The sequence below is a fragment of the Paracidovorax wautersii genome (genome assembly GCF_900113035.1).
Taxonomy (GTDB): domain Bacteria; phylum Pseudomonadota; class Gammaproteobacteria; order Burkholderiales; family Burkholderiaceae_C; genus Paracidovorax; species Paracidovorax wautersii.
On sequence record NZ_FONX01000007.1, the window covers coordinates 1 to 56883 of the forward strand.

General features: G+C 70.0%; 47 protein-coding genes. 16 read left to right on the top strand and 31 right to left on the bottom strand.

The annotated features are described in order from the left end of the window. Window positions 1–453: 453 nt before the first annotated feature. Both urtE and BM070_RS12010 read left to right on the top strand, forming a co-directional pair. Window positions 454–1158, top strand: a complete 705-nt coding sequence (urtE, locus tag BM070_RS12005; protein ID WP_092939652.1) for an urea ABC transporter ATP-binding subunit UrtE — start codon at window positions 454–456, stop codon at window positions 1156–1158. A gap of 137 nt (window positions 1159–1295) precedes the next feature. Continuing rightward, a complete protein-coding gene (locus BM070_RS12010) occupies window positions 1296–1952 on the top strand; it encodes a LuxR C-terminal-related transcriptional regulator (protein ID WP_092939653.1) in 657 nt (218 codons plus the stop codon). A gap of 77 nt (window positions 1953–2029) precedes the next feature. On the opposite strand, the gene BM070_RS12015 is transcribed toward BM070_RS12010, so the two are convergent. Further along, window positions 2030–4696: a PAS-domain containing protein gene (locus BM070_RS12015; protein ID WP_092939816.1), complete on the bottom strand. Its 2667-nt coding sequence runs from the start codon at window positions 4694–4696 to the stop codon at window positions 2030–2032. Between the two features lie 289 nt (window positions 4697–4985). Here BM070_RS12015 and BM070_RS12020 point away from each other — a divergent pair, with 289 nt between their 5' ends. Beyond that, a complete protein-coding gene (locus BM070_RS12020; protein WP_092939654.1) occupies window positions 4986–6329 on the top strand; it encodes a dicarboxylate/amino acid:cation symporter in 1344 nt (447 codons plus the stop codon). 170 nt (window positions 6330–6499) lie between these two features. Continuing rightward, on the top strand, window positions 6500–7726 hold the full coding sequence (locus BM070_RS12025) for an MFS transporter (RefSeq protein ID WP_092939655.1): 1227 nt from the start codon (window positions 6500–6502) through the stop codon (window positions 7724–7726). A gap of 7 nt (window positions 7727–7733) precedes the next feature. Here the strand turns inward: BM070_RS12025 and BM070_RS12030 are convergent, their stop codons facing one another. Next, window positions 7734–8564, bottom strand: coding sequence for a phosphatase PAP2 family protein (locus BM070_RS12030; protein ID WP_092939656.1), 831 nt, complete (start codon window positions 8562–8564; stop codon window positions 7734–7736). Window positions 8565–8809: 245 nt separating this feature from the next. Between BM070_RS12030 and BM070_RS12035 the strand changes: the two genes are divergently transcribed. After that, window positions 8810–9895, top strand: a complete 1086-nt coding sequence (locus BM070_RS12035) for a diacylglycerol/lipid kinase family protein (RefSeq protein WP_245785197.1) — start codon at window positions 8810–8812, stop codon at window positions 9893–9895. A 10-nt stretch (window positions 9896–9905) separates the two neighbouring features. Further along, window positions 9906–10718 carry a metallophosphoesterase family protein gene (locus tag BM070_RS12040; RefSeq protein ID WP_092939657.1) on the top strand — a complete coding sequence of 271 codons (813 nt, stop codon included), beginning with the start codon at window positions 9906–9908 and terminating at the stop codon, window positions 10716–10718. A 15-nt stretch (window positions 10719–10733) separates the two neighbouring features. Here BM070_RS12040 and BM070_RS12045 read toward each other — a convergent pair whose 3' ends face one another. The 3 genes from BM070_RS12045 to BM070_RS12055 form a co-directional block, all read right to left on the bottom strand. Next, a complete protein-coding gene (locus BM070_RS12045; protein WP_092939658.1) occupies window positions 10734–11564 on the bottom strand; it encodes an urease accessory protein UreD in 831 nt (276 codons plus the stop codon). An 84-nt stretch (window positions 11565–11648) separates the two neighbouring features. Continuing rightward, a complete protein-coding gene (locus BM070_RS12050) occupies window positions 11649–12173 on the bottom strand; it encodes a nucleoside deaminase (protein ID WP_092939659.1) in 525 nt (174 codons plus the stop codon). Further along, entirely contained in the window at window positions 12170–13216 is a 1047-nt protein-coding gene (locus BM070_RS12055; protein WP_092939660.1) for an ABC transporter substrate-binding protein, read from the bottom strand. The genes BM070_RS12050 and BM070_RS12055 overlap by 4 nt, the downstream gene beginning before the upstream one ends. A 605-nt stretch (window positions 13217–13821) precedes the next feature. Here BM070_RS12055 and BM070_RS12060 point away from each other — a divergent pair. Beyond that, entirely contained in the window at window positions 13822–14763 is a 942-nt protein-coding gene (locus BM070_RS12060) for an isopenicillin N synthase family dioxygenase (RefSeq protein ID WP_245785205.1), read from the top strand. A gap of 82 nt (window positions 14764–14845) precedes the next feature. Here the strand turns inward: BM070_RS12060 and otnI are convergent, their stop codons facing one another. The 9 genes from otnI to BM070_RS12105 form a co-directional block, all read right to left on the bottom strand. Next, the gene (gene otnI / locus BM070_RS12065) at window positions 14846–15652 is read right to left on the bottom strand and encodes a 2-oxo-tetronate isomerase (protein ID WP_092939662.1); all 807 of its coding nucleotides are present in this window, start codon (window positions 15650–15652) and stop codon (window positions 14846–14848) included. Window positions 15653–15677: 25 nt separating this feature from the next. Further along, entirely contained in the window at window positions 15678–16691 is a 1014-nt protein-coding gene (locus tag BM070_RS12070) for an alpha/beta fold hydrolase (RefSeq protein ID WP_092939663.1), read from the bottom strand. A gap of 22 nt (window positions 16692–16713) precedes the next feature. Then, a complete protein-coding gene (locus tag BM070_RS12075; RefSeq protein ID WP_245785198.1) occupies window positions 16714–17424 on the bottom strand; it encodes a class II aldolase/adducin family protein in 711 nt (236 codons plus the stop codon). Beyond that, the gene (gene otnK, locus BM070_RS12080; protein ID WP_092939664.1) at window positions 17421–18692 is read right to left on the bottom strand and encodes a 3-oxo-tetronate kinase; all 1272 of its coding nucleotides are present in this window, start codon (window positions 18690–18692) and stop codon (window positions 17421–17423) included. Before otnK ends, BM070_RS12075 begins: the two co-directional genes overlap by 4 nt. Further along, on the bottom strand, window positions 18689–19594 hold the full coding sequence (ltnD, locus tag BM070_RS12085; protein WP_092939665.1) for an L-threonate dehydrogenase: 906 nt from the start codon (window positions 19592–19594) through the stop codon (window positions 18689–18691). The genes otnK and ltnD overlap by 4 nt, the downstream gene beginning before the upstream one ends. 44 nt (window positions 19595–19638) lie before the next feature. Next, entirely contained in the window at window positions 19639–21015 is a 1377-nt protein-coding gene (locus tag BM070_RS12090) for a GntP family transporter (RefSeq protein WP_092939666.1), read from the bottom strand. A gap of 244 nt (window positions 21016–21259) precedes the next feature. Further along, window positions 21260–22039, bottom strand: a complete 780-nt coding sequence (locus BM070_RS12095) for a FadR/GntR family transcriptional regulator (RefSeq protein WP_092939667.1) — start codon at window positions 22037–22039, stop codon at window positions 21260–21262. A 300-nt stretch (window positions 22040–22339) separates the two neighbouring features. After that, window positions 22340–23332, bottom strand: a complete 993-nt coding sequence (locus tag BM070_RS12100) for a tripartite tricarboxylate transporter substrate binding protein (protein WP_092939668.1) — start codon at window positions 23330–23332, stop codon at window positions 22340–22342. A 430-nt stretch (window positions 23333–23762) separates the two neighbouring features. Continuing rightward, a complete protein-coding gene (locus BM070_RS12105) occupies window positions 23763–24455 on the bottom strand; it encodes a FadR/GntR family transcriptional regulator (RefSeq protein WP_092939669.1) in 693 nt (230 codons plus the stop codon). Window positions 24456–24672: 217 nt separating this feature from the next. Here BM070_RS12105 and BM070_RS12110 point away from each other — a divergent pair, with 217 nt between their 5' ends. The 8 genes from BM070_RS12110 (at window position 24673) to BM070_RS12145 (ending at window position 32419) form a co-directional block, all read left to right on the top strand. Continuing rightward, window positions 24673–25356 carry an amino acid ABC transporter permease gene (locus BM070_RS12110; protein WP_092939670.1) on the top strand — a complete coding sequence of 228 codons (684 nt, stop codon included), beginning with the start codon at window positions 24673–24675 and terminating at the stop codon, window positions 25354–25356. An 18-nt stretch (window positions 25357–25374) separates the two neighbouring features. After that, a complete protein-coding gene (locus BM070_RS12115; RefSeq protein WP_092939671.1) occupies window positions 25375–26025 on the top strand; it encodes an amino acid ABC transporter permease in 651 nt (216 codons plus the stop codon). Further along, on the top strand, window positions 26009–26737 hold the full coding sequence (locus tag BM070_RS12120) for an amino acid ABC transporter ATP-binding protein (protein WP_092939672.1): 729 nt from the start codon (window positions 26009–26011) through the stop codon (window positions 26735–26737). The genes BM070_RS12115 and BM070_RS12120 overlap by 17 nt, the downstream gene beginning before the upstream one ends. A 76-nt stretch (window positions 26738–26813) precedes the next feature. After that, window positions 26814–27584: a transporter substrate-binding domain-containing protein gene (locus tag BM070_RS12125; RefSeq protein ID WP_092939673.1), complete on the top strand. Its 771-nt coding sequence runs from the start codon at window positions 26814–26816 to the stop codon at window positions 27582–27584. An 84-nt stretch (window positions 27585–27668) separates the two neighbouring features. Further along, a complete protein-coding gene (locus BM070_RS12130; protein ID WP_092939674.1) occupies window positions 27669–28679 on the top strand; it encodes a zinc-binding alcohol dehydrogenase family protein in 1011 nt (336 codons plus the stop codon). Between the two features lie 34 nt (window positions 28680–28713). Further along, the gene (locus BM070_RS12135; protein ID WP_092939675.1) at window positions 28714–29868 is read left to right on the top strand and encodes a mannitol dehydrogenase family protein; all 1155 of its coding nucleotides are present in this window, start codon (window positions 28714–28716) and stop codon (window positions 29866–29868) included. Window positions 29869–29900: 32 nt separating this feature from the next. After that, entirely contained in the window at window positions 29901–31439 is a 1539-nt protein-coding gene (locus tag BM070_RS12140; protein WP_092939676.1) for a UxaA family hydrolase, read from the top strand. Beyond that, a complete protein-coding gene (locus BM070_RS12145; protein ID WP_092939677.1) occupies window positions 31439–32419 on the top strand; it encodes a sugar kinase in 981 nt (326 codons plus the stop codon). The genes BM070_RS12140 and BM070_RS12145 overlap by 1 nt, the downstream gene beginning before the upstream one ends. A 45-nt stretch (window positions 32420–32464) precedes the next feature. Here the strand turns inward: BM070_RS12145 and BM070_RS12150 are convergent, their stop codons facing one another. The 17 genes from BM070_RS12150 to cydD form a co-directional block, all read right to left on the bottom strand. Then, complete coding sequence (locus BM070_RS12150; RefSeq protein ID WP_092939819.1) at window positions 32465–33244, bottom strand: ABC transporter permease; 780 nt, start codon at window positions 33242–33244, stop codon at window positions 32465–32467. Window positions 33245–33252: 8 nt separating this feature from the next. Then, on the bottom strand, window positions 33253–34077 hold the full coding sequence (locus BM070_RS12155) for an ABC transporter ATP-binding protein (protein WP_092939678.1): 825 nt from the start codon (window positions 34075–34077) through the stop codon (window positions 33253–33255). A 117-nt stretch (window positions 34078–34194) separates the two neighbouring features. Continuing rightward, on the bottom strand, window positions 34195–35229 hold the full coding sequence (locus BM070_RS12160; RefSeq protein WP_092939820.1) for an ABC transporter substrate-binding protein: 1035 nt from the start codon (window positions 35227–35229) through the stop codon (window positions 34195–34197). Window positions 35230–35439: 210 nt separating this feature from the next. Further along, complete coding sequence (locus tag BM070_RS12165; RefSeq protein WP_092939679.1) at window positions 35440–37734, bottom strand: NADP-dependent malic enzyme; 2295 nt, start codon at window positions 37732–37734, stop codon at window positions 35440–35442. A gap of 180 nt (window positions 37735–37914) precedes the next feature. After that, window positions 37915–39423, bottom strand: coding sequence for a nucleobase:cation symporter-2 family protein (locus BM070_RS12170; protein ID WP_092939680.1), 1509 nt, complete (start codon window positions 39421–39423; stop codon window positions 37915–37917). Window positions 39424–39557: 134 nt separating this feature from the next. After that, window positions 39558–40379, bottom strand: a complete 822-nt coding sequence (locus BM070_RS12175; RefSeq protein ID WP_092939681.1) for a GntR family transcriptional regulator — start codon at window positions 40377–40379, stop codon at window positions 39558–39560. A gap of 38 nt (window positions 40380–40417) precedes the next feature. Continuing rightward, window positions 40418–41164 carry an aspartate/glutamate racemase family protein gene (locus tag BM070_RS12180; RefSeq protein WP_092939682.1) on the bottom strand — a complete coding sequence of 249 codons (747 nt, stop codon included), beginning with the start codon at window positions 41162–41164 and terminating at the stop codon, window positions 40418–40420. Between the two features lie 24 nt (window positions 41165–41188). Continuing rightward, entirely contained in the window at window positions 41189–42691 is a 1503-nt protein-coding gene (locus BM070_RS12185) for an NCS1 family nucleobase:cation symporter-1 (RefSeq protein WP_092939683.1), read from the bottom strand. A gap of 347 nt (window positions 42692–43038) precedes the next feature. After that, entirely contained in the window at window positions 43039–43728 is a 690-nt protein-coding gene (locus tag BM070_RS12190) for a GntR family transcriptional regulator (RefSeq protein WP_092939684.1), read from the bottom strand. A 32-nt stretch (window positions 43729–43760) separates the two neighbouring features. After that, on the bottom strand, window positions 43761–45593 hold the full coding sequence (locus BM070_RS12195; RefSeq protein ID WP_092939685.1) for a methyl-accepting chemotaxis protein: 1833 nt from the start codon (window positions 45591–45593) through the stop codon (window positions 43761–43763). 200 nt (window positions 45594–45793) lie between these two features. Beyond that, complete coding sequence (locus BM070_RS12200; RefSeq protein ID WP_092939686.1) at window positions 45794–47071, bottom strand: C4-dicarboxylate transporter DctA; 1278 nt, start codon at window positions 47069–47071, stop codon at window positions 45794–45796. A 279-nt stretch (window positions 47072–47350) separates the two neighbouring features. Further along, entirely contained in the window at window positions 47351–49204 is a 1854-nt protein-coding gene (ggt, locus tag BM070_RS12205; RefSeq protein ID WP_092939687.1) for a gamma-glutamyltransferase, read from the bottom strand. 152 nt (window positions 49205–49356) lie between these two features. Further along, on the bottom strand, window positions 49357–49479 hold the full coding sequence (gene cydX, locus BM070_RS12210; RefSeq protein WP_092939688.1) for a cytochrome bd-I oxidase subunit CydX: 123 nt from the start codon (window positions 49477–49479) through the stop codon (window positions 49357–49359). 43 nt (window positions 49480–49522) lie between these two features. Further along, a complete protein-coding gene (gene cydB / locus BM070_RS12215) occupies window positions 49523–50677 on the bottom strand; it encodes a cytochrome d ubiquinol oxidase subunit II (protein ID WP_092939689.1) in 1155 nt (384 codons plus the stop codon). Continuing rightward, window positions 50674–52299 (bottom strand): cytochrome ubiquinol oxidase subunit I, encoded by a 1626-nt coding sequence (locus BM070_RS12220; protein ID WP_092939690.1) that lies wholly within the window; start codon window positions 52297–52299, stop codon window positions 50674–50676. The genes cydB and BM070_RS12220 overlap by 4 nt, the downstream gene beginning before the upstream one ends. Window positions 52300–52355: 56 nt before the next feature. Beyond that, complete coding sequence (locus BM070_RS12225) at window positions 52356–54071, bottom strand: amino acid ABC transporter ATP-binding/permease protein (RefSeq protein ID WP_092939691.1); 1716 nt, start codon at window positions 54069–54071, stop codon at window positions 52356–52358. Further along, window positions 54068–55801, bottom strand: coding sequence for a thiol reductant ABC exporter subunit CydD (gene cydD / locus BM070_RS12230; protein WP_092939692.1), 1734 nt, complete (start codon window positions 55799–55801; stop codon window positions 54068–54070). The genes BM070_RS12225 and cydD overlap by 4 nt, the downstream gene beginning before the upstream one ends. A gap of 169 nt (window positions 55802–55970) precedes the next feature. Between cydD and BM070_RS12235 the strand changes: the two genes are divergently transcribed. Beyond that, window positions 55971–56531: a GbsR/MarR family transcriptional regulator gene (locus BM070_RS12235; protein ID WP_092939693.1), complete on the top strand. Its 561-nt coding sequence runs from the start codon at window positions 55971–55973 to the stop codon at window positions 56529–56531. Window positions 56532–56883: the final 352 nt, after the last annotated feature.

The following is a 56883-nucleotide window of genomic DNA, read 5'->3' on the forward strand; positions in this document are numbered from 1 at the left end:
TGGGCTTTCTCCGTGCGAGGGCCGAGCGCAGCGATGGCCCGACTGGTTCCCCACTCCCTTCTGTGCGTGCCGAGAAGCGCAGGGCGGCGGGTGCGTGCGTGTGCCGAAGGACACACGCACTTCGTGCTCTGACTTGCCGCAGCTGTCCGAACGGAGCGCACGCAGTGCGCGCAGTGAGTTCTGCGGCAGCACCCGCCGACCGAGCATCGCAGGTTGCCCGTAGCGCAGCGGAGGGACACGCACAGCAGGGGCGCCTTTCTTTGGGGTACTTTTCTTTGGCGAAGCAAAGAAAAGTACCTCGCCCGCCGGGGCGAGACCCGGCCCCGGAAAGCAATCTCTCAGCCCAAGTCGCCACGACCCCGTAGCGCCCAAAGAGCAAAACAACTCAACTATCAAAAAGATAGCAAAGAGCGCGCAGAGAACAAGCGCTACCAGCCCAAAACACCACAAACCATGCTCACCGTCCAAAACCTCCACCAGTACTACGGCGGCTCCCACATCCTCCGCGACGTGAGCCTCACCGCCGCCCCCGGCAAGGTCACCGTCCTGCTCGGCCGCAACGGCGTCGGCAAGACCACGCTGCTCAAGAGCCTGATGGGCCTGGTGCCCATCAAGAGCGGCACCATCACCTTCGACGGCCAGCCCATCCAGGGCAAGACGCCCTACGAGCGCGCCCGTGCCGGCATCGGCTTCGTGCCGCAGGGCCGCGAGATCTTCGGGCGGCTCACGGTGGAGGAGAACCTGCGCATGGGCCTGGCCTACAAGAGCGCTTCCACGCCCGTGCCGGAGCACCTCTACACGCTGTTTCCCGTGCTCAAGCAGATGCTCGGCCGCCGCGGCGGGGACCTGTCCGGCGGGCAGCAGCAGCAGCTGGCCATCGCCCGGGCGCTGGCGCCCAGCCCGCGCCTGCTGATCCTTGACGAGCCCACCGAAGGCATCCAGCCCAGCATCATCAAGGACATCGGCCGCGTGATCCGCCGCCTGGCCGACGAGGGGCTGGACGGCCACCCCGTCGCGGTGCTGCTGTGCGAGCAGTACTACGACTTCGCCGAAGAGCTGGCCGACGAATACCTGGTGATGGAGCGCGGCGAAGTCATCGCGCGCGGGCCGGGCAGCGAGATGAAGGAAAAAGGCATCCAGCGGCTGGTCGCCATCTGACGGGAAGCGCTCAGCCAAGCCAAGCCCGATCAGGCAGGCAGGCCGGCCGGCCAGCCAAGGCCGCCCTTCAGCGGAAGGAATGGCCGCGCAAGGGGCTCTGCCTGCGCCGGTGCGCCGCCATGGCAGACTCAAGCCCCATGACCGAGCCCACCCCCGCGCCCGCCCTGCTGGTCGCCGACGACCATCCCATGTTCCGTGCCGCCGTGCTGCACGTGCTGCACGAGCGCGTGCCGCAGTACCGCACGCTGGAGGCGGTGAGCGCCGCATCGCTCGGCGCGGTGCTGCAGGAGCACCCGGAAGTGGAGCTGGTGCTGCTCGACCTGAGCATGCCGGGCACGCGGGGCTTCTCTGCGCTGCTGCATGTGCGCGGCGAATATCCGCAGCTGCCGGTGGTGGTGATCTCGTCGAACGACCATCCGCGCGTGATCCGGCGCGCGCAGCAGTTCGGCGCGGCGGGCTTCATCCCCAAGTCGGCGCCGGCCGAAACGCTGGGCGAGGCGGTGACGGCCGTGCTGGACGGCGGCAGCTGGTTTCCGCCGATGGAGGCCGAGCGTTCCGAGGCCGACGCCGAGCTGGCCGGCCGGCTCGCGCAGCTCACGCCGCAGCAGTTCCGCGTGCTGCTCTGCCTGGCCGACGGGCTGCTCAACAAGCAGATCGCGCACGAACTGGGCCTGGCCGAGAACACCGTCAAGGTGCATGTGACGGCCATCCTCAAGAAGCTCGAGTGCTACAGCCGCACCCAGGCGGCGGTGCTGGTCAAGAGCCTGGAGGCCGACGCCGACGCGCCGAATTGAATCGGATCGGAGCGGATCGGATCGATTTGAATTTAGCTTGAAACCGGCCGCAGCCCAGGTGTTTCCTGGGCTGCCTGCTATGGATTTTGATTGTCCGGCGCGGTGGCCGCTTCGCGCGCGCTGTCGCGCAGCCGCAGCAGCGTCTGGCTCATGAGCGCCCGCAGCGCTGGTGCGCGCACCGGCTTGGCGAGAAAGCCCCAGCCGCGCTCGGCCGCCTGGCGGCGCAGCGTGGCGTCGCGCTCGGCCGTCACCAGGATGACGGCGGGCGCCTGGCCCCAGCGCTGGCACAGCTCGGCATACACGTCGGGGCCCTGGGGGCCCGTGCCCAGGTGCACGTCCAGCAGCACCAGCTGCGGCGCCTGTCCGGGGCGGGCCTCTGCCAGGGCCTGCGCCGCGCCGCCGGCCAGAGGCACCTGGCAGCCCCAGCGCTGCAGCAGGGCCTGGGTGGCGGCGCAGGTCTGGCCGTCGTCGTCGATCACCCAGGCGCTGCTGCCGTGCAGGGGTGCGTCGCCTTCCTGCTCGCGCGACGTGGCGGGCGCGCCCTGGCGCTGCATGGCGGCGGCATCGCCCAGCGGCACGCGCACCCAGAACACGCTGCCGCGGCCCAGCTGCGAACGCAGGCCCACCTCGTGCCCCAGCAGCCGGCCCAGCCGTTCGACGATGGCCAGGCCCAGGCCGGCGCCGCGGTCGCGCTCGTCGTTGCCTTCGTCCAGGCGGCGGAATTCCTCGAAGATCTCGCCCTGCAGCGCCTCGGGGATGCCCGGGCCCTGGTCGTGGACCTCGATGCGCACATGGCCGCCGCGCCCGTCCTGGCCCGCCTCGTGGCGGCAGCCGACCACGATGCGCCCGCGCCGGCTGTAGCGGATGGCGTTGGAGACGAAGTTCTGCACGATGCGGCGCAGCAGGTTCTCGTCGGTGCGCACCACGGCGCGCGTGGGCACGCAGCGCAGCTTCAGGCCCCGGCTGTCGGCCAGCACGCCGAAGTTGTGGCCCAGCACCTGCAAGAGCGGCCCGAGCGCCACGTCGCGGATGCGCACTTCCAGCTGGCCTGACTCCATGCGGGCGATGTCCAGCAGGCTATTGAGGATCGCGTCCTGCGAGGCGAGGGCGCCGTCGATGCTGTCGGCCGCATGCTGGGCCGCATCGCCGTGCAGGTGGCTGCGCAGCAGCGAGGTGAACATGCGCGCCGCGTTCAGCGGCTGCAGCAGGTCGTGCACGGCGGCGGCGACGAAGCGGCTCTTGTAGCGGTTGGCGCGCTCGGCTTCCTGGCGCGCGGCCTCCAGGTCGTGCGTGCGTTCGCGCACCCGCTGCTCCAGCGCGTCGGCCAGGGAGCGCAGCTCGCGCGCCGCGTTCTTGTAGCTGGTGATGTCGGCATAGCTGGTGACGAAGCCGCCGTCGGGCAGCGGGGTGCCGCGGATCTCCAGCACCGTGCCGTCGCCCTTGGCGCTTTCATGCAGGTGCGGCTGGCCGCTGCGCAAGTGCTGCAGGCGCCGGGCGATGGCCTCTTCGGCGGGCGGCGGGCCCAGCAGGCCGCGCCGGGCGTTGTGGCGCAGCAGGGCCTCGATGGGCTGGCCCACCGTCATCAGGTCGGCCGGGTAGCGAAAGAGCTGCACGTAGCGCGAGTTCCAGGCCACCAGCCGCAGCTGCGCGTCGATGATGACCACGCCCTGCGGCAGGTGCTCCAGGCTGCGCGCCAGGCCCATGTCGGTCTGCCGGGCGGCCTGCTGCGCGGCCTGCACGATGCCGTCCTTGGCCGAGCGCAGCTCCTGCGCATGCTGCTTGAGCACGGCTTCCAGCTCCTGGCGGCTGTGCTGGCGCAGCCGCGCCATGCGCTGGCGCTGGCGCACGAAGAGCACCAGCAGGCCCAGCGCCAGCCAGCTGCCGCCGCCCGCCGCCGCGGCCCAGCGGCTGTTGGCCACGCTGCTGTGCGTGTCGTGGATCAGGTGCAGCTGCCAGGCGGTGCCGGGCAGGGCCTGGGAATGCCAGAGCACCTGCCCGGGCAGCGGCGGGGCATCCATGCGCGCCAGCATGCCGCCGTCGTCCAGCCGCTCTTCGGTGCGGTAGGCGAGGGGCCTGAGCGGCTGGTCGGAATACTGGCGCGTGGCGGACAGCTCGCGGCGCTCCTGCGCGTCCAGCGGGTGCAGCAGCCGGTAGCGCCAGGCGTCCTGGCTGGCGAGGAAGACCACGCCGTGCGCGTCCGAGGCCAGCACCACGTCCGGCGTCTGCAGCCATTCGCGCTCCAGCTCGTGCAGCGCGATCTTGATCGCGACCAGGCCCAGCGTGCGGCCCTGGCGGTCCACGATGGCCTGGGAAAGGAAGTAGCCCGGCTCGCCGGTGGTCACGCCGATGCCGTAGAAGCTGCCGCTGCCCTGCTCCAGCGCCTGCTGCACGTAGGGGCGGAAGCTGTAGTCCACGCCCACGTTGCTGGTGGACGCTCGCCAGTTGCTGGCGGCCACGGCGCGGCCCTGGCGGTCCAGCAGCGTGAGGGTGGAGGACTGGCTGGCGCCGTTGGCCTCTTCCAGCTTGCGGTTGAGCCGGTCGGTCTCGCTGGCCGAGAGCGGGTGGGTGAGGGCGGCGCGCAGCTGGTCGTCCAGCGCCAGCACCTCGGGCAGGGTGCGGTAGCGGTCGATGCGCTGGCCCAGGGTCTGGCCGTAGAGCGCCAATTGGCGCTGCACGGTGTCGCTCTCGTCGCGCAGCGAATGGCGCCAGGCGAGTTCTCCGGCCAGGAACATGCTGGCCGCCATGCCGCCGATGAGGGCGACCAGGGTCCAGAGCAGGCGGCGGTGGTTGGGATGGATCGGGCGCACGGGCCGGATTGTCCCCCGGCGGGCGCTGTCGCCAGGGCCGGGCGGCCCGGACGGGCGTTTTTGTGGTGCGCTCTTCTTAGGGGTTTCCCTAGGTTGGTGCGGCGCTCCAGAGGGAGGGCCGCAGAGCTAATACCAATGGGCTATCGGTCCCGGAATACCGTAGCAGTACAAATCGTAACCTTGGATGCACCCCGCTGGTGCACATCGCAGATCAGGAGACCGCCCCATGCATGCCATTCCCGCCGCAGACCCCCACAGCCAGCCGCGCCTGCCTGTGCCTTTCTACCGCCAGCTGTACTTCCAGGTGGTGATCGCCATCGTCCTGGGCGTGCTGCTCGGGCACTTCGAGCCGGCCTACGGCGCCGCGCTCAAGCCGCTGGGCGACGCCTTCATCAAGCTCATCAAGATGATCATCGCGCCGGTGATCTTCCTGACCATCGTCACCGGCATCGCCGGCATGACGCACCTGAGCAGCGTCAGCCGCGTGTTCGGCAAGGCCATGGCGTACTTCCTGACCTTCTCCACGCTGGCCCTGGTGGTCGGCCTGCTGGTGGCCAACGTGATGCAGCCGGGCGCCGGCATGCACATCAACCCGGCCGACCTGGACCAGAAGGAAGTCACCTCCTACGTCGCCAAGTCGCATGACATGACCCTCACCGGCTTCGTCATGGACATCATCCCCAAGACCCTGGTCAGCCCCTTCATCGGTGACAACATCCTGCAGGTGCTGCTGGTGGCCGTGCTGTTCGGCGTGGCGCTGGCGCTGTCGGGCAATGCCGGCCGCCCGGTGCAGAACTTCCTGGAATCGCTGACGGTGCCCGTGTTCAAGGTGGTCCACATCGTCATGAAGTTCGCCCCCCTGGGTGCCTTCGGCGCCATGGCCTTCACCATCGGCAAGTTCGGCGTCGGCTCGCTGCTCAACCTGGCCGAACTGGTGGCCACGTTCTACATCACCTCGCTGCTGTTCGTGCTGGTCGTGCTGGGCGCCGTCGCCCGCGCATGCGGCTTCTCGGTCCTCAAGCTGATCAAGTACCTGAAGGCCGAGCTGCTGCTGGTGCTGGGCACCTCCTCGTCCGAATCGGCACTGCCGTCGCTCATGGAGAAGATGGAACGCGCCGGCTGCCGCAAGTCCGTGGTCGGCCTGGTCGTGCCCACCGGCTACTCGTTCAACCTGGACGGCACCAACATCTACATGACGCTGGCGGCGCTCTTCATCGCCCAGGCCACCGACACGCACCTGACGCTGGGCCACCAGATCGCCCTGCTGCTGGTCGCCATGCTGTCGTCCAAGGGCGCGGCCGGCGTGACCGGCGCCGGCTTCATCACCCTGGCCGCCACCCTGGCCGTGGTGCCCGAAGTGCCGGTGGCCGGCATGGCGCTGATCCTGGGCGTGGACCGCTTCATGAGCGAATGCCGTTCGCTGACCAACTTCATCGGCAACGCCGTGGCCACCGTGGTCGTCTCCCGCTGGGAAAACGCCCTGGACCGCGACCGCCTGAACGCGGCCCTGGACGGCCAGCCGCTGCCCCCGCTGGTGACCGACGACACCGTGCCGGCGCCGGCGGTCTGAATCCTTCGCCGCGCCGCCCGCCGGCGGTGAACACCGAAAAGCGGTGCAGCCTTTGCGGGCTGCACCGCTTTTGCGTATCAGGCCCGGGGCGAAGGGCATGCTAAGGTCGGCCGTCCGGTCGCACCGCCGACCCCGAACCGCAACGCCGAACCCGCGCCGCGCCGCCTGCCATGTCCTCCGCGCCTCTTCCTCCCGACTCCCTCGCTCCCGCAGCCTCCACCGAACACGACAGCCGCACGCTGCTGCGCGCCGTACTGGCGCTCGGCGTGGGCGGCTTTTCCATCGGCACCGGCGAATTCGTCATCATGGGCCTGCTGCCCGAGGTGGCGCGCGACATCGGTGTCTCCATCCCCGAAGCCGGCCACGTCATCAGCGCCTATGCGCTCGGCGTGGTGGTGGGCGCGCCCGTGCTTGCCGTGCTGGCCGCCGGCTGGGGCCGCCGGGCGCTGCTGATGGCGCTCATGGCCGTCTATGCGCTGGGCAACTTCGCCTCGGCCATCGCGCCCACGTACCACTCGCTGGCCGCGATGCGCCTGCTGACGGGCCTGCCGCACGGCACCTATTTCGGCGTGGCGGCGCTGGTGGCTGCCTCGCTCGCGCCGCCCGGCAAGCGCGCGCGGGCCGTGGGGCTGGTGATGCTGGGCCTCACCAGCGCCACGCTGGTGGGCGTGCCCATCGCCGCCGCGCTGGGGCAGGTCTTCGGCTGGCGCGCCGCCTTCGTCTTCGTGGGGCTGATCGCCGTGCTGGCCGTGGCGCTCGTGCGCGGCGGCGTGCCGCACATTCCGGCGCCGCAGGGCGCCAGCCCGCTGCGCGAGCTGGGGGCGCTCAAGCGCAAGCAGGTCTGGCTCACGCTGGGCATCGCCGGCATCGGCTTCGGCGGCATGTTCGCGGTGTTCAGCTACATCAAGCCCACGCTGATCGAGGTGGCCGGCCTGCCGCTGTCCGGCGTGCCCTTCGTGCTGGCGCTCTTCGGCCTGGGCATGGTGGCGGGCAACCTGGTGGGCTCGCGCATGGCGGACAAGGCGCTCATGCGCACCATCGGCCAGCTGCTGGTGTGGTCGGCCGCCGTGCTGGTGTTCTTCGTCTTCGCCGCCCACCATGTGGCCACGGCGGCGGTGGCGACCTTCCTGCTCGGCACCGTGGTCGCCATCGGCCCGGCGCTGCAGATCCGCCTGATGGACGTGGCGGGCGAGGCGCAGACGCTGGCCGCTGCGCTCAACCACTCGGCCTTCAACGTGGCCAATGCCCTGGGCGCCTGGCTGGGCGGCCTGGCCATCGCGGCCGGCCTGGGCTGGACTTCGACCGGCTGGGTGGGCGTGGTGCTCAGCGTGGCCGGCATGGGCATCTTCGCCTGGTCGCTCGCGGCCGAGCGCTCCGATCGGGCCGCGCGGCGCTGAGCCGGCCTCAGGCCGCTGGCCTGCGCAGCCGGTGCCAGTGCGTGGCGCCGCGCAGCACCAGCAGGCAGCAGGCCAGCCAGGCGCTGCCGGTGATCCAGCCGGCCAGCACGTCGCTGGCGAAATGCACCTGCAGCACCACCCGGCTCCAGCCCACGGTGACGACGACGGCCGCCGCCAGCAGCAGGGCCGGCCGGTGCCAGCGCGCCGGCAGCAGCCGGAAGGCGAGGAAGGCCAGCATGCCGTAGGCCACCAGCGACGAGCTGCTGTGCCCGCTCGGAAAGCTGAAGCCTTCTGCCACCGCGATCTCGTGCGTGTGCACGGGCCGCACCCGCTCGAAGCTGTGCTTGAAGGCCCGCGTCAGCAGGCCATTGCCGGCCAGCGCCACCACCCAGCCGGTGGCCAGCATGCGGCGCCCGCGCAGCCAGAGGGCCACGGCGACCACCACGGCCAGCACGGCGAGCACGGCCGTATCGCCCAGGTGCGTGAGGCGCGCGAACAGCGTCAGCGTGAGCGTCGATGCGCTGGCGCGCAGGGTGGCGGCCAGGCTGTCGTCCAGCGCCGCCCAGGCGGTGGGCTGGCCCCAGGCGTCGGCCAGCAGCGCCAGCACATGGGCGCAGGCCCAGAGCAGCACGCCCGCTAGCGCCATGGTGGCGGCCAGCGCCACCGGGCCGGAAGGGCGGGGCAGGCGCGTGGCCCAGGGGGCGTAGTGGGGCGCTGCGCGCGTGCTGCCGGCATGCACCGCCCAGGCCAGGCCCAGCGCCAGCGCCAGCCCGGCCAGCCACACGGCGACGGGGTGCGTGCCGGCCCAGGCGCCCCAGGCGGCAGTGGTGGCGCTCATGGGCGGCCTCCGGCGAGGGGGCGCGAGGTGAAGGGCTGGGGCAGAAAGCGGAAGGAAGTCATCGGCATGCGGTGTCGGAAATCAGCCGGCCATTGTCCCCACGCGCTCGCCGGGCGCCGCTGGCCCCATGCGCCTCTGGGGGCATTTCGCGGCATTGGCTGACACGGGCTGGCGGCGCGCCGCAGTGCCGCGGGGCCTGGCGGGTTCCACAATCGGCCGCTGCCCGCACGCAAGGTGTTCACGACATGACGCACAACTCTTCCCCCGCCTATATGCCGCCCCGGCCCGCTGCCGATGCTCCCCTGCACATCGTCGTGCCGCTGCGCCCCGGCGCCGACCTGGACCAGCTGCGCGCCAAGCTCGACGCCGTGCCGCACCTGCGGCAGCGCGCCGTGCGCTGGCATGTGCCTCGCGCGCGGGCCGACATCGTGCAGCTGTCGCTGGAGGCCGCGCGCAGCGCCAAGGCCGACGGAGGCCTGGTGATTGCGGCCGGCGGCGACGGCACCATCAATGCCGTGGCTACCGCCGCCTGGGCCGAGGGTGTGCCCATGGGCGTGCTGCCGATGGGCACCTTCAACTATTTCGCCCGCGACCAGTCGCTCTCGCTGGAGCCGCAACAGGCCGTGCAGGACGTGCTCACCGCGCTCGAAGGCGGCGACATGCGGCCGGTGGGCGTGGGCTTCGTCAACCAGCGCATGTTCCTGGTCAACGCCAGCGTGGGCCTCTACCCGCGCCTGCTGGACAACCGGGAGCGCGCCTCGCGCCGCTTCGGGCGCACGCGGCTGGTGGCGATCCTTTCTTCGATCTGGAGCGTGCTGCGCGGCAGCGCCTCGCGCCGCTGGCGCGTGTCGGTGCAGCCCGAAGAGGGCGCGCCGCTGCAGCAGCAGGAGCACCTGGTTTCCACGCTTTTCGTGGGCAACAACCGGCTGCAGCTGGAGCAGGTGGGCATCGCCGAGGCGCAGGACGTGGCCGGCGGCGACCGGCTGGCCGTGGTGCTGCTGCGCCCGCCCGAGGGCGATGCCTCCACGGCCCGCATGGTGGGCAACGCCATCCTGGGCAAGCTGGGGCAGGACGAATCGGTCACCAGCCTGGCCTGCACCGAGATGGTGGCCGAGCCCGCCAGCTGGAAGCCGCAGCGCGTCAAGGTCGCCTTCGACGGCGAGCGCGAATGGATGCCGCCCCCGATCCGCTTCCGCGTGGGCGAGCGCCCCCTGTGGCTGGTGGCGCCCACGGCCACCGCCAAGGATGACGACCCGGTGCCCGAAACCGCAGCCGCGGCCGCCGAGCCGGAACCCGCCCCCGTGCCGCCCGCCGGGCTCGCCCCCGCCTGAGGCCGCGCGCATGAGCGTCCTGCTGCACATCTCCGACCTGCATTTCGGCGCCCACGACCCGGCCGTGTGCGACGCGGTGGCCCGCCTCACGGCGCGGCTGGGCGTGCGCGTGCTGGTGGTGTCGGGCGACCTGACCCAGCGCGCGCTGCCGGCGCAGTTCGAGCAGGCCCACGCCTTCATCACCGCCCTGCCGGCGGAGCACCGCCTGGTGCTGCCCGGCAACCACGACGTGCCGCTCTTCGCCTGGTGGGAGCGCCTGGGCGGCCATGCCTACGACCGCTATGCGCGCTGGTGGGGCGATGCCCTGGAGCCCGCCTGCGAGGCCGACGGCTTCGCGGTGGTGGGCGTGAACACCACGCGCTGGTGGCGCCACCAGCGCGGCAGCCTGTCGGTGCGGCAGATCGATGCGGTGGCCGAGCGCCTGGCCGCGGCCCGGCCCGGCACCTGGCGCATCGTGGCCAGCCATCACCCGCTGGTCGCCGTGCACCCGCAGGACCGCAGCCACCGCCCGCACCGCGCCGAACGCGCCCTGGCGCGCTGGAGCGCGGCCGGGGCCGACCTGCTGCTCTCGGGCCACGCCCACGAGCCGGGGCTGGTGGAGCCTATCAGCGGCCTCTGGTCGGCCCAGGCGGGCACGGCGGTGTCGGTGCGGCTGCGCGCCAGCGCGCCCAACAGCCTCATCACGCTGGAGCGCCTGCCGGCGCCCGAGGGCCGGGGCGACCAGCGCTGGCTGACGCGCTGGGACTATGTGCGCGACGCGGGCGAATTCCTGCCGGTGGAGCGGCACGACCTGAGCCGCACCTCGCCCCTCGCCGCTGGCTGAGGCGGCTTCAAGCAACTACATCGACCAGATGCGTGGCCGCTCGGCCGGCAATTGCCAGAGTTCGGCGCGCCACGCGGCCCACACGCGCTGCAGCAGCGCCATGGCGGGCTCCACCACCGGGGCCAGGGCGCGCACCACGACCACGCGGTCGTTGGGCGCGGTGGCGCCGGCCAGGGGCGCGAGCGCATCGGCATCGATCACGGCGCGCGCGCAGTCCAGCGCGGCTTCGCGCCGCTCGCGCGAAAGCGGCGAGCCCGCCACGAAGAAGAGCGATGCGAGGCAGCGGTGCCCGGCGAGACCCAGCGGCCCGTCCATCAGCAGCGCGTCGGCGGCGTCGATGCGGCCGCGTTCCAGCCACAGGCCCGACACCTCGATGTGCTGCTGCAGGCGCCCCTGCGTGAACGGCTTGCCCGCGTGCGGCAGGCCGAAGGCGGCCACGTCCAGGCCGATCATCTCGGCGCCGGGCGCCAGCTCCATGGTCAGGCGGTTCTCGGCGTTGCAGGCGTCGAAGCACAGGGCTTCGAGCGGCAGCCATTCCAGGCGCGCGCCGGGCTCCAGCACCGCATGCGTGCGCTGCAGCGCCAGCGGCCCGAGCGAGCGGTAGAAGCGCGTGGCGCCGGGCGTGGTCACCAGGCCGTGCGCGCCTTCGCCCACGCGCAGGGCGATGTCCAGCGTGTCGCCGCCCACCAGCCCGCCGGGCGGGTGGACCAGCACGTTGTGGCAGACCGCGTCGCCCTCGGGGTAGAGGCTTTGCAGGATGCGCAGCGGCCCGCTGTGCTCGAAGCGGGCGACGGTGCGGCCGTGTTCGCGGCGGTAGTCCAGTTGCAGGCGGGCGTGCCAGGTCATGCGGTGCGTGCTATCGAATGAAGAGCGGAACGCGCATGATATACGGGCGCTGCAGCCCGTCTGGGCTGTAAAAGCCGGTGCCGCTCAGGCCTTCCACGCGCCGACGTGCGAGGCCGAGGCCTCGTCGATCAGCGCCGGGCCGATGCAATCGATGGGGTGGGGCGAGGCGTCGAACACGTCGCGGCAGGAGAGCTCGGCGTCGCGCTGGTCCTGCCGCTCGCCGCGGAAGGCGCGCAGGCGTTCGGCGTCGATGCCATAGACCACCCGGCCGATGTTGGACCAGAAGATGGCGCCTGCGCACATCACGCAGGGCTCGCCCGACGAATACAGCGTGGCCTCGGCGAGCGTGTCGCGCCCGTGCGCGGGGCTGGCGACGCGGATCGCCGACGTCTCGGCATGCGCGGTGCAGTCGCCGGTCTCGCCGTTGGCGTTCCAGGCCTCGGCCAGCAGCGTGCCGTCGGCCGCCACGATGACGGCGCCGAAGGGGCGGTTGCCGCGCGCCCGCGCCTTGTCGGCCAGGGCGATGGCCTGGCGCAGGTAGCGGCCGTCGCGCTCGTCCAGCGGCACTTCGGCGGGGAGCGGGGGCAGGGCGGTGGCGAGCGCGCTCATGCGGCCACCTTGCGCTCGGCCGCCGCGGGCAGGAAGGCGGGGTTGAAGACGCGCTCGGGCGCGGGCTTGCGCGCCAGGCCGAACACGGTGGCGACTTCATCCACCTGGCGGGCCAGCACGGCGGGCGCGACGGCGCCCAGGCCGATGGCCTGCGTCTCGGCCGTGTTCAGGTACTGGCGCGTGATGCCCCAGCGCTCGCGCTCCACATCCATGTTCAGGATGGGCTCGCGGGCCTTGATGGCGGCCAGCGCCGCATCGGGCTGGGCCAGCGTTTCGCGCAGGGCGCGGTTGCTGGCGCGCAGGAAGGCGCGGGCGGCGTCGGGTTTTTCTTGCAGCAGCTTGCCGGCCAGCAGGGCGTTGCCGTAGAGCTGCAGGCCGGCGCGGCTGTATTCGAGCACCGCCAGGTCCTTGGGCGGGATGCGGGCGAAGAGCGAGACGGCGGAGTCGTGGAAGTAGGTGGCGGCATCGACGTCGCCGCGCACCATGACGTTGTCGCGCGCGCTGAAATCGGTGGTCACCCACTCGAACAGGTCGGGCCCGGTCTTGAGCGCCCGCGCCACCATGGGCCAGCTGCGGCGGGTGGATTCGACGGCCGCTGCCGCCACGCGCTTGCCCTTGAGCGAGAGGAAGTCTTCGGTGATGCCCCGGTCCCGCCGCCCGATGATGACGAAGGGCGCGCGGTTGTAATACTGATAGACGGCCTGCACGGGCGTCTCGGGGTTCTGCGCGTGGAATTCGACCAGCGCGCTGAGGTCGCCCAGGCCCAGGTCATAGGCGCCGCTGGCCACGCGGGTGATGGAGGCCACCGAGCCCGAGCCCACGTCGATGGACACGTCCAGCCCCTCGTCCTTGTAGTAGCCCTTGGCCAGCGCCAGGAAGAAGGGCGAGGTCTGGCTGGTCACGCGGAAGTCGAGCGTGAACTTCAGCGGCACGAGGCTGCGCTGCGCGTGGACGGCGGGCGCGAGGCCCAGGCCCAGCGGGGCGCCCACGGCGGCGGCGATGGAGGTGGAAAGGCTGCTGGAGAGGAAGTGGCGGCGTTGCATGGCGGATGCTCTTCGGTTCGGACGACAGTTCGGTCGAATGGCCGGCGCGCAGGGTGGCATGCACCCCCGCGGACGGTGCGAACGAGCAATTTCCGGGCGCCGCCGGGTGTTGCATGGCCGGCTGCGCTGAACGCTTCTACTCGGCAGAGGCCATTGCATGAAGCGTGCCGGCCCGCACGGGCATGCAGGCAGGCCGGCATGCGCCGCTCTGGTGCGAAGGCATTGGCCTGTGAATTGCTTGCCGGTAGCGCGAGAGTAGAAGCGTTCAGTTCGGCCGCCACGGGCTTGCTTGCAAGCCTGCGGGGCCGGCGGGTCATTGCTCTTGAAGCCGGTGCCAGCCGGATGCGCGTGCCGCGCCCCATCGTGGGTTCGGGCCGCACCCGGCCGGTGCCTCGTTCCTTCAAGAGCCCGTGGCGCCGCGTGCGCCCTGCCTGCATTGCCGGCCCTGCCGCAGCGCCATGGGTTCTTGTGCCTCACCACCACCCGAACCGAGGATCGCGCCCATGACCGCCCCCACGCTTTCTCCTGCCGCTGCCACCCCCACCCCCGTCTATGAACCCGCCAACGCCCAGGGCGTGATCGCCGAGCTGGAAAAGGAAGCCCGCATGGGCGGCCTGGGCGAGGAAACCAACGCCCGCGAGGTGCGTTGCATCGACATCTCCGACTTCGACGCGCGCAAGGAAGAGATCGCCGAGGCGCTCTGGAGCGCGTCGGTGGAGATCGGCTTCTTCCAGGTCTCGGGCCACGGCATTCCGCTGGAGGACATCCGCGCCGCCTTCGCGCGGGCCGAGCGCTTCTTCGCGCTGCCTGCCGAGACCAAGGCGCAGTGGCCGCTGGCGCGCAATGCGGGCTGGGAGCACAAGGCGCAGATCCGCCCCTCCACCCGCACGCCGGACCAGAAGGAGTCCTACCAGGTCACGCGTCCGCGCATGGCGGGCCTCTGGCCGACCGAAGAAGAGCTGCCGGGCTTCCAGGAAGCCACGCTGCGCTTCGAGGCGCAGTGCTGGCAGGTGGCGATGCAGCTGCTCTCGTGCTTCGCCTGGAAGCTGGGCTTCGCGCCCGACTTCTTCACCCGCGCCCACGACCCCTCGGTGCCCGCCTACCAGAGCACGCTGCGCATGCTGCACTACTTCGCTGTCGATCCCGCGCTGAAGGACGAACTGGGCCTGTGGCGCGCTGGCGCGCATACCGACTTCGACTGCCTCACGCTGCTCTTCCAGCGCGCCGGCCAGGGCGGGCTGCAGGTGCTGCCGGGCAAGGAGATGGAAGGCCGCGCCTGGACGCCGGTGGACCCGATCGAGGGCGTCATCACCTGCAACATCGGCGACATGCTGATGCGCTGGAGCGATGACCAGCTGCCCAGCAACTTCCACCGCGTGCGCAACCCGCTGCCGCACGAATACCAGGGCGCGCGCTACAGCCTGGCCTTCTTCGCGCAGGCCAATGAAGACGCGGTGATCGAAGGCCCGGCGAAGAAGCACCCGCCGATCACCGGGGCCGAATACCTGCGCCAGCGCATCAGCGCCAACTTCTCCAACCGCTATTGAGTCGGTCGGTTTTCAAGGCCTTATCGGCCTGCAGCGCTTGCGGATCAAGCGCTGATAGCTATCTTTTCGATAGCTTTTCGGCTCAGGCCGCAGGCAGGTACGGCTTGAGCCAGCCCAGCCCGTCGCTGGTGGCGTGCGGCGCCGTGCCGCGCGCGGGGCGGTATTCGCAGCCGATCCAGCCGTCATAGCCCAGCGTGTCGAGCAGCCGGAACAGATAGGGGTAGTTCACCTCGCCCACATCGGGCTCGTGCCGCTCGGGCACGCCCGCGATCTGCAGGTGGCCGACGCGGCCGGTGGGCAGGTACTGGCTGATCTTCGCCGCCAGGTCGCCTTCGACGATCTGGCAGTGGTAGAGGTCCATCTGCACCTGCACGTTGGGCGCGCCGATCTCGGCGATGAGCGCATGGGCCTGGTCCTGACGGCTCAGGAAAAAGCCCGGCATGTCGCGGCCGTTGATGGGCTCCAGCAGGATGTGGATGCCGTGCGGCGCGGCCTGCGCGGCGGCATGGCGCAGGTTGGCGATGTAGGTGGCGCGCATGACGGCAGCGTCGGCGCCCTGCGGCACCAGGCCGGCCATCACGTGGATGCGCGGGCACTGCAGGGCCTGCGCGTATTCGATGGCCTGGGCGATGCCGGCGCGGAATTCGGCCTCGCGCCCCGGCAGGCAGGCGATGCCGCGCTCGCCCGCGTCCCAGTCGCCGGGCGGGGCGTTGAACAGCACCTGCTGCAGGCCCAGCGTGCGCAGGCGCTGGGCCAGTTCCGGTGCAGGCCAGGCGTAGGGGAACAAATATTCGACCGCCTCGAAGCCGTCGCGGGCGGCGGCGGCGAAGCGGTCGAGGAAGTCCAGGTCGTTGTAGAGCATGGACAGGTTGGCGGCGAAGCGGGGCATGGGCTGTGTCCTTGGAAATGACGGTTCAGAGGCGCGGCGCGGTGGCCAGCAGTTCGGCCAGCTGGTCGCGGTAGAAACGCGCCTGCAGGGCGGTGGCGTGGCCGGTGGTGTCGGCCGCCGTCGGGATCATGTGGTGCCGGGCGTGCGGGATGCGCGCGATGGCGGCTTCCAGCAGGCCGAGTTCGGGCGGGTTGCGCTCGTCGTCGGCCGAGTTGATGGCCAGCACGCGCGCGGTGATGCGCTCCAGCCCGGCGGCCGGATCGTAGCTGTGCGAAGCCTCCCACTGGTAGAGGTGGTCGTTGGCGTCGCCCGCGAAGGCCGCCTTCAGGCGCTGCTCCAGCAGTGCGTCGGCGGCCGCGCGCGTGGGCGCGAGCTGGTGCAGACCCAGGTGCCCGCCGTTGGTGGCGATGCCGTAGAACACCGAGGCGAACTGCAGGCTGCGCGGCTGCTGCGTGTAGTGGCCGCCTCGCCAGTCCGGGTCGTTGCGGATGGAGTCGGTCACCAGGCGCCGCAGCATCCAGTTGCGGCCCGCCATGGGCGCGGGCAGCGCGGCCATGGGCACGGCGATGTCCATGAAGCCGGGATGGCGCTGCGCCCAGAGCCAAGTGTGCATGCCGCCCATCGAATAGCCCAGGACGGCGCGCAGGTGGCGGATGCCCAGGTGCTCTGCCAGCAGCCGGTGTTGCGCTGCCACCATGTCGCCATAGTCATAGGCCGGGAAGTCGGTGCGCAGGCCGTCCGACGGCTTGCTGGACCGGCCGGTGCCGATGGCGTCGGGCAGCACGATGAAGTGCTTGCGCGCATCCAGCGGCTGGCCTGGGCCGAACAGCTCGCCGGCGAAGCCGGGCCCGAGCAGGGAGTCGGCCGAGCCGTTGGTTCCGTGCAGCACCAGCACCGGCTCGCCAGCCGGGTCGCCGAGCGTGGTGTAGGCCAGCTTCAGCGCGGGCAGAACCTGGCCGGTATGGAAGCGGAAGTCATGCACCACCCATTCGCCGCGCTGCGGCGCCGGGTGGGGGGACGTGATGGGAGCGGAGGTCATGGCAGCAAGCGGTGCGGCGCAGCTACCAACTGGCGCCGAAGGTCTGGCGCAGCTCTTCGATCTGCGCTTCGGTCAGCGGCGCTGCATCGGGTAGCAGGCGGTGCAGGCGGGCGGTTTCCTCCAGCTCCTCCAGCACGGCCATGGCTTCGGCCGGGCTGCCGTGCCACACGTTGGGCCCCAGGCGCGCGAGCATCACGGCCTTGAGGTGCCGGCCCTGCGCGGCATGCCGCGCGATGGCGCGGGCCACGGCCTCGGCCGCCGCCGGGTCGCCCGGGCGGTGGTAGGCGATGTGCGGCACCCGGCCCACCTTCATCACGAAGTAGGGCGTGATGGGCGGCAGCAGTTCCGCGTCGTCCACCAGCCGCCCGCCGGCCGCGCTGTCGGCCGCCAGCGAGCAGGCCACCAGCTGCGTGCTGTGCGTGTGGATCACGCAGCGCGCCGGCTCGCCGGCCTCGGCCGTGGCGGCGTAGATGTGGCGGTGCAGCGCGATGGTCTTGCTGGCGCGGTCGCCCGACAGCTGCCGGCCTTCGGCATCCAGGCGCGCCAGCCGTTCGGGCTGCAGCGTGCCCAGGCAGGCGTCGGTGGGCGTGATGAGGTAGCCATCGGCCAGCCGCACGCTGATGTTGCCGGCGGTGGCGTGCACGTAGCCGCGCGCGAAGAGGCTCTGGCCGACCCGGCAGATCTCGGCGCGGGCGGTGTCTTCATCCAGGAAGTCGGGGGTGGGCAGGCTCATGGCTGCAGTGTGGCGAAGGCCTTGGTGAAGAAGTCGGCGCTGCCGAAGTTGCCCGATTTCAGCGTGATGTGCAGGCCTTCGGGCGCGTCGGCCGCCAGAGCGTGGCACCAAGGCACGCCGGGGTCGATCTGCGCGCCGATGCGCATCTGCGCGATGCCCAGGGCCTGCACGCAGGCGCCCGAGGTTTCGCCGCCCGCCACGATGAGCTGGCGCACGCCGCGCTGCACCAGGCCGCGCGCGATGGCGGCGATGGTTTCTTCCACCATCGCGCCGGCCTGGCCCGCACCCAGCTGGCCCTGCACCGCGCGCACGGCCGAGGGCTCTGCCGTCGAATACACCAGCACCGGGCCGGCGGCCAGGTGGGCGTCGGCCCAGGCCAGGGCCTCGGCCGCCACGTCCACCCCGGCGGCGATGCGCAGCGGGTCGATGGCCAGGGCCGGCCGGCCGGACTGGATGAATTCCATGACCTGCCGGTTGGTCGCCACCGAGCAGCTGCCCGAGACGACGGCCTGCAGCCCTTGCGGCGCGGGCAGGCGCGCGGCTTCGTCGCCCGGCGCGATGCCGAAGTTGCCCGGCAGGCCGATGGCCACGCCCGAGCCGGCGGTGACCAGGGGCATGCCCTTCAAGGCCGGGCCCAGGCGCAGCAGGTCGGCGTTGGAGACCGCATCGACCACGGCCATGCGCACGCCCTCGGCCTTGAGCTGGCCGATGCGTGCGCGGATGGCGGCCTCGCCCTGCGCGACCACGGCGTGGTCGATCAGGCCCACGCGGCTTTCCGTCTGCGCCTGCAGCACGCGCACCAGGTTGGGGTCCGCCATGGGCGTGAGCGGGTGGTTCTGCATGCCGCTCTCGTTCAGCAGCACGTCGCCCACGAACAGGTAGCCCTTGAACACGGTGCGCTGGTTGTCTGGGAAGGCGGGCGTGGCAATGGTGAAGTCGGTGCCCAGCGCCTTCATCAGCGCGTCGGTGACCGGGCCGATGTTGCCTTCGGACGTGCTGTCGAAGGTGGAGCAGTACTTGAAGTAGATCTGCTGTGTGCCCTGCGCCTGGAGCCACCGCAGCGCGGCCAGCGACTGGGCGATGGCCTCGTCCTTCGGGATGGTGCGAGATTTGAGTGCCACCACCACGGCATCGGCCTCGGTGTCGAGGGGCGCCGTGGGCACGCCCATGACCTGCACCACGCGCATGCCGGCGCGCACCAGGTTGTTGGCGAGGTCGGTGGCGCCGGTGAAGTCGTCGGCGATGCAGCCGAGCAGCGCGCGCGTCATGCCTGCGGCTCCTGGCCGGCGGGCAGCGTGATGCCCGGGAAGATCTTGATCACGGCGCTGTCGTCCTCCTTGGCGAAGCCGGCGGTCGAGGCCTGCATGAACATCTGGTGCGCGGTGGCGGCCAGCGGCAGCGGGAATTTGCTGGCGCGCGCGGTGTCCAGCACCAGGCCCAGGTCCTTCACGAAGATGTCCACGGCCGACAGCGGTGTGTAGTCGCCCGCCAGCACGTGGGCCATGCGGTTCTCGAACATCCAGCTGTTGCCTGCGCTGTGGGTGATGACCTCGTACAGCGCCGCCGCGTCCACGCCTTCGCGCAGGCCCAGGGCCATGGCTTCGGCAGCCACGGCGATATGCACGCCCGCCAGCAGCTGGTTGATGATCTTGACCTTGCTGCCCGCGCCGGCCCGGTCGCCCAGGCGGTAGACCTTGCCGGCCATGCCGTCCAGCACGGCGCCGGCCGCGGCATAGGCTTCGGGCCGGGCCGAGGTCATCATCGTCATCTGGCCCGATGCGGCCTTGGCCGCGCCGCCGGAGATGGGGGCATCCACGTAGTGCAGGTCCAGCGCGTTCAGGCGCTCCTCCAGCGCCACGGACCAGTTCGGGTCCACCGTGGAGCACATCACGAAGGTGCTGCCCGGGCGCATGGCGGCTGCGGCACCGCCCTCGCCGAACAGCACGCTCTCGGTCTGCGCGGCGTTGACCACCACCGACACCACCACGTCGCTCGCCGCAGCCAGGGACGCCGCCGTGGCGTGCGCCGTGCCGCCTTCGGCTATGAAGGCCTCGGCCACGCCGGGGCGCACGTCGCAGACATGGATGGCGAAGCCGTTGCCGCGCAAGGTCTTGGCGATGCCGGCGCCCATGGCGCCCAGGCCGATGATGCCCACGGTGGGAAGGTTCATGGTGTCAGTCCTCGAAAAGAGAGAAGCGTTGGAAGAAGGGGCGTTCAGGCCACCAGGGCCCAGATCAGCGCGGTGAGCGCGAAGCCTGCCAGGCCCAGCACGGTGGTCAGCACCGTCCAGGTGCGCAGGCCGTCGCCCACGCTCAGGCCCAGGTAGCGCGTCACGATCCAGAAGCCGGAGTCGTTGACGTGCGACAGGCCCAGGCTGCCGAAGCCGATGGCCACGGTGAGCAAGGCCACCTGCAGCGGCGAATACCCGCCACCGGCCATGGCGTCGGCCAGCAGGCCGCAGGTGGTGATGATGGCCACCGTGGCCGAGCCCTGCGCCGCGCGCAGCGCCAGCGAGATCACGAAGGCCAGCAGGATCAGGGGCAGGCTGGTGGCGGTGAGGCTTTGCGACAGCGCGGCGCCGATGCCGCTGGCCGTGAGCACCTTGGCGAACACGCCGCCTGCGCCCGTCACCAGGATCACGGTGGCGGCGGGCGGCAGCGCCGATTCCATGATGGCGTTGGTGCGCTCGCGGTTCCAGCCCTGGCTGCGGCCCAGCAGGAACATCGCCAGCCCCACGGCCACCATCAGCGCGAAGATGGGTGAGCCGATGAAGCCCAGCACCGCGCGCAGACCGTCGCCCTTGGGCAGCAGCGTGGCGCCCGTGGTGCCCGCCATGATGAGCGCCAGCGGGACCAGGATCAACGCCATGATGGTGCCCACGCCGGGGGTGCGCCGGCTGGAGCCGGAGACCGCAGCCCCGTCCGCCGCCGTGGTGCCGAAGGCGGCGAACTGCTCGGCCGTGGCGGGCAGCATGGGATAGCCCTTGCGGTTGAGCCAACCCGCGACGTACTGCGACAGCGCCGCCAGCGGAATGCAGATGGCCAAGCCGATGAGGGTGATCCAGCCGATGTCTGCCTTGACGATGGCCGCGCCACCCACGATGCCAGGGTGCGGAGGCACCACCACGTGCGCAGCCAGCATGATGCCCGCCACGGGCAGTCCGAACTTGACCGGGTTCACGCCCGCTGCCTTGCAAAAGCCATAGACGATGGGCACCAGGATGATGAAGCCCACGTCGAAGAACACCGGAATGGCCAGCACCAGCGCCGCCGCCGTGAGCGCCATGGGAACGCGCGTGGGCCCCAGCAGCTGGGTGAAGCGGTTGGCCAGGCTGGCTGCGCCGCCGGACACCTCGATCATGCGCCCCAGCATGGAGCCCAGTGCCACCAGGATGGCCACCGAGCCCAGCGTTCCGCCCATGCCCGCGATCAGCGTGCTGATGATGTCGCCGATGGGCATGCCGGTGGCGAAGGCCACCAGGAAGCTGACCAGCATCATGGCCACGAAGGCGTGTACCTGCCAGCGGATGATGAGCAGAAGCAGCAGCGCGATGCTGCCGGCGCCGATGCCGAGAAGTGCGATGGTGGACACGACGGGGATATCTCCAGAAGGCGGCCGTGCAGCATGCGCGCATGTACCACGGCCTTGATTGTTGGTATTGTCAGGTCATCATACAAATTTAAGTTGATGTGTTGCCTCGGGTAAACCCGTGGCAGGAGAGACGGGCGGGCGGAGGTTGCCGGGCGGCCGCTGGCGGTCTGCCATCCCGGGAAAAGGGTGGCCGTTTGGACGCCGGAACGATCCGGGCCCCTGTTGCGCCGGCTTGTCGGCGTGTCTACTTCAAGCCGGGCGGAACGGCTGCCACCAGCGGCTCGGCCAGCCTGTCGCCGGACTGGGTCCAGAAGCTGGGGTCGGCCTGCGCGATGCGGTCCAGGGCGTTGTGCATGTGCGCGGTGGCGGCGTTGCGGGCGGCTGCGGGATCACCGGCCTCGATGGCCTGCACGATGCGTTCGTGCTCCCGGGTGACGGCTTGGGATAGGTCGCTGCGGCGTGCCTCGTTGGCCCGGGTCACGCGCGTGGCGCCCTGGAGGAACTGGGCCAGGTAGTCCAGCGTGTTGATGAGAAACGGGTTGCCTGCCGCGCGGGCGATGGCACGGTGGAACAGCACGTCTTCCTCCACGCCATCACGGCCCGCGGCCACCGCATCGTGGATGGCTTGCATGGCCTGCCGGATGGCGGTCAGGTCATCGGCGCTGCGGCGCTGTGCGGCCAGTTCCGCCACCTCGGATTCGAGCGCGCGGCGCACTTCGACGATCTGCATCACCGCTTCGCGCGAGGCTGCATGCGGCAGCGCGAACTGCAGCGGCTCGATGCCCGGTGCCTGCACGTACACGCCGCTGCCCTGGCGCGAATCGACCAGGCCGCGCGACTTCAGGCGCGAGATGGCTTCGCGCACGACCGTGCGGCTGACCTGGAACTGCTGGGCCAGCGCGGCCTCGGTCGGGAGCTTCTCTGCGGCCTGGATGCGTCCCTCCCGGATCTCCGCCTCCAGCGCGCTGGCGACCTGGTCGGCCAGCTTGATGGTGGGTTTGATCGCGGAAAAGGACGAGGACATGGAGGGAGAGACGGCGCGGGGTGTGGGAGGGAAGGCGTGCGAGTGCAGAACCCGCCGGACGACTGTACTCCAAGCCCCAGGGATGCTCTTGAAGAGTCGCAGCGCCGCGTGCCTCTGCGGGCTCGGGCTATATACAGCATTGCACACCAGCGCCATGGCTGCGATGGACGCACTGCAGCCGCTCCCGCTCCGAAGCGCAGACCTTTGCGCTTGATTCGTGCAGGGCTCCCCTGGCTCGGCGCTTGAAGGTACGGGTGACCTGCGCCTCCTCAACAGCGCCAGGCCCCATTGCGGCTGACGTCAGTCGAGCTGAATCTTTGCGAACGCCGCCACCTGCTTCCACTGCGCGGCGTCGCTGGCCATTGCGGCGGCGGCAGCAGGCGCGTCCATGAAGGCGGGCTCTGCGCCCTGGCGCTGGATGGCAGCGACGGTGTCTGGCTCCTGCACGACCTTCTGCAGGGCCTGGGAGAGTCGGGCCACCACCGGCGCTGGCAGGCCTGCGGGTGCAGCCATGCCGAACCAGGCGCTGACGTTGAAGCCTTCCAGTCCGGATTCCGCCAGCGTCGGCACCTGTGGCAGCGCCGCGCTGCGCTGCGGCGTGGTCACGGCCAGCGCCCGCAGCTTGCCGGCCTTGATCTGGCCGATGGAAGAAGGCAGGTTGTCGAACATCAGGTCCACCTCGCCCGACAGCAGCGCGGTAACGGCTGCCGCCGAGCCACGATAGGGAACGTGGGTGATGAACGCACCGGTCTGGCGCTTGAACAGTTCGGCGCTCAGGTGCAGCGAGGTACCGTTGCCGTTGGAGGCGTAATTCATGCGCCCGGGTGCGGCCTTGGCCCGGGCCACCAGGTCCGACACCGTGGTGACGCCCGACGCCGGATTGACCAGCAGTACGTTGGGTACGCGGCCCAGCAGGGCCACCGGGGCGAGCTGCGACGGCTGGTACGGCAGGTTCTTGTAGATCGCGGGGCTGATGGTGAGTGCCGGCGAGGCCATCAGCAGGGTGTAGCCATCGGCAGGCGCGCGAGCCGCCTCGGCGGCTCCCAGGTTGCCGCCGGCGCCGGGCTTGTTGTCCACCACCACCGGCTGGCCCAGATCCTGCCCCAGCTTGGCGCCCACCAGCCGGGCCATGTTGTCGATCAGGCCACCGGGTGGGAAGGGCACCACCAGCCGGATGGGGCGGGCGGGCCAGCCCGCCTGGGCTTGCGCCTGCGCCAGCGGTGCGAACAAGGCGCAGGAAGCGAGGGCTACCGTGGCGCGGAGCAAGGTGCGTTTAGTCTGGACGGGGGGCATTCAGGTCTCCTGGTGCGGCGGTCTCGCGCCACTTATTGGTCATGTAGTAAGGTCATCATACAAATTGGTGTGTGGGTCAACGCGTGGGGTTTACCCGGGCCACGGTGGGTGGGCCTGCACCAATGACCCTGTGGACTCTTCGCCCTCCTGGCGACGCGCGCGGGCTTGCCCTGCCGGCGTGGTCGCGGAAGCTCGACTCGCAGCGCCCTAGTCAGACGGCGGTGGCGGTGGCTGCGGTGGCTGCGTTCGCGCCGCACAGCAGGCGGCTGGGGATGCGCTTCACGAATCGAGCGGCCAATGAGCGCTGCGGATCAGGATGGGCTGCAAGGCGCAAACCCAGTGATCGCCGTAGCTATCACGAGGATTTGCAACGCCGCAGAACGCCTGAGTCCGCAGATGCACACGGCGCGGTGATTGGACAAGAGCGTCCCTACGGGATGACCCAGCGATCCGCCGCTGCGCGAATGTGCGAGCGCATGGCGGATTCGGCCAGCAGCGGGTCGCGCAGTGCCAGGCAGCGGTAGACCTGCTCGTGCTCGGCCAGGGCCTCATGCCATGTGGGCTGGCCTTCCAGCCGCTTGCGCATGTGGGTGGCAAGCGGGCCGCGCCGCTCGTCGAACAGGGCGGCGACGAGGCTCACCAGCACCGAATTGCCGGTCATCTCGGCGATGCGCACGTGGAACTCCCGGTCGTGCTCCAGCACGTCACGGCCGGCAGCGATGTCTGCACGCATGGCCTCCACGCTGGCCTGGACGCGTGCCAGACCCTCCGGTGTGGCGTGCACGCATGCCAGCACGATCACACCGCCTTCCAACACTCCACGGGCCTGCATCAGTTCCTGCGGACTTTCGCCCATCGATACCGGCATGCCGGAGCGCCTCAGCGCGCGGCTGCACACATAGACGCCCGAGCCCATGCGGATCTCCACGCTGCCCTCGATCTCCAGTGCGATCAGCGCTTCGCGCAGCGAGGGGCGCGACACGCCCAGCTGCTGGGCCAGGTCGCGCTCCGGCGGCAGGCGGCTGCCTTCGCGGTAGTCGCCTTGCTGGATCAGGGCGCGCACCTTGTCGGCGATCTGCTGGTAGAGGCGGCGGGTTTCGAAAGTCTTGGCGGTGTCGGTCATCGCGGCAACGGAAGTGGGTTTTGGTCAGGCCAACCGGGTCTGGCCAGAAAGGCGGCGCGCTCAGTGTAGGGAGTGATTGGGGTCTGCAATGCGAGAAATCAGGCGATTTCCCTAGGTTCGGGGTAAACCCGGTAAGGCCAATTCATTTTGATTGATAAATTGGCCTTACCAATAAACAACGGCCTGGGCGGCGACGCCTGCGCCGAACCGGCCCCCGATGAACTACGCATTCGATTTCTCCGCGCCGCTGGCCTACTGGCCCGATCTGCTGGCCGGCGCGGGAACCACCCTGTCCCTGTCACTGACCTCCACGGTCTTCGGCTTCCTGCTGGGCGTGGTCTGCGCCCTGGCCAACACGGGCCGCTCGCGCTGGCTGGCGCGGCTGTCGGGCATGTACATCGAGGCGATCCGCAACACGCCCCTGCTGGTGCAGGTGTTCATCGTCTATTTCGGCCTGGCGTCGATGGGCCTGCAGGTGGGTGCCTTCACGGCCGCCATCGTGGCGCTGGTGGTGAACGTGGGCGCCTACACCAGCGAGATCGTGCGCGCCGGGATCGAGTCCATTCCCAAGAGCCAGCTGGAGGCGGCCGAGTGCATGGGCCTCTCGCGCTGGCACACGCTGCGCCATGTGGTGCTGCCGCCCGCGGTCGAGCGCGTCTATCCCGCGCTCACCAGCCAGTACGTGCTGCTGATGCTGGCCTCGTCGATCTGCTCGCAGATCTCCGCCGAGGAGCTGACCGCGGTGGCCAACCGCATCCAGTCCGACACCTTCCGTTCGGTGGAGACCTATCTGCTGGTCGCCGCGGCCTACCTGGCGCTGTCGCTGGTGATGCGGTTCGTGCTGTGGCTGGTGGCCATGGCCGCTTTCCCGCGGCTGCGCCGCATGGGCTCGCCGCTCTGATCGGCAGGAAGACGCACCATGGGCTTTCTCACTGCTTCCCATCTCGCATTTCTTTTCGACGGCCTGCTGTGGACCGTCGGCCTCTCCCTGCTGGCCTTCGCCGGTGGCGGCCTGCTGGGCTTCGCCGTCGCGCTGGGCCGCTGCTACGGGCCGGGCTGGTCGCGCCTGGCGGTGTCGCTGTACATCAAGCTGGTGCAGGGCACGCCGCTGCTGGTGCTGCTGCCGCTGGCCTATTTCGGCCTGCCTTCGCTGGGCCTGAACGTGCCGCCGCTCACGGCAGCCGCGCTGGCGCTGTCGATCTACGTGTCGGCCTACCTGGGCGAGATCTGGCGCGGCTGCATCGAATCGGTGCCGCGCACGCAGGCCGAGGCCGCCGAGTGCCTGGCGCTGCCCTGGCACCTGCGGGTGTGGCACGTGATCCTGCCGCAGGCCGTGAAGATCGCCACGCCGCCCACCGTGGGCTTCATGGTGCAGATCGTGAAGAACACCTCGCTGGCCTCGTCCATCGGCTTCGTCGAGCTGGCGCGCGCCGGCCAGATCATCAACAACTCCACCTTCGAGCCCTTCGGCATCTTCATGCTCGTCGCGGCGCTGTATTTCGCCCTGTGTTATCCGCTGTCGGTGCTGAGCCGCCGCCTTGAGAGGAGCTTCCATGTCGCCCATCGTTGAGATCGAGAACATCTGCAAGAGCTTCGGCACCACCCGCGTGCTGGAGGGCGTGTCCTTCACGGTGAAGAAGGGCTCGGTGGTGGCCATCATCGGCCAGAGCGGCTCGGGCAAGAGCACGGCGCTGCGCTGCATCGACCGGCTGGAGACCGTGGACCAGGGCCGCATCCGGGTGTGCGGGCACGAGGTCACCGCGGCCGGGCTGGACCTGCATCAGCTGCGGCGCGACGTGGGCATCGTGTTCCAGAGCTACAACCTGTTCCCGCATCTGACGGTGCTCGAAAACATCATGCTCGCGCCGCGCCTGGTCCAGAAGGTGGCCAAGGGGCAGGCCCGCGAGCGGGCGCTCGCCGTGCTGGCGCAGGTGGGGCTGGCGGAAAAGGCCGACTGCTACCCCGCGCAGCTCTCCGGCGGGCAGCAGCAGCGCGTGGCGATCGCCCGGTCGCTGGCCATGCAGCCGCAGCTGATGCTGTTCGACGAAGTGACCTCGGCGCTGGACCCGCAGCTCACCGGCGAGGTGCTGCGCGTGATGGAAAAGCTGGCCGAAGGCGGCATGACCATGATCCTCGTCACGCACGAGATGGCCTTCGCCCGCAAGGTGGCCGACGAGGTCATCTTCATGCACAAGGGCCGCGTGTGGGAGCACGGGCCCGCCTCCATCCTCGACGCGCCGGCGACCACCGAGCTGCGCGACTTCATCGGCAACGGCCTCTGAGCCGGCCGCCGCTGCGCCTTCGCCTTTCCCTCTTTTTTTCCTGGCCCCCCGCATTCCCATACCAAGGAGACATCCCATGATCCGACGCCCCCGACTGTTGCGCAGCGCCGCCGCCGTTGCCGTCCTGCTGGCCTTCGGCGCCGGCGTGGCCCACGCCGATCTGCTCAAGGACATCCGCGACGCGAAGAAGATCCGCATCGCGCTCGACACGGGCTCGCCGCCCTACGGCTTCGTCGATGGCGCCATGAAGCCCGTGGGTTCCGACGTGGAGACCGCGCAGCTGCTGGCGCAGGACCTGGGCGTGGCGATGGAGATCGTGCAGACCACCAGCCCCAACCGCATTCCCTTCCTGCAGACCGGCAAGGCCGACATCGTCGTGGCCTCGCTGTCGGTGACGCCTGAGCGCGAGAAGGTCATCGACTTCTCGGTGCCCTATGCGCAGATCCTGGCCGTGGTCGCCGCGCCCAAGGCGATGCAGATCAAGGGCTTCGAGGACCTCAAGGGCAAGCGCGTGGCCACCACGCGCGGCTCCAACAACGACAAGGTGGTGACCACGGGCGCGAAGGACGCGCAGATCGTGCGCTTCGACGACGACGCCACGCTGGTGACCGCGGCGGTCAGCGGCCAGGCCGACATCATCGCGACCTCGCCGGCCATCGTGAACACGGTGCTGGCCAAGGCGCCCGGCAAGGATTTGGAGCAGAAGTTCGTCATGTCCACCGTGCCGCTGGGCATCGGCCTGCGCAAGAACGAGCCCGAGCTCAAGGCCTGGCTGAACGACTGGATCACCAGGAACACGGCCAACGGCAAGCTGACCGCGATCTACAAGAAGTACCACGGCAACTGAGCCGCCGCGCGGGGCACCCGGCGGCCCGCGCCTCTCTCTCCTTCCTTTTTTCCTCCTTCCTTCCACTTTCCTGCGAGCCTTCCCATGCTGACCGTCATCTGCGAAACCCCCGGCACCTTGCGCGCCGAGCAACGTGAGCGCCCCGTGCGCGGCCCGGGCGAGGTGCTGCTGCGCGTCAAGCGCGTGGGCGTGTGCGGCACGGACCTGCACATCTTCACGGGCAACCAGCCGTTCCTGCAGTACCCCCGCGTGATGGGGCATGAGCTCTCCGGCGTGGTGGAAGAGGCGGAGCCCGGAGGGCGGCTGGCCGTGGGCGATGTCTGCTATGTCATGCCCTACCTCTCGTGCGGCACCTGCGTGGCCTGCCGGCAGGGCAAGACGAACTGCTGCGTGAACATCCAGGTGCTGGGCGTGCACCGCGACGGCGCCTTCACCGAATACCTGGCGCTGCCCGAAGCCTTCGTGCACAAGGCCGACGGCGTCTCGCTGGACCAGGCCGCGATGATCGAGTTCCTGGCCATCGGCGCGCACGCCGTGCGCCGGGGCAACGTGCAGCCCGGCCAGCGCGTGCTGGTGGTGGGCGCCGGCCCCATCGGCATGGCGGCGATGATCTTCGCGCGGCTGCGCGGCGCCGAGGTGACGGCCATCGACGGCCGCCAGGACCGCGTCGATTTCTGCCAGCGCGAACTCGGGGTCGCCCATACGGTGACCCTGGGCGAGGGCGATGCCGAGCGGCTGTCGGCCATCACCGGCGGCGAATTCTTCGACCAGGTCTTCGATGCCACGGGCAACGCCAAGGCCATCGAGCGCGGCTTCGGCTTCGTGGCGCATGGCGGCACCTATGTGCTGATCTCGGTGGTGCGCGACACCATCACCTTCTCCGACCCCGAATTCCACAAGCGCGAGACCACGCTGCTCGGCAGCCGCAACGCCACCACCGAAGACTTCGAGACCGTGCTGGCCGCGATGCGCGCGGGCCAGGTGCCCACCGCCGCGCTCAACACCCACCGCATGGCGCTGGCCGACGTGCCGGCCGACTTCAGCCGCCTGCTGGACCCGGCCCAGGGCGTGGTCAAGGCCATCGTCGAAATCTGAAATTCCGCGCGCGTTGCTTTTCCCCGGACCGGCCATGGCACATCCCATTCTTCAATTCGGCACCAGCCGCTTCCTGCTGGCGCACGTCGATCTCTTCGTCTCCGAGGCCCTCGCGGGCGCGCCCGGAGCGGGCGATGCGCTGGGCGGCATTACCGTGGTGCAGACCTCCGAGCGGCCCGAGGGCGCCGCGCGCGTGGCGGCCCTGGCTGCGGCGGCGGATCAAGGCGGCGGCTACCCGGTGCGCGTGCGCGGGCTGGCCGGCGGCGAGGTCGTGGACCGCACGCTGCCCTGCACGTCGGTGCAGCACGCCTGGCAGGCCTCTGCCCGCTGGGCCGAGCTGCGCAGCTCCGTCATGCCGCAGGTGCGGGTGATCGTCTCCAACACGGCCGACACCGGCTATCTGCTCCACGAGGGCGATGGCCCGCAGGCGCTGCAGCCCGGCAGCGCCGCGCCGCGGAGCTTTCCGGCCAAGCTGCTGGTGCTGCTGCACGAGCGCTGGCGTGCCGCCCCGCAACTGCCGCTGACCCTGCTGCCCTGCGAGCTGATCGAGCGCAACGGCGACGTGCTCAAGGGCGTGGTGCTCCAGCTCGCGCAGCAGTGGCAGCTGCCGGCCGACTGCATCGCGTGGCTGGACGCGCACTGCGTCTGGGCCAGCTCGCTGGTGGACCGCATCGTGTCCGAGGCCATCGAGCCCGTCGGCGCGGTGGCCGAGCCCTATGCGCTCTGGGCCATCGAACGGCGGCCGGGCCTGCAGCTGCCCTGCACGCACCCGTCCATCGTGCTGACCGACGACCTGGCCTTCCACGAGCGGCTCAAGCTCTTCCTGCTGAACGCGGGCCACACCTTCCTGGCCGAACGCTGGCTGCAAAGCGGCGCCGTGCCCACCGCCACCGTGCGCGAGGCCATGGCCGACCCGGTGCGCCGCCCGGAGCTGGAAGCGCTCTGGGCTGAAGAGATCCTGCCCGTGTTCGACGGCCTGGGGCCGGTGGCGCGCGCCCAGGCCGAGGCCTATCTGGTGGACGTGCGCGAGCGCTTCGCCAACCCGTTCCTCGACCACCGCATCGCCGACATCGCGCAGAACCATGCCCAGAAGAAGCAGCGCCGCTTCGGCCCCATCCTCGCCCTGGCCGCGGAACACGCACCGCAGCTGGCGCAGCCGCGCCTGAAGGCGGCCATGGCCGGCGCCTGATCTCTCCCCCCTCTTTCCTGCCCAGAGCCACGATGACCTCACCCCATTCCACCCCTCCTGCCGCGCTGCAGCTGGCGGCCGCCGACAACGTCGCCGTGGCCCGCAAGGACCTGGCGGCCGGCGAGCGCCTGACCGTCGGCACGCACGACATCGTGCTGCGCGAGCCCATCCCTTCGGGCCACAAGCTGGCGCTGCAGGCGATCGCGCCCGGGGAGGTCGTGCGCAAGTACGGCCAGAGCATCGGCGTGGCGACCGCGCCCATCGCCGTGGGCGAGCATGTCCACGTCCACAACATCGGCATGGTCGCCTCCAGCCACGACCACGTGGCGGGCGCGGGCTACCGGCCGACGGAGCCGGCCGCCGACGCGCTCACCTTCGACGGCTATCTGCGCCCCGACGGCCGGGCGGGCACGCGCAACTACCTGGGCGTGATCGCCAGCGTGAACTGCTCGGCCACCGTCTGCCGCCACATCGCCGACAGCTTCCGCGGCGCGGCTCTGGAGGCCTATCCGAACGTGGACGGCGTGGTCGCCATCACGCACGGCAGCGGCTGCGGCATGGGCGGCACCGGCGAGGGCATGGAACTGCTGCAGCGCACGCTGCGCGGCTATGCCGACCATCCCAACTTCGCGGGCGTGCTGGTGGTGGGCCTGGGCTGCGAGGTGAACCAGATCGCCCCGCTGGTCGAGACGCTCTCGCAGCGCGCGCCCGGCATGTTCGCCACGCTCACCATCCAGGAAGAAGGCGGCACGCGCGAGACCATCGCGCAGGGCCAGCAACTGCTGCGCCGCATGCTGGAGCAGGCCGGCCAGGCGCGCCGCCAGCCCGTGCCGCTGTCGCACCTGGTGGTGGGCCTGCAGTGCGGCGGCTCCGATGGCTATTCGGGCATCAGCGCCAACCCGGCCCTGGGCGCGGCGGTGGACCGGCTGGTGCGCCACGGCGGCACGGCCATCCTCTCGGAAACGCCGGAGATCTACGGCGCGGAGCATCTGCTCACGCACCGTGCGGCCAGCCCCGAGGTCGCGGCCCGGCTGCTGGGCCGGCTGGCCTGGTGGGAGCAATACGTCGCGCTGCACGGCGGCGACATGAACAACAACCCCTCGCCCGGCAACAAGGCGGGCGGCATCACCACCATTCTGGAAAAGTCGCTGGGCGCGGTCGCCAAGGCGGGCTCCACCGGCCTCATGGACGTGGTGGAGTACGCGCAGCCCGTGCGCGCCCAGGGCCTGGTGTTCATGGACACGCCCGGCTACGACCCCGTCTCCGCCACCGGCCAGGTGGCCGGGGGCGCCAACCTCATCTGCTTCACGACCGGGCGCGGCTCCACCTACGGCTGCAAGCCCACGCCCTCGCTCAAGCTCGCCACCAACACGCCGATGTTCCAGCGCATGTCGCTGGACATGGACTTCGACTGCGGGGGCATCGTCGAAGGGCGGCAGAGCATCGACGAGGCCGGCGAGGCGCTGTTCCGCCTCATGGTCGCCACCGCGTCGGGCCAGCGCAGCAAGAGCGAGGACAACGGCCTGGGCGACAACGAGTTCCTGCCCTGGCAACTGGGCGCGGTGATGTGATGGCCGCGCCGCAAGCGACTTCTACCGTGCAGACGCCGACGTTGACGCTGGAGGTGCTGACCGTGGGCGAGCCCATGGCCCTCTTCATGGCCGCGGCCCCCGGCGAGCTGCATGCCGTGGCCGACTTCCGCCGCGTGGCGGCGGGCGCCGAACTCAATGTGGCGACCGGCCTGGCCCGGCTGGGGCTGCGCACCGGCTACATCACGCGGCTGGGCACCGATTCGTTCGGGCGCTTTTTGCAGGGCGAGATGGCGCGCGAGGGCATCGACACCCGCTACGTGGCGGTGGATGCCGCGCAGGCCACCGGCTTCATGCTCAAGACGCGCACGGACGATGGCAGCGATCCGCAGATCGAATACTTCCGCAAGGGCTCGGCCGCCAGCCGCCTCTCGGTGGCGGATGCGCCCGCAGGCACTTTCCCGGCGCGCCACCTGCACCTGACGGGCATCACGCCGGCGCTCTCGCCCACCACGCTGGAGCTGGCCTTCCACCTCGCGCGGCAGGCGCGTGCGGGCGGTGCCAGCATCTCGTTCGACCCGAACCTGCGTCCGCGCCTCTGGCCTTCGCCGCAGGCCATGGCGGAGTGCGTCAACGCGCTGGCGGCGCTCAGCGACACGGTGCTGCCCGGCCTGGCCGAAGGGCGGCAGCTCACGGGCTGCCACACGGCCGAGGAGATCGCGGCTTTCTATCTGCAGCGCGGCGCGCGGCAGGTGGTGGTCAAGCTCGGGGCGGAGGGCGCGTATTTCGCCGATAGCGCGGGCGCGGCCGGCGTGGCGCCGGGCGTGCCGGTGGAGCGAATCGTCGATACCGTGGGCGCGGGCGATGGCTTCGCGGTCGGCGTGATCAGCGCGCTGCTCGAAGGCCGAACGCTCGCGCAGGCCGCGGCGCGGGGCAATGCCATCGGCGCGCGCGTGGTGCAGTTTCCGGGCGATTCCGACGGTCTGCCCGACCGGCAGCAGCTGGCCCGCATCGGCGGTTGAGCCGGGCGCCGCTGAGGTTGCGGGCGGCGTGCCCGCCCGCCGGCATCAATCGCCCTGCGAGCCGCGCCGTGCCCAGCCGGTGGTGTGCTTTTCCAGCACGCTGAAGAGCTCGTACATCACCATCGCCATCGCGCCCACCACCATCAGGCCGGCGAAGGCCAGGCCCATCTGCATCGACGAGCCCGCGGAGATCAGCAGGTAGCCGATGCCCTCGTTGGCGGCGGTCATCTCGCTCACCGTGGTGCCCACGAAGGCCAGCGTGATCGCCACCTTGAGCGAGCCGTAGAAGTAGGGCAGCGAGCGCGGCAGGCCGACCTTCATCAGCACGTCCCAGCGCTTGGCGCCCAGCACGCGCAGCACGTCTTCGAGCTCGGGCTCCAGCGTGGCCAGGCCCGTGGCGATGTTGACCATGATGGGAAAGAAGCTGATGAGAAAGGCGGTGAGGATCGCCGGCCCTGCGCCGATGCCGAACCACACCACCAGGATGGGCACGAAGGCGGCCTTGGGGAGCGCGTTGAACGCCGTCATGAGCGGATAGACGGCGGCATAGGCCAGGCGCGAGGAGCCGATCAGAAAGCCCAGCAGCACGCCCACCACGATGGCGATGCCGAAGCCCGCCATGGTCACCCAGAAGGTGCGCCAGGCGTGGCCGGCGATGATCCACTTGAATTCGACCAGCTGGCTCCAGATGGCGCCGGGGCTGGGGAAGATGAATTCCGAGATGCCCAGGCCCGAGCAGATCACCTGCCAGAGCACGATCACGGCGAACAGCAGCACCCAGGGCGACCAGCGCTCGATGCGTTTTCGATAGGCTGCGTTCTTCATCATGCTCGTCATTGCGTGATCTCCCCGCCGGCCTTGCGCAGCGCCCCGATGTGGCCGCGCAGCTCCAGCACGATGTCGGTGAATTCCTTGGTGTAGGTCAGTTCCAGCTCGCGCGGGCGCGGTAGGTCGATGTCGCGCCTGACGACGAAGCGTCCCGGGCTCTTGCTCATCACATAGACGGTGTCGGCCAGGAACACGCTCTCGCGCAGGTCGTGCGTGACGAGGATGACGTTGAATTTCTGCTCGGCCTGCAGGTCGCGCAGGATGCACCAGAGCTCTTCGCGCGTGAAGGCGTCGAGCGCGCCGAAGGGCTCGTCGAGCAGCAGCATCTTGGGCTCGTGGATCAGGGCGCGGCAGATGCTCGCGCGCTGCTGCATGCCGCCCGAGAGCTGCCAGGGGAACTTGTCCTCGTAGCCGCCCAGGCCCACCTTCTGCAGCAGGGCGCGGGCGCGGGCCTCGTATTCCTTGCGGCGGGCCTTGAACTGGCTGCGATGGGGCTCCACGATCTCCAGCGGCAGCAGCACGTTGTCCACCGTCGTGCGCCAGGGCAGCAGCGAGGGCGCCTGGAAGGCCATGCCCGAGATCTTCAGCGGCCCGGTGACGGGCTGGCCGTCGATGCGGATCTTGCCGATGGAGGGCATCCGCAGGCCGGTGGCCAGCTTCATGAAGGTGGACTTGCCGCAGCCCGAAGGGCCGACGATGGCGATGAATTCGCCCTGCCGTACCTGCAGGTCGATGGCTTCGACGGCGAAGTGGTTCTGCGCGAGCAGCTCGTCGTTGTAGGCGAGCCAGACATCACGGAAGTCCACGAAATAGGGGGCTTCGGCCTGCATGGGGTGGTTCGTAGGAAATATGCCGCTGGCGCTCGTGGATCAAGCGCCTTCAGCTATTAAAATGAGAGCGGTCGGCCGGCACTCCGCGGGGGAGCCGGGCCGGCCGCCCGGGCGTCGTTACTTGCGCGGCAGGATGTTCAGCTCGGCCGCCGTCGGCAGGAAGCTGCCGTTCCACACCGTCTCGGGATTGACCCGCGTCTTGGTGCCGTAGGCGTCGGACACCTGCGAGGCCATCAGCGAAAGGCGCTGGGGCTTGAGCTGGCCGAAGCCTTCGGCGCGGGCGTCGGGGCTGTTGACCACGGTGTCGATGGCCAGCTGCAGGCGGCGCGTTTCGAGCTGCGTGTTGATGATGCCGTCGCGCTCCTTCACGTAGGCGATGGCGGCGGCCGGGTTGGCGATGACTTCCTTGGCCCCGCGCGTGAAGGCCTTGAGGAAGGCCTTGATGGCCTCGGGGTTCTCCTTGACCAGCTTGGGGTTGACGATGATGACGTTGCCGTAGAGCTTCACGCCGAAGTCGGCATAGGGCATGACCACCACGTCGCTGGCCTTGGCGCCGCGCGCTTCCAGGCTCAGCAGCGAGGTGAAGGTGAAGCCGGTGATGGCATCGACGTCGCCGCGCATCAGCATGGTCTCGCGCAGCGGCGGGTCCATGGCCGTCCACTGCACGGCGCCCACGCCGTTGGCCTTGGCGAAGATCGGGAAGGCCCGGCGGCCCGCGTCGAACACCGGCGCGCCCAGCTTCTTGCCCGTGAGGTCGGCGGGCTTGGCGATGCCGCTCTTCTTGAGCGCCATGACGGCGGCGGGCGTGTTGTTGTAGACCACCATCACCGCGATGGGGCCGTTCTTGGCGTCGGGGTTGTTGGCATGGAATTCCATCAGCGCGGCCATGTCGGCGAAGCCGATGTCGTAGCTGCCCGAGGCCACGCGCTGCACGGCGCTGCCGGAGCCGTTGCCGGCATCCACCGAGACGTTCAGGCCGGCATCCTTGAAGTAGCCCTTGGCGGCAGGCAGCAGGAAGAGGGCCGAGGGGCCTTCGAAGCGCCAGTCGAGCTGGAACTTGATGGGCGTCAGCGTCTGGGCGGAGGCGGGCAGCGCGAAGGCGCCGGCCGTGGCCAGGGCCAGCGCGGCTTGCAGCAGGGAACGTTTCTTCATGGGGTCTCCGGTGCGGAAGGGACAGGGCGCGAGGGCCGCGGCGCGCCGGGGCGCGGCCACGGGCGGCTGCACGGAGATCAGCAAAAACGGTGCCTGCTTTTGTATACGATTTTGCGCGCGCTGGCGCGGGTGTGCCCCAGCCTGGTGCGCGCCCCATGAAAAAAGCCCGGCGGGTGCCGGGCTTCGTCAGTGGGCAGGGCCGCTTGCCTGTCAGGCCTTGGCGGCTGCCGCGTTGGCCGCGGCCAGCGCCGTCATGTTGACCACGCGGCGCACGGTGGAAGAAGGCGTCAGCACATGGGCCGAGGCCTTGGCGCCCAGCAGGATGGGGCCGATGGTCGTGCCGTGGCTGCCCGTGGTCTTGAGCACGTTGAACAGGATGTTCGCGGCGTCCAGGTTGGGGCAGATCAGCACGTTGGCCGAGCCGGTCAGCGTGGATTCGAGCAGCGCGTTCTTGCGCACGCTTTCCGAGAGCGCCGTGTCGCCGTGCATCTCGCCGTCGCATTCGATGTGCGGCGCGGCCTGCGCGAACAGGTCGCGCGCGGCGCGCATCTTGCGTGCCGAGGGGCGCGTGGACGAGCCGTAGTTGGAGTGCGAGAGGAAGGCCACCTTGGGCGGCAGGCCGAAGCGCTGCACCTCGTCGGCCGCCATCTGGGCGATGCCGGCCAGCAGCTCGGCGTCGGGCTCTTCGTTGATGTAGGTGTCGGCGATGAACAGCGTGTGCTGGTCGAGCATGAGCGCGTTCACGGTGGCGAAGCCGGGCACGCCTTCCTTCAGGCCGATGACCTGGCGGATGTGGTCCAGGTGGCTGTCGAAGCGGCCGACCAGGCCGCACAGCAGCGCGTCGGCATCGCCCAGGTGCACCATCAGCGCGCCGATCAGCGTGTTGGAGCGGCGCACGGCGGCCTTGGCGGTCTCGGGCGTCACGCCGTCGCGGCCCATCAGGCGGTGGTAGGCCTCCCAGTACTGGCGGAAGCGCGGATCGTCCTCGGGGTCGCAGATCTCCACGTCGCGGCCCGGCTGGATGCGCAGGCCGGCCTTCTTGATGCGCATCTCGATCACGGCGGGGCGGCCGATCAGGATGGGCTTGGCCAGGCCGTCATCGACGGCCACCTGTGCGGCGCGCAGCACGCGGTCGTCCTCGCCTTCGGCATAGGCCACGCGCTGGGGCGCGGCCTTGGCGGCGGCGAACACGGGGCGCATGAACATGCTGGTCTGATAGACGAAGCGGGTCAGGCTCTCGCGGTAGGCGGCGTAGTCTTCGATGGGGCGCGTGGCCACGCCCGATTCCTGCGCCGCCTTGGCGACGGCCGGCGCGATGCGCAGGATCAGGCGCGCATCGAAGGGCGTGGGGATCAGGTAGTCGGGGCCGAACGAGAGTTCCTGGCCGGCGTAGGCGGCGGCCACTTCGTCGCTCATCTCGGCCTTGGCCAGGTCGGCGATCTCGCGCACGCAGGCGAGCTTCATGGCTTCGGTGATCTTCGTGGCGCCGCAATCGAGCGCGCCGCGGAAGATGTAGGGGAAGCACAGCACGTTGTTCACCTGGTTCGGGTAGTCCGAACGGCCGGTGGCGATGATGCAGTCGGGGCGGATGGCCTTGGCGAGTTCGGGGCGGATCTCGGGCTCGGGGTTGGCCAGCGCCAGGATGATGGGCTTGTCGGCCATGGTCTTGACCATGTCGGCCGTCAGCACGCCGGGGGCGGAGCAGCCCAGGAACACGTCGGCGCCGTTCACCACGTCGGCCAGGGTGCGGGCCTCGGTCTTCTGCGCGTAGCGGGCCTTGGATTCGTCGAGCGGGCCGCGGCCTTCGTAGATCACGCCCTTGGAGTCCACCACGTAGATGTTCTCGCGCTTGACGCCCAGGCCCACCATCACGTCCAGGCAGGCGATGGCGGCGGCGCCGGCGCCGGAGACGGCCACCTTCACGGCGCCGATGTCCTTGCCCACCAGTTCCAGGCCGTTGAGCAGCGCGGCGCTGGAGATGATGGCCGTGCCGTGCTGGTCGTCATGGAACACCGGGATGTTCATGCGCTTGGAGAGTTCGCGCTCGATGTAGAAGCACTCGGGCGCCTTGATGTCTTCGAGGTTGATGCCGCCCAGCGTGGGTTCCAGCGCGGCCACGATGTCGATGATCTTGTCCGGGTCGCGCTCGGCCAGCTCGATGTCGAACACATCGACGCCGGCGAACTTCTTGAACAGGCAGCCCTTGCCTTCCATCACCGGCTTGCCGGCCAGCGGGCCGATGTCGCCCAGGCCCAGCACGGCCGTGCCGTTGGTGATCACGCCCACCAGATTGCCGCGCGAGGTGTAGTCGAAGGCGAGCGACGGGTCGGCCTGGATGTCCAGGCAGGGGTAGGCCACGCCGGGCGAATAGGCCAGCGACAGGTCGCGCTGGTTGGACAGCGGCTTGGTGGGCGTGACGGCGATCTTGCCGCGCACGGGGCTGCGGTGATATTCGAGCGCGGCTTCGCGCAGGGCCGCTTCGGCGGCGGAGAGTTGTTTTGTCATACGGTGTACCGAGAAAAAGCGAGGTGCGGAAAGGCTTTGCCTGTCGAGCTTAACGCCGTGCCGGCGCGGTGCCGGCGATGTCGCATGCGTTTTGTGCATGACCTGCCGCCGCAGCGGGCGGCGGGCGCCATCGGGCAGCGGGCCCCCGGTGCGGGGGCTCGCTTCAGGTGCGGGCCGGCGTCAGTGCGCGTCGGCCTGCCGGGCAGCGTCCACGGCCGCGGAGGTGTCGCGGCTGGCGCCATTGAAGAAGACATTCAGGAGCACGGCGGTGATCGAGGCCAGCAGAATACCGGATTCGATCAGGGGGTGGATGGCGTGGGGCATCCACTGGCGGAAGTTGGGCGCCACCAGCGGCACCATGCCCACGCCGATGGAGACGGCCACGATCATCGCGTTGAAGCGGTTGGCCTTGAAATCCACCGCGCCCAGGATGCGGATGCCGGTGGCGGCCACCATGCCGAACATCACCAGCCCGGCGCCGCCCAGCACCACGGTGGGCAGCGATTCGACCAGCGCCGCCATCTTGGGCAGCAGGCCCAGCAGGATCAGGATCAGCCCGCCGGCCACGCAGACGAAGCGGCTCTTGACGCCCGTGACGGCCACCAGCCCCACGTTTTGCGAGAAGCTGGTGTAGGGGAAGGTGTTGAAGATGCCGCCGATGAGCGTGCCCAGCCCGTCGGTGCGCAGCCCGCGCGTGAGGGCGGCCTGGTCCACCTTGCGGCCGGTCATCTCGCCCAGGGCCAGGAACATGCCGGTGGATTCGATCATCACCACCACCATGACCAGCGTCATGGTGAGGATCAGCACCGGGTCGAAGATCGGCAGGGCGATCTCGAAAGGCAGCACCAGGTCGAACCACTGCGCCTTGGCGACCTTCTCGAAGCCCATCAGCCCCATGGCGGTGGCGGCCACGCCGCCGATGCAGATGCCCAGCAGCACCGAGATGTTGGCGAGAAAGCCCCGTGCGAACTTGGCGATCAGCAGGATGGAAAGCAGCACCAGCGCCGAGATGCCCACGCCGGTCAGGTCGCCGTAGCGCGGGTTGGGCACGGTGGGCACCACCGCGAAGCCCTTGGGCACGGGCGGCAGCGACGAGCCCGGCGCGCCGGCCGCGGCCTGCGCCTCGGCCAGCCACTTGACGTGGTCGGGGTTCACCACCGTGGGCGCCGTGGGGCCCACCGGGTTGCCGAAGATCCAGTTGATGCCCACGCGCATCAGGCTGATGCCGATGACCGCGATGATGGTGCCGGTGACCACCGGCGGGAAGAAGCGCAGCATGCGGCTGATGAGCGGCGCGATGAGGATCGAGACCACGCCCGCGCCGATCACCGAGCCGAAGATCAGCCCCGCGCCGGCCGGCCCGGCGGTGGACTGCGCCATGGACACCATGGGCGCCACGGACGCGAAGGTCACGCCCATCATCACCGGCAGCTGCACGCCGAACCAGCGCGTGGCGCCCAGCGCCTGGATCAGCGTGACCAGGCCGCAGCAGAAGAGGTCGGCCGAGATGAGCTTGGCCACTTGGTCGGGCGTGAGGTTGAGCGCACGGCCGATGATGAGCGGCACGGCGACAGCGCCGGCATACATGACCAGCACATGCTGCAGGCCCAGCGCGGCGAGCTGGGGCGTGGGCAGATGCTCGTCCACGGGGTGGACGGCGGAGGCGCTTTCGGGCGTGCTGGCGGACATGGGGCGATTCCTTCGGGCAAGGCAATGCACACAGCGGTGTATGTAAAAAGTGTATGCAAAATGAGTGCCAAAGCCACGGTGGAAACCCGGGCGCAAGAGCGCTGGCGGCGTCGGGGCCGCCGCTCGTGAAACGCTCAGGCCAGCAGCGCCTTGACCAGGTCGAGCTGCCGGTCGGCCCGCCCGGAGTCGAGGTCCAGGCTGGACTCGATGCGCTCCAGGTGCTCCACCATGCAATGGACCGCCGCCTCTGCGTCGCCGCTCTTGCAGATGCGCAGGAAGTCGGCGTGCTCGTCCGATGCGCAGTGCGCGTCGTTGGACGAGTGGTAGAGCATGGCGATGAGCGAGCAGCGCGCCACTAGGTCGCGCACCAGCTGGGCCAGCGTCTGGTTGCCGACGATCTCGGCCAGCGCGACGTGGAAGTCGCCCAGCAGCTGCTCCTGCACGTGGCCGGCGGCGGTGCTGCCCTTGAGCGTGGCGCGCTCGAAGTTGATGTGCTGCTCCAGCCGCTGGTAGTCGGCCCGCTTGCCGCGCGCGACGAAGAGGCGCACCACCTCGCTTTCCAGGATGCGGCGCACGGCGAACACCTCGCGCGCTTCCTGCACGCTGGGGCGGCTCACGAACGAGCCCTTGTCGGGAATGGTCTCGATCAGGTGGTCCTTGGCGAGCATGACCAGCGCGGCGCGGATCTTGGTGCGGCTGACCGAATAGACCCGGCCCAGCGCCTCTTCGCGCAGCCAGGTGCCGGGCGGCAGGCGCTTTTCGACAATGGCGGTGGCGAGGTCGCGGGCGATGCTTTCGATGGAGGCCTGCACCGGCTCGCCCGTGCCGTCGGCGGCGGGCGGGGCCTCTGCAGGCAGCGCGGCGCTGCGGGCGGCGCGCTTGCGGCAGGCCGCAGGCGCCGGGACGGCTGCGGGTGCGTTGACGGGGGGCTGAGGGGCGGGGCGGGCGCGTGGCATGGCGCGATTATTGTGGTTCCAGCCTGCGCGCCGCCGCTTCAGCCCTGCGGCGCGTCCAGCGTGAAGCCGGCCAGCGCCCCGGCCATGGCCTTGGGCAATGGCCGGGCCAGCTCGCCGTGCTTGCTGGTGGCCAGGCGCAGCGTCACCAGCGATTCGATCAGCGTCGTGGCGGCCGCCACCCCGTCGATCACCGGCACGCCCAGCACGCCGCTGATGTGGTCGCACAGGTCGGCCATGCCGGCGCAGCCCAGCACGATGGTGTCGCAGCCGTCCTCCGCCAGGGCGCGGCGGCATTCGTCGGTGATGCGCTCGCGGGCGTTGGAGCCGGGCACTTCCAGCTCCAGCACCGGCAGCTCGCAGGCGCGCACATTGGCGCAGAAGCGCTCCATGCCGTAGATCTCGGCCAGATGCCAGGCCTGGCCCATGGTGCGGCCCAGCGTGGTGACCACCGAGAACCGCGAGCCCACCATGCTGGCCAGATGCATGGCGGCCTCGGCGATGCCCACCACCGGGCCGCGTGCCAGCTCCCGCGCGGCCTTCAGGCCCGGGTCGCCGAAGCAGGCGATCACGTAGCCATCGACGCCTTCGGCCTCGCCCCGGGCGATCTCCTGCAGCAGGCCGGGCACGGCCAGCGCCTCGTCGTAATGGCTCTCGATGGAGGCCGGCCCCATGGCGGGGCTGACCGCGATGACCTCGGTGCCCGGCCGCGCCACGGCGCGTGCGCAGGCCCCGATCTTCTCGGTCATGCTCCAGGTGGTGTTGGGATTGATGATCTTGATACGCATGGGCGCTGCACGCTCCTTCTGGGGTTAGTTCTTCTTGCGGTTCAGTGCCAGGTAGATGACCAGGCCCAGGCCCATGCCGATGAACCAGGCATAGCTGGCCACGCCGCGCCAGCTGGGCACGATCACGCACAGGATGGGCACGAGCGCTGCGGGCACCATGGTCATCACGGCGCTGCGGTTGTAGCCGCCTTGATACCAGTAGCGGCCTTGCGTGCTCATGGTGTAGAGGTCATCGACGACCACCTGCTGGCGGCGCACGAAGTAGTAGTCGGCGATCAGGATGCCGAACAGCGGGCCGATGAACGAGCCCAGGATGTCCAGCGTGTAGTGGATGACTTCCGGGTTGTTGTAGAGGTTCCAGGGCGTGATGAAGATCGAGCCCACGGCGGCGATCATGCCGCCCGTGCGCCAGCTGATGTGCTGGGGCGCCACGTTGGAGAAGTCGAACGCCGGCGAGACGAAGTTGGCCACGATGTTGATGCCCACGGTGGCGATCATGAAGGTGAGCGCGCCCAGCACCACGGCGGTGGTGGAGTCGATGCGGCCCACGGTGTGGACCGGGTCGGTGATGAGTTCGCCGAAGACGGGCAGCGTGGCGGCCGTGGTGATCACGGTCAGCAGCGAGAAGAACACGAAGTTGACCGGCAGGCCCCAGAAATTGCCCTTCTTCACCGCGTCGAAGCTCTTGCCGTAGCGCGAGAAGTCGCCGAAGTTGAGCATCGGGCCGCTGAAGTAGCTCACTACCAGGGCGATGGCCGAGAGCATCACCGGCACCGCGTCCCAGCCCTGGAAGCGCACGCCGCCCAGGTTCAGGTCGATGTTCTTCCAGCCGGCCTTCCAGACCAGCCAGCCGCAGAGGATGGCCATGACCACATAGACGCCCGGGCCGGCCCAGTCGATGAAGCGGCGGATGGCTTCCATGCCGTGCCAGAACACCAGCGCCTGCAGCACCCACATGACCATGAACGACACCCAGCCCAGCGTGGAGAGGCCCACGAAGCCGTGCTGCGTCACGTCGGCATAGGCGTCGAGCGAGGGGTAGAAGTGCAGCGCCAGGATCATGAAGGCGCTGGAGGCCAGATAGGTCTGGATGCCGTACCAGGCCACTGCGATCAGCCCGCGGATGATGGCCGGGATATTGGCGCCCAGCACGCCGAACGAGGCTCGGCAGATCACGGGGTAGGGCACGCCGGTCACCTGGCTGGGCTTGGCCACCAGGTTGCAGAAGAACTGCACGATCACGATGCCGATCAGCAGCGCCGCCAGCACGTGCCAGCTGGAGAGGCCCAGCGCGAACAGGCTGCCGGCGGTGACGTAGCCGCCCACGCTGTGAACGTCGGACATCCAGAACGCGAAGATGTTGTATTGGCCCCAGGTCTGGTTCTTCAGCGGGGCGAGGTCTTCGTTGGTCAGGCGCGGGTCGTAGCCCGGTTTGATGAGCGCATTGCCGGCGTGCGGCGATGCGCTGTGCGGGGCGGCGGGCGCCGGCGCGTGCGTGGCGCTGGCTGGATTGATGACAGTGGGCATGGCTACTCCTGGTGCATGGGTGGGGGCCGGCGGGTGTTTTTGCACTCGTTTAATGCATCCATGTTTGTATACAAAAAAAGAGTGCATTCCAAGGCATCAAGTTGGTGCGATGCCTGGGAGTTACCCGCTTGCCGGCGGAGTTAGCAAAATGCATGCGCGGAATTTCCGGGCGGCTTCAGGGCCTCTCGGCAAGGGCTTGGCGCGCGGTGGCGGGGGCGGGTGCGGGCGCGCCCGGCGGGCCGGCTATGCCAGCCATGGCGGGGGTGACGAGACTGGCGGAGTTGGCGCGCCCCGGTGCGGCGCGATGGAGAAGGTGCGGAGGCTGCCCGGCTCGGCCAGGCCTTGCGTCAGCTCTCGCGCGCTGCGGCCGGCAGCGGCGCGAGCGATTCGCGCAGCCGGTCGCGCACCAGCGGCTGCGCGGGGTTCAGGGCGTCTTCCACCTGCCCGATGTGGGCCAGCATGCGTTCGCGCGCCAGGGCCTTGTCGCCGGATTCCAGGGCTTCGACGATGGCGGCATGGTCGGCGCAGGATTCGCTGGCGTCGTGCTGCGACTGGTAGAGCGATGCGGCCAGCGTGGTGCGGGCCGTGAGGTCGCGCAGGATGCCGCAGAGGCTGCGGTGGCCCATGGCCTCGGCCAGGCAGACATGGAAGTCCGCCAGCAGGAAGGCGCGGGTGGCGGCGTCGGCGCCCTCGATGGCCTGGCGCTCCTCGTCGATGTGCGCGCGCAGGCGCTTGACCACGGCCTGCTGCAGCGGCAGGCCGGCGTCGGCGAGGATGCCCGACTCGATGATGCGGCGCGCCGAGAAGGCGTCCCGCGCGTCGTCCACCGACGGCTCCACCACGTACCAGCCGCGCCGGGGCCGCACCTCGACGAAGCCGCGCGCCTGCAGCTGCATCAGCGCCTCGCGCACCAGGGTGCGGCTGACCTTGAAGAGATCGGCCAGATCCTGCTCGCCCAGCCGTTCGCCGGGCGCCAGCTTCTGGGCCAGGATGGATTCGACGACTTGGCGGGCGATCTGCAGCGGGCTGATGGGCATGGGGCGATTGTGGGGCCGCGGCCTGCGCTTGCTCAGCGCGGCAGTGCCGGCAGTTGCGACCCCGTGCGGTCCTCGTCGAGCTTGAAGGTGCTCACGATGCGCGCCAGGTTGTGGGCCTGGTCGTTGAGCACGGCCGAGGCGGCGGTGGATTCCTCCACCAGCGCGGCGTTCTGCTGCGTGGCGCGGTCCATCTCGGCGACGGCCTGGTTGATCTGGCCGATGCCGCTGCTCTGCTCGTTCATGGTGGCGTTGATCTCGCCGATGATCTGCGTGACCTGCTGGATGTCGCGCACGATCTCGCCCATGGTCTTGCCGGCGGCCTGCACGCGCTGCGTGCCGGTGGAGACGCTGGCGCCGGAGGCATCGATCAGCGTCTTGATCTCCTTGGCGGCGGTGGCGCTGCGGTGCGCCAGGCTGCGCACTTCGCTGGCCACCACGGCGAAGCCGCGGCCGTTCTCGCCCGCACGTGCGGCTTCGACGGCGGCGTTCAGTGCCAGGATGTTGGTCTGGAAGGCGATGGAGTCGATCACGCCGATGATCTCCCCGATCTTGGCCGAGGCCGCGGTGATCTCGTCCATGGTCGCCACGGCGCTGGCCACCACTTCGCCGCCGCGTGCGGCCGTGACGCTGGCCGACTGGGCTAGGCGCGTGGCCTGCGCGGCCGCGTCGGCCGACTGCTGCACCGTGCCGGTCAGCTCGGAGAGCGAGGCGGAGGTCTCTTCCAGCGCGCTGGCCGAGCCTTCGGTGCGGTTGGACAGGTCCTGGTTGCCGGCACGGATCTCGTCGGTGGCGGTCTTGATGGAATCGACGCCCCGGCGCACGTCGTGCAGCACGGCGCCGATCTTGTCCACGAAGGTGTTGAACGAGGCGGAGATCTGCGCCACCTCGTCGCGGCCATGCACCGGCAGGCGGTAGGTCAGGTCGCCGCTGCCCGAGCCGACTTCGTCCATGGCGTCGCGCACTTCCGACAGGCGGCGGAACGAGGCCGAGGAGAGCGCCGCCCCGATGCCGGCGGCGGCGATGGCCAGCAGCACGATGGCGATGATCAGGGTGTGCAGCACGTTGCCCAGGCCGGCCGTGGCTTCGGCCCTGTCCAGCGCCACCACCAGGGTCCAGTCGGTGCCTGTGATGGCTTGCCCCTTGAGCAGCTTGGCGGCGCCGTCCATGTCGATCTCGAGCGGCTGGCTCGACTGGGTCAGCGAGGCCAGGGTGGCGGGCGTGAGCAGCGGGGAGATGTCGGTGGCCGGCTTGAGCACCAGCTTGGTGTTGGCATGGGCCAGGATCTGGCCGGCGGCGTTGACCACGAAGCCGAAGCTCTTGGGCGTGGGCCGGATGGCCGAGACCACCTCGCGCACGCCGTCCAGCGGCACGGCGCCGCTCAGCACGCCTTCGAGCTGGCCGTTGCGCAGCATGGGCGCCACGAACGCCACGTAGGGAATGCCGGTGGTCGAATCGCCGTAGGGCTTGGTGACGGTGAGCTTGCCGGCCTCGGCGCCGGTCTTGTACCAGGGGCGCGCGGTGGGGTCGTAGCCCGGCGCGGCGGAGGTGGAGGACAGGAAGGTCTTGTCCTTCCAGCCTATGGTGGTGACGGGAAAGCCGTTGGCCTTGCCCATCAGCGCGACGAAGCCTTGCGGGTCACCGTACTGCACCGTGGCGGCCGTGGCCTTCACGGCATCGCCCTTGGCTTCCACCCACTTGTCCACGGCCATGGCGTTGCCCGCGGCCACGGCGTTCAGGTCCTGCTCGATGGTCTCGAACGTATTGGTGCGGGTGATGTGGTAGGTGGCTGCGCCCGTGATGGCCAGCGCGCAGACCACCGTGGCGGTGGTGATGAAGAGGATGCGGGAACGCAGTGTGTGCAGCATGGAATACCTTTGAAGGCCGACAGGCGACTTCGCCTATTACAGGGGAGTCATGTGTCAATAGGTATCTTTTTTATCAGGAAGTTACCAATTGTGTCCAGCTCTGGATCGTGCCAGGGAGTTCCTGGCCTGGTCGGCCGTGGCGCCCGCCGTGCAGCGGAGCGCCGACTTGCCTGTTGCCTGTGGCCTGTGACCTGTTGCCTTCAGGCAAGGGGCGGAACGTTCTCGTTGTTCAGCACGGCGCGGGCGCGTTCACGGTCGATGTCGCCCTCCCAGGCGGCAATGGCCACCGTGGCCACGCAGTTGCCGATCAGGTTGCCCAGGGCGCGGGCGATGCCCATGAACCAGTCCACCGACAGCACCAGCACCAGGCCGATGGCAGGAATCGCCGGCACCGCGTGCAGCGTGGCGGCCAGCACCACGATGGCCGAGCCCGGCACGCCGTGCGCGCCCTTGGAAGTGACCAGCGAGATCGCCAGGATGGTCAGCAGGTCGGCCATGCCGATGGGCGTGTTGGTGGCCTGGGCGATGAACACGGCCGCCAGCGTGATGTAGATGGAGAAGGCGTCCAGGTTGAACGAATAGCCGGTGGGAATCACCAGGCCCACGGTCGAATCGCGGATGCCCATGTTCTTGAGCTTGGCCATCACCTGGGGCAGCACGCTGTCGGACGAGGTGGTGGCGAACACCACGGCCAGCTCTTCGCGCAGGTAGCGCAGCAGCTTGAACAGGCTGAAGCCCGACACCCGCATGATCAGGCCCAGCACCACGGCCACGAACAGGAACACGGCCAGGTAGAAGAGCGCCACCAGCATGCCCAGCTGCTTGAGCGAGCCGATGCCGTACTTGCCCACCGTGAACGCGATGGCGCCCAGCACGCCCAGCGGCGCCAGGCGGATGAGCAGGCCCATGATCTTGAACAGCACCAGCGAGAGCTCTTCGATCAGCCCCGCCACGCGCGCGCCCCGCTCGCCCAGCAGCGACAGCGCCACGCCGAAGACGATGGAGAAGAGCAGCACCTGCAGCACGTCGCCCGAGGAGAAGGCGCTGATGGCGGTGGTCGGGATGAGCTTGAGGATGAAGTCGCTGAAGCCGCCGCTCGCCAGCTTGTCGGCGTTGGAGGCATAGGCGTTCAGCGCGGAGCCATCCAGCAGGCTCGGGTCCACGTTCATGCCCACGCCGGGCTCGAAGAGGAAGGCCAGGCCCAGGCCCAGCGCCAGCGCGATGGTGGTGACGACCTCGAAATAGATCAGGGCCTTGACGCCCACCCGGCCCACCCGCCGCAGATCGCCCGTGCCGGCGATGCCGTGCACCACCACGCAGAAGACGATCAGCGGGATGAGCATCTTGATGAGCTTGATGAAGCCGTCGCCCAGCGGCTTGAGCGCGACGGCCTTGTCGGGCCAGAGCAGGCCCAGCACCACGCCGGCAATGAGTGCCAGGACGACCTGGCCGAAGAGGGATCGGAAAAGACGGGACATGGATAGCTCCAAACGCCTACAAGGGTTGTATGCAAGAACTGTAGGCAATTGTTATGCCCATGGTTTGCGGGGAAACCCGTGGTGCTATCGATTCAATAGCTGGTGACCCCGATGGGGATTGGGGTTTCGCCGCATTTTTGCTCAAACTTGTGTCAATTTTCTGAACCACTTTGGCGCATCGTCGTTGCCGATTCGCACTATCACGGTGCGGCTGGGCACGAAAAAGCCGCCCGAAGGCGGCTTGCGTGACCCGGCTTGGTGCGGTTTCGCGCGCGGTTTTCAGTAGCCCAGCGTCTTGCCGTCGGGGTTGCGCGGGTCCGAATAGCCGTACAGCGCGCCGCCGCGCAGCTGGATGGTCTGCGTGCGGCCCATGGTGGGCTTGACCACCACGTTGTGGCCACGGGCCTTGAGCAGCGCGATGGTGTCGGGCGAGAGGCCCTTTTCCACGCGCAGCTCGTCCGGCGTCCACTGGTGGTGCACGCGCGGCACGCTCGCGGCCTCGGCCGGGTTCATGCCGAAGTCGATCACGTTCACCACGGTCTGCAGCACGGCGGTGATGATGCGTGCGCCGCCGGGGCTGCCCGTCACCAGCACGGGCTGGCCGTCTTTCAGCACCATGGTGGGCGTCATGGACGACAGCGGGCGCTTGGCGGGGGCGACCGCGTTGGCGTCGCCGCCCACCAGGCCGTAGGCGTTGGCCACGCCGGGCTTGGCCGAGAAGTCGTCCATCTCGTTGTTGAGCATGATGCCCGTGCCCCGCGCGACGATGCCGCTGCCGAAGTTGGTGTTGAGCGTGTAGGTCACGGCCACCGCATTGCCGGCCTTGTCCACCACCGAGTAGTGCGTGGTCTGGTCGCTCTCATACGGCTGGGGCTGGCCCGGCTTGATGCTCTTGGCCGAGCGCGCGGCGTTCGGGTCGATGGTCTTGAGCAATTGCGCGGCGTAGGCCTTGGAGGTCAGGCCCTTGAGCGGGATCTTCACGAAGTCCGGATCGCCCAGGTATTCGGAGCGGTCGGCATAGGCCAGCTTCATGCTCTCGGCCAGGTAGTGGATGGTCTGCGCGCTGTTGGAGCCCCACTGGGCGAGCGGCAGGGGTTCGAGCATGTTCAGGATCTGCACCAGGTGCGGCCCGCCGGAAGAGGGCGGCGGCATGGTGACGATCTCGTAGCCGCGGTAGGTGCCGGTGGTGGGGGCGCGCTCGACCACCTTGTAGCTGCGCAGGTCGGCCAGCGTGACGGCGCCGGCGTGCGGCGCGGTCTCGGCGGCGATCTTCTGCGCGATCGCGCCCTGGTAGAAGGCGCGTGCGCCCTGCTGGCCGATCAGGCGGATGGAGGCGGCCAGGTCTTTCTGCACCAGCGTGTCGCCGGCCTTGAGCGGCTCGCCGTTCTTCCAGAAGATGGCGCGCGTGGCGGGCCACTGGCCCATGTTCTTCTTTTCCTGCTGCAGGATCTTGGCCAGCGTCTCGCTGACCGGAAAGCCCTTGGCCGCGAGCGCGGCGGCGGGCGCCACCACCTTGGCCAGCGGCAGGGTGCCCCAGCTCTTGAGCGCATGCTCCATGCCGGCCACCGTGCCGGGCACGCCGATGGCGTAGTGCGTGTAGAGCGACTTGCCGTCCACCACCTTGCCGTTCGCGTCCAGGTACATGTCGCGCGAGGCGCCTGCGGGCGCCACCTCGCGGAAGTCGAGGGCGATGTTCTTGCCGGTCTTGGCGTCGTGCACGACCATGAAGCCGCCGCCGCCCAGGTTGCCTGCATTGGGCAGCGCCACGGCCAGCGCGAAGCCGATGCCCACGGCCGCGTCCACCGCGTTGCCGCCGGACTTGAGGATGTCCAGGCCGATCTGCGAGGCCAGTTCCTGCTCGGTCGCCACCATGCCGTTGCGGGCGACGACCGGGTGGAAGATGTCCATGTCGAAGTCATAGGCCGCGCTGGCCGCCTGGGCGGCAGCGGTCTGCTGCGCGGCCGGGGCGGGCGCTGCGGCGGGCGGCTCCGCCACGGGCATGGCGGAATGCTTCGGTGCGGCGACGGAGGCCGCGGGTGGCGCGGCGGCATCGCGCTGCGGCGTACCGCAGGCGGTCAGGCTGGCCAGGGCCAGCGCAAGGCTGGTGGCCAGCAGCGTGTGGCGAAGTTGCATGGGTGGATCTCCTCTCTGTGTCTATGGTGGGCAGTCCCGAGAAGAGTGTAGGCAATGCCGGACCCGCCCCTCGCGCGCGGCGCGTCCTGGCTGGGCTGGTCCGCTGCGCTGCCTTCAGGCGCCGGGGCAGGCCCCACCCATCGGCGAAGCCCTCAGCGGCGCGGGGCGGGCTGGCGCTTGCGCGCCTCGTCGTCCATCAGTTCGTACCACATTGCGTTCAGCACGGCGAAGGCTGCCGCCAGCGGGAGGCCGAGAATCCAGGCGAAGTACCACATGGTTGTTTCCTTTCGATCGGTGTAGTGGGGCGGAATGCCGTGTTCAGTAGGCGTGGTCGCCATGGGTGATGTCGTGGGCGCGGACCTTGCCCCACATCACGCGGTACACCCAGGTGGTGTAGGCCAGGATCAGCGGCACGAAGACCAGGGCGCAGACCAGCATGATGAAGAGCGTCAGGTGGCTGGAGGAGGCGTCCCACACCATGAGCGCCGAGCGCAGGTCGATGGACGAAGGCACGATGAACGGGAACATCGAAGCCCCCACGCTCAGCACGATGCCCGCCACCGAAAGGCCGCTGAAGATCACCGTGATGCCTTCCCAGCGGGCGCGCAGGCCGAGGAGCGCCAGCAGCGCGCCGGCGAAGCCGAGCACCGGCGCCAGCATCGTCCAGGGGTGGTTCCGGTAGTTGGTGAACCAGCCGCCGGCCACGCCCGAGGCCACGGTCTTGGCGAGCGGGTTGGACGGGCCGTTGGCTACATGGGCGCTGGTCAGCTCGTAGCCGCCCACCAGCTTCCAGAGCGCCACGCCGGCGAGGGCGTAGAGCGCGATGGTGGCGAGCGCGGCGACGGTGGCGAAGCTGCGCGAGCGTTCGGCCACGGCGCCTTCGGTCTTGAGCGCCAGCCAGGCGCCGCCGTGCATGGCCAGCATGGCCACGGAGACCAGCCCGGCCAGCAGCGCGAACGGGTTCAGCAGGCCGAGGAAGCTGCCTTCATAGACCATGCGCATGTCGTTCGTGAAGCGGAAGGGCACGCCCTGCAGCACGTTGCCCAGCGCCACGCCGAAGATCAGCGCGGGCACGAAGCCGCCGATGAAGAGCGCCCAGTCCCAGGTGCTGCGCCATGCGGCGCTCTCGCGCTTGCTGCGGTACTTGAAGCCCACGGGCCGCAGGATCAGCGCGAACAGGATGGCGAACATCGCCAGGTAGAAGCCCGAGAACGACATTGCGTAGATGTGCGGCCAGGCGGCGAAGATGGCGCCGCCGCCCAGGATCAGCCAGACCTGGTTGCCCTCCCAGATGGGGCCCACGGTGTTGATGACCACGCGCCGCTCCACGTCGGTGCGGGCCACGAAGGGCAACAGCGTGCCCACGCCCAGGTCGAACCCGTCGGTGACGGCGAAGCCCACCAGCAGCACGCCCAGCAGCAGCCACCAGATGACGCGCAGCGTGTCGTAGTCGAGAAGGGTATGAAGAATCATGCTGCGTCTCCGGCGGGTTCGAAGGTGGTGGGTTGCGAGGTGCCCGGGCGCACGGCGCCGATCAGCGGCGCGGCGGCCCCGTGCGAGAGCGGCGTCTCAGGGTCGGGCCCCTTGCGGATGGCCTTGAGCATGAGCTTCATCTCCACCACGATCAGCACGGTGTAGATGGCGGCGAAGCCCAGCAGCGTGAACAGCACGGTGCCTGCGCCCAGCTCGGAGACGGCCACGGCCGTGGGCAGCACGCCTTCCACCGCCCAGGGCTGGCGGCCCAGCTCGGCCACGATCCAGCCGCATTCGGCGGCGATCCAGGGCAGGGGGATGGACCACACGGCCAGCTTCAGCAGCCAGGGATAGGCATCGAGCCGGCGGCGGGCCGAGAGCCAGAAGAAGACGGCGTTGAGCGCGATGAAGAAGAGGCCCAGGCCCACCATCACGCGGAACGACCAGTAGAGCGGCGCGACCTGCGGCACCGTGTCCCAGGCGGCCTGGGCGATCTGCGCCTCGGTGGCCTGGCGCGGGTCATCCACGTAGCGCTTGAGCAGCAGCGCGTAGCCCAGCCGGTTGCCGTGCAGCTCGAACACCATGCGCGCATGGTTGGGGATGGCCGCGTCGGAGCCGGCGGCGCGGATCTGCTGCAGCGCATCGTAGGCCTGGATACCGTCGCGGATATAGCCTTCGGACTGCTTGACCAGGTCGTTGATGCCCGGGATCTGCGTATCCAGCGAGCGCGTGCCGATCAGGCCCATGACCCAGGGAATGTGCACGGCGTAGTGCGTGGCGCGGGCTTGCTGGTCGGGCCAGCCGATGGCGGTGAACGAGGCTGGGGCGGGCTCGGTGTCCCACATGGCTTCGATGGCCGCGAGCTTCATCTTCTGGTGCGCGCTGGTGGCATAGCCGCTCTCGTCGCCCAGCACCACCACCGACAGCGCGGCGGCCAGGCCGAAGGAGGCGGCCACCGTCATCGAGCGCTTGGCCAGCTCGACATGCCGGCCCTTGAGCAGATACCAGGCCGAAACGCCCAGCACGAAGAGCGCGGCGATGGTGTAGCCGGCCGACACCGTGTGCACGAACTTGGCCTGCGCCACCGGGTTGAACAGCACGTCGTAGAAGCTGTCCACTTCCATGCGCAGGGTCTGCGGGTTGAGCTTGGCGCCCACGGGGTTCTGCATCCAGCCGTTGGCGATCAGGATCCACAGCGCCGAGAAGTTGGTGCCCAGGGCCACCAGCCAGGTCACCACGCAGTGCGCCACCTTGGACATGCGTTCCCAGCCGAAGAAGAACATGCCGACGAAGGTGGCCTCCAGGAAGAAGGCCATCAGCCCTTCGATGGCCAGCGGCGCGCCGAAGATGTCGCCCACGTAGTGGCTGTAGTAGCTCCAGTTCATGCCGAACTGGAACTCCATCACGATGCCGGTGGAGACGCCCAGCGCGAAGTTGATGCCGAACAGCACGCCCCAGAACTTGGTCATCTGGCGCCAGACGGTGCGGCCGGTCATCACATAGACCGTTTCCATGATGGCCAGCAGCACGGCCAGCCCGATCGTGAGCGGCACGAAGAGAAAGTGGTAGAGCGCGGTCATCGCGAACTGCAGCCGCGATAAGCCGACGACGTCGAGGTCCATGGTGGAGATCCTTTCTGGAGGGAATGAGCGAGGAAGGTGGGGAAATGCGTGCGTGTTCAGTGCTGGCGCAGCGTGGCCAGCACGGCATCGAATGGCGGGGTGCCGCGCAGGTGCTCGGCCGCGATGCGGCCCTGCGCGAGCACGATGAGCCGGTCGGCCAGCAGGGCCTCGCGGCGCAGGTGGGTGGCGATCAGCACGGTGCGGCGGCCGGCGTGGCGGGCCAGGCGCTCCAGCACGTCGGCGGCGGTGGGGCCGTCCAGGCTCTCGGTGGGCTCGTCCAGCAGCCAGAAGCCGGCCGGGTGCAGCAGCAGCCGCGCCAGCGCCAGCCGGCGCGCCTGCCCGCCCGAGAGGCCCAGGCCGCCTTCGCCCAAGGGCGTGTCCAGCCCGCGCGCCAGGCGCTGCACGTCGGCCGCGAGGCCGCTGGCCTGCAGGGCGGACCAGAGCTGCTCGTCGCTCGCGGCCGGGTCGGCCAGGAGCAGGTTGTCGCGCAGGCTGTCCTGGAAGAGTTCGGTGCGCTGCGTGAGCCAGGTGCCGGCCTCGGCCTGCACGCTGCCGGCGGCGGGGCGTAGCTCGCCCGCGGCCAGGGCCAGCAGGGTGGATTTGCCTGCGCCGCTCGCGCCCACCACGGCCACCCGTTCGCCCCGGGCGATGGCCAGGTCGATGCCGTGCAGGATGTCGCCGCCGTGGGCATAACCGGCGCGCACCGCGTCCATGCGCAGCGCCGCATCGTTGGCGGCGGGCGGGGGCAGGGCGCCTGCGTCGGCAGCGGGCGCGGCCAGGCGCGGCGCCAGGCGGCGGGCGGCCAGTGCGCTGCGGCCGGCTTCCAGCGCGCCCCGGCGCAGCGCGGCGAAGGGTTCCAGCGCGGAGAGCGCCAGCAGCAGGGCCAGCGCGGCCAGCGGCGCGGTCACGGCGCCGGCCTGCGCCAGCGCACCCATCGCCAGCAGCACGGCGGCGACGGTGGCATGCCCGGCCACGGCGTAGGTCCAGCCGGTGCGGGTTTCCAGGCGGTGCAGCGCGTCTTCGGCACCGGCCAGGCGGGCATCGGTGCGGGCGAGCCGCTGGCATTGCGCGGGCAGCCGGCCGGCCATGGCCAGCTCGGTCTGGCCGGCCACCAGGTCGATGGCCTGTTCGCGTAGCCGTTCCAGGCCGCGTGCGCGGCGCAGGGCGGCGCTGCGGGCGCGGCGTGCCGCCAAGAGCGCCACGCCGCCGCCGCACAGCAGCAGCCAGGCGAAGGTGGCCAGGCCCAGGCGCCAGTCCAGCGCGCCCAGCACGCCGCCGGCCAGCAGCGCGGCGCCCAGGGCGGCGCCTGCGGGCACGGCCACGCGCAGGTAGAGCGATTCGAGCGCATCGATGTCGTGCGTCAGGCGGAACAGCAGGCGCGCGGGCCGCTGCTGCAGGGCGCGCAGGCCCTGGGGCTGCGCCCAGCCGCGAAAGAGCCGCTCGCGCAGCGCGGCCAGCACAGCGAAGCTGGCGTCGTGCGTCACCATGCGCTCCGCATAGCGCCCGGCCGTGCGGCCCAGCGCCAGCAGGCGGATGCTGGCGCTGGGCATGAACACGTTGAAGGTGAAGGCCGCTGCGGCCGAGAGGCCGGCGAGCGCCGTGCCGGTGATGAACCAGCCCGAGAAGCCCAGCAGCGCCATGCCCGCCAGCACGGTGATGGCGGCCAGCAGCATGCCCAGCAGCAGGCGCCGGCCGCTGGTGGCGATGAAGAGGCGCAGCACGGCGCCCAGGCCGGGGCGGTGCGCAGCGCGGCGATGCGGGTGCGTGTTCATGCGGCTCTCCGTGGGGCGGCGTCGCCCAACTGCCCGATGTGCACCACGCGCCCGATGCGCGCGGCCAGCGCCAGGTCGTGCGTGGCGACGATCAGGGTGCGGCCCCGGGCCATGCGCAGCAGCGCATCGACCACGGCGTGGGCGGTGGCGCTGTCCAGGTGGGCCGTGGGCTCGTCCAGCAGCCACAGGTCGGCCGGGCCGGCCGCGGTGGCGCGCGCCAGGGCCAGCCGCACGGCTTCGCCGCCCGAGAGGCCCGTGCCGCCTTCGCCCAGCGCGCTGCCCGGCACGATGCGGCCGGCATCGCCCAGGCCCGCGTGGCGCAGCGCCGCGGCAGCGTGGCGGTGCAGCACGCCGGGGCGGTCCAGGCTCACGTTGTCCAGCGCGGTGCCCGAGAAGATGTGCGGCTTCTGGCCGATCCAGGCCATGCGGCTGCGCAGGGCGGCGGCGCTGGCTTCTTCGAGCCGCGTGCCGTCGATCAGCACCTCGCCGCTGGAGGCGGGCAGCAGGCCGGCGATGAGCGAGAGCAGCGTGGTCTTGCCCGCGCCGCTCGCGCCCACCAGCGCCACATGCTCGCCCGCGCCCACGAAGAGATCCACGCCTGCAAGAACCGGCGCCTCGCCTGCGTGCTGCAAGCCCACGGCGCGCAGTTCCACGCTGGCGGCGCAAGGCGCATCGGGCCGGGGAGTGGGCTCGTCCAGCGCGCCCGGCAGCGGCAGTGCGTCGCCGGCCTGCAGCTGCTGCAGCGCCTGCAGCGCGGCCTGGCCGGCGGCCTTGTCATGCCAGGCGGCGGCCAGATCGCGCAGCGGCTCGAAGAAGGCCGGCGCCAGCAGCAGCACGAAGAGGCCCTGGCCCAGCGAGAGGCGCTGGCCCCAGCTGCCGGCGCTGAACTGGCCCAGCAGATGAAAGCCCACATAGACGGCCACCAGGGCCACGGCCAGCGCCGAGAACAGCTCCAGCGATGCGGAAGAAAGGAAGGCGATGCGCAGCACGCGCATGGTGCGCTGGCGCAGGGTTTCGGCCGAGGCGCGCAGCCGGCGCGCCGTGGCATCGACGGCGCCCAGTGCGCGCAAAGTCGCCAGCCCGCGCAGGCGGTCGAGCAGGAAGCCGTTCATGCCGCCCAGCGCCTGCAGCTGCGATTCGCTGGCCGCCCGGGCCTGCCAGCCGACCAGGGCCATCGCCAGCGGAATCAGCGGCGCGGCGGCAACGAGGATCAGCGCCGCCAGCCACGACTGGCTGGCCACGGCCAGCGCCAGCACCGGCGGCACCGCCAGGGTCCGCCAGCGGGCGGGCTGGTAGCGCAGCAGCCAGGGCAGCAGGGCTTCGGCCTGTTCGGCCATGGCGCTGGCCGCCTGGCCGGAGGCCGCTCGGGCGCCATCCATCGGGGAGCGGCGGGCCAGCGCCGCGCAGGCTTCGGCCCGTGCCGCGCTCACGTATCGCCGCGCCGCGGCGAAGATGCGCCGGCCGGCCCAGGCCTCGCCCGTGGCGCGCACCACGCCCAGCAGCGCATAGGCCAGCGCCGGCCCCGTCACGGCGGCCCAGCCCTGGCCATCGGCCAGCCGCTGCACGGCCACCGCCAGCGATGCGGCCTGGCCCACCCAGAGCAGGGCGGCCAGGGCCAGCACGGCATTGGCCAGGCGCGACTGCGGCACGGCCTGCACGGCCGGGCAGGGCACGGGTGCTTGCAGCGCAAGTGGAGACTCGCTGCCATTCAACGCCGTGTGCCGTGCCATGATGCTTCTTAAATTTCAGTAATTTCTGAAAGTTTAAATCTTTGCCGATGCGTTGCATCACTTTGTTGCGCATCTTGGACGGTGTGCTGGGCGTGTTTTTGATGTGAGTCAAAGGTGCGTGGGATAATTTGCTTGTCTAATTTTCAGAATTTTTTGAAAGAATCAAGCGGTGACACCTCTCGTTCAAACCTTCGTCAGCCACTTCGGCGAGATGGGCAGTCGCTGGGGCATCAACCGCACGGTGGGGCAGATCTATGCGCTGCTCTTCGTCACCGAGCGGCAGCTGCATGCCGACGACATCGGCGAGAAGCTGGGCATCTCGCGCTCCAACGTGAGCATCGGGCTCAAGGAGCTGCAGTCCTGGGGGCTGGTGCGGCAAAGCCGCGTGCCGGGCGACCGGCGCGAGTACTTCTCGTCGCTGGGCGATGTGTGGGAGATCTTCCGCGTGGTGGCCGCCGAGCGGCGCCGGCGCGAGGTGGCGCCCACGCTGTCGGTGCTGCGCGAATCGCTGCTGGCCGACGCCACCTCGCCCGAAGACGCCTTCGCCCAGGAACGCATGCGCCAGATGCATGGGCTGGTGGACCTGGCCAACACCTGGTTCGACGATCTGCAGCGGCTGTCGCCCGAATCCCTCGCCCAGCTGATGCGGATGGGCTCGAAGGTGCAGAAGCTGCTGGCTGCGCGCGACGTGCTGTTCGGCACGGGCGGCCGGAGCGACGATCCGGCCTGATGCCCCGCGCTCGCTATTGAGTGCAGCGGGCGGGGGGCTTCACGACGAGGGGTTCCGCACGCCTCTGTGAGGTCTCATTGACGATCCCCTGCGAGATCGGGAACACGTTCTAAGAACGTGTTTACGATCTCCCAGGGGTCGCGCAGCTACGTCGGCGGGATGGGATGCAAGGCGCGGTGCGCAGTGGATAGCACGGCTATCCACAAGCGCCGCAACGCCGCAGACCGCCCGCCGACGTAGCAGCCCTTCGGGTTGGAGCGAAATCGGGCGATTGAACGCCCCGGCTGCTTGCATGGACACCAGCCCATGCGGCGCATCCGAGGCATCCACTCATCCCGATTGCGTTCCAACG

Excerpts from the sequence above, each read along its gene's own strand:
- BM070_RS12130 (WP_092939674.1), top strand. The coding sequence starts at position 27,669 with ATGCTGACCGTCATCTGCGAAACCCCCGGCACCTTGCGCGCCGAGCAA.
- ltnD (WP_092939665.1), bottom strand. The coding sequence starts at position 19,594 with ATGAACCTTCCCACCGTGGGCATCATCGGCCTGGGCGCCATGGGCGCC.
- BM070_RS12055 (WP_092939660.1), bottom strand. The coding sequence starts at position 13,216 with ATGCAACGCCGCCACTTCCTCTCCAGCAGCCTTTCCACCTCCATCGCC.
- urtE (WP_092939652.1), top strand. The coding sequence starts at position 454 with ATGCTCACCGTCCAAAACCTCCACCAGTACTACGGCGGCTCCCACATC.
- otnK (WP_092939664.1), bottom strand. The coding sequence starts at position 18,692 with ATGACGCGCGCGCTGCTCGGCTGCATCGCCGACGACTTCACCGGCGCC.
- BM070_RS12200 (WP_092939686.1), bottom strand. The coding sequence starts at position 47,071 with ATGTCCCGTCTTTTCCGATCCCTCTTCGGCCAGGTCGTCCTGGCACTC.
- BM070_RS12190 (WP_092939684.1), bottom strand. The coding sequence starts at position 43,728 with ATGCCCATCAGCCCGCTGCAGATCGCCCGCCAAGTCGTCGAATCCATC.
- BM070_RS12175 (WP_092939681.1), bottom strand. The coding sequence starts at position 40,379 with ATGCCACGCGCCCGCCCCGCCCCTCAGCCCCCCGTCAACGCACCCGCA.
- BM070_RS12160 (WP_092939820.1), bottom strand. The coding sequence starts at position 35,229 with ATGAAGAAACGTTCCCTGCTGCAAGCCGCGCTGGCCCTGGCCACGGCC.
- BM070_RS12100 (WP_092939668.1), bottom strand. The coding sequence starts at position 23,332 with ATGCCCCCCGTCCAGACTAAACGCACCTTGCTCCGCGCCACGGTAGCC.
- BM070_RS12155 (WP_092939678.1), bottom strand. The coding sequence starts at position 34,077 with ATGCAGGCCGAAGCCCCCTATTTCGTGGACTTCCGTGATGTCTGGCTC.
- BM070_RS12010 (WP_092939653.1), top strand. The coding sequence starts at position 1,296 with ATGACCGAGCCCACCCCCGCGCCCGCCCTGCTGGTCGCCGACGACCAT.
- BM070_RS12030 (WP_092939656.1), bottom strand. The coding sequence starts at position 8,564 with ATGAGCGCCACCACTGCCGCCTGGGGCGCCTGGGCCGGCACGCACCCC.
- BM070_RS12225 (WP_092939691.1), bottom strand. The coding sequence starts at position 54,071 with ATGAACACGCACCCGCATCGCCGCGCTGCGCACCGCCCCGGCCTGGGC.
- BM070_RS12095 (WP_092939667.1), bottom strand. The coding sequence starts at position 22,039 with ATGTCCTCGTCCTTTTCCGCGATCAAACCCACCATCAAGCTGGCCGAC.
- BM070_RS12110 (WP_092939670.1), top strand. The coding sequence starts at position 24,673 with ATGAACTACGCATTCGATTTCTCCGCGCCGCTGGCCTACTGGCCCGAT.
- BM070_RS12025 (WP_092939655.1), top strand. The coding sequence starts at position 6,500 with ATGTCCTCCGCGCCTCTTCCTCCCGACTCCCTCGCTCCCGCAGCCTCC.
- otnI (WP_092939662.1), bottom strand. The coding sequence starts at position 15,652 with ATGCCCCGCTTCGCCGCCAACCTGTCCATGCTCTACAACGACCTGGAC.
- BM070_RS12185 (WP_092939683.1), bottom strand. The coding sequence starts at position 42,691 with ATGCCCACTGTCATCAATCCAGCCAGCGCCACGCACGCGCCGGCGCCC.
- BM070_RS12150 (WP_092939819.1), bottom strand. The coding sequence starts at position 33,244 with ATGAAGAACGCAGCCTATCGAAAACGCATCGAGCGCTGGTCGCCCTGG.
- BM070_RS12140 (WP_092939676.1), top strand. The coding sequence starts at position 29,901 with ATGACCTCACCCCATTCCACCCCTCCTGCCGCGCTGCAGCTGGCGGCC.
- BM070_RS12105 (WP_092939669.1), bottom strand. The coding sequence starts at position 24,455 with ATGACCGACACCGCCAAGACTTTCGAAACCCGCCGCCTCTACCAGCAG.
- BM070_RS12170 (WP_092939680.1), bottom strand. The coding sequence starts at position 39,423 with ATGTCCGCCAGCACGCCCGAAAGCGCCTCCGCCGTCCACCCCGTGGAC.
- BM070_RS12195 (WP_092939685.1), bottom strand. The coding sequence starts at position 45,593 with ATGCTGCACACACTGCGTTCCCGCATCCTCTTCATCACCACCGCCACG.
- BM070_RS12075 (WP_245785198.1), bottom strand. The coding sequence starts at position 17,424 with ATGAGCCTGCCCACCCCCGACTTCCTGGATGAAGACACCGCCCGCGCC.
- cydD (WP_092939692.1), bottom strand. The coding sequence starts at position 55,801 with ATGGCACGGCACACGGCGTTGAATGGCAGCGAGTCTCCACTTGCGCTG.
- BM070_RS12020 (WP_092939654.1), top strand. The coding sequence starts at position 4,986 with ATGCATGCCATTCCCGCCGCAGACCCCCACAGCCAGCCGCGCCTGCCT.
- BM070_RS12135 (WP_092939675.1), top strand. The coding sequence starts at position 28,714 with ATGGCACATCCCATTCTTCAATTCGGCACCAGCCGCTTCCTGCTGGCG.
- BM070_RS12045 (WP_092939658.1), bottom strand. The coding sequence starts at position 11,564 with ATGACCTGGCACGCCCGCCTGCAACTGGACTACCGCCGCGAACACGGC.
- BM070_RS12220 (WP_092939690.1), bottom strand. The coding sequence starts at position 52,299 with ATGGACCTCGACGTCGTCGGCTTATCGCGGCTGCAGTTCGCGATGACC.
- BM070_RS12145 (WP_092939677.1), top strand. The coding sequence starts at position 31,439 with ATGGCCGCGCCGCAAGCGACTTCTACCGTGCAGACGCCGACGTTGACG.
- BM070_RS12115 (WP_092939671.1), top strand. The coding sequence starts at position 25,375 with ATGGGCTTTCTCACTGCTTCCCATCTCGCATTTCTTTTCGACGGCCTG.
- cydX (WP_092939688.1), bottom strand. The coding sequence starts at position 49,479 with ATGTGGTACTTCGCCTGGATTCTCGGCCTCCCGCTGGCGGCAGCCTTC.
- BM070_RS12180 (WP_092939682.1), bottom strand. The coding sequence starts at position 41,164 with ATGCGTATCAAGATCATCAATCCCAACACCACCTGGAGCATGACCGAG.
- BM070_RS12015 (WP_092939816.1), bottom strand. The coding sequence starts at position 4,696 with ATGGCGGCCAGCATGTTCCTGGCCGGAGAACTCGCCTGGCGCCATTCG.
- BM070_RS12050 (WP_092939659.1), bottom strand. The coding sequence starts at position 12,173 with ATGAGCGCGCTCGCCACCGCCCTGCCCCCGCTCCCCGCCGAAGTGCCG.
- BM070_RS12125 (WP_092939673.1), top strand. The coding sequence starts at position 26,814 with ATGATCCGACGCCCCCGACTGTTGCGCAGCGCCGCCGCCGTTGCCGTC.
- BM070_RS12120 (WP_092939672.1), top strand. The coding sequence starts at position 26,009 with ATGTCGCCCATCGTTGAGATCGAGAACATCTGCAAGAGCTTCGGCACC.
- BM070_RS12060 (WP_245785205.1), top strand. The coding sequence starts at position 13,822 with ATGGGCGGCCTGGGCGAGGAAACCAACGCCCGCGAGGTGCGTTGCATC.
- BM070_RS12165 (WP_092939679.1), bottom strand. The coding sequence starts at position 37,734 with ATGACAAAACAACTCTCCGCCGCCGAAGCGGCCCTGCGCGAAGCCGCG.
- cydB (WP_092939689.1), bottom strand. The coding sequence starts at position 50,677 with ATGATTCTTCATACCCTTCTCGACTACGACACGCTGCGCGTCATCTGG.
- BM070_RS12035 (WP_245785197.1), top strand. The coding sequence starts at position 8,810 with ATGACGCACAACTCTTCCCCCGCCTATATGCCGCCCCGGCCCGCTGCC.
- BM070_RS12070 (WP_092939663.1), bottom strand. The coding sequence starts at position 16,691 with ATGACCTCCGCTCCCATCACGTCCCCCCACCCGGCGCCGCAGCGCGGC.
- BM070_RS12040 (WP_092939657.1), top strand. The coding sequence starts at position 9,906 with ATGAGCGTCCTGCTGCACATCTCCGACCTGCATTTCGGCGCCCACGAC.
- ggt (WP_092939687.1), bottom strand. The coding sequence starts at position 49,204 with ATGCAACTTCGCCACACGCTGCTGGCCACCAGCCTTGCGCTGGCCCTG.